This is a genomic window from Saccharopolyspora hattusasensis (assembly GCF_050972075.1).
GTDB classification, from domain to species: Bacteria; Actinomycetota; Actinomycetes; order Mycobacteriales; family Pseudonocardiaceae; genus Saccharopolyspora; species Saccharopolyspora hattusasensis.
Map to the genome: position 1 here is coordinate 2,912,679 of NZ_JBPCDC010000001.1, position 57,313 is coordinate 2,969,991.

General features: G+C 69.4%; 56 protein-coding genes (1 of these 56 running past the window's edge). 20 read left to right on the plus strand and 36 right to left on the minus strand.

The features are described 5' to 3' along the window. Positions 1–10: 10 nt before the first annotated feature. The 4 genes from hrpA to ACRXBZ_RS13045 all read right to left on the minus strand — a co-directional run bounded on the left by hrpA (position 11) and on the right by ACRXBZ_RS13045 (position 6,984). The gene (hrpA, locus tag ACRXBZ_RS13030; protein ID WP_433879355.1) at positions 11–3,979 is read right to left on the minus strand and encodes an ATP-dependent RNA helicase HrpA; all 3,969 of its coding nucleotides are present in this window, start codon (positions 3,977–3,979) and stop codon (positions 11–13) included. 102 nt (positions 3,980–4,081) lie between these two features. Beyond that, complete coding sequence (locus tag ACRXBZ_RS13035) at positions 4,082–5,260, minus strand: THUMP-like domain-containing protein (protein WP_433879356.1); 1,179 nt, start codon at positions 5,258–5,260, stop codon at positions 4,082–4,084. Positions 5,261–5,356: 96 nt separating this feature from the next. Further along, on the minus strand, positions 5,357–6,139 hold the full coding sequence (locus tag ACRXBZ_RS13040) for an enoyl-CoA hydratase/isomerase family protein (RefSeq protein WP_433879357.1): 783 nt from the start codon (positions 6,137–6,139) through the stop codon (positions 5,357–5,359). A 77-nt stretch (positions 6,140–6,216) separates the two neighbouring features. After that, positions 6,217–6,984 carry an ABC transporter ATP-binding protein gene (locus tag ACRXBZ_RS13045; protein ID WP_433883863.1) on the minus strand — a complete coding sequence of 256 codons (768 nt, stop codon included), beginning with the start codon at positions 6,982–6,984 and terminating at the stop codon, positions 6,217–6,219. A 479-nt stretch (positions 6,985–7,463) separates the two neighbouring features. Here ACRXBZ_RS13045 and ACRXBZ_RS13050 point away from each other — a divergent pair, with 479 nt between their 5' ends. From ACRXBZ_RS13050 to ACRXBZ_RS13060, 3 genes are all read left to right on the plus strand, one after another. Further along, a complete protein-coding gene (locus tag ACRXBZ_RS13050; protein WP_433879358.1) occupies positions 7,464–8,093 on the plus strand; it encodes a cysteine dioxygenase in 630 nt (209 codons plus the stop codon). Next, the gene (locus ACRXBZ_RS13055) at positions 8,090–8,515 is read left to right on the plus strand and encodes a rhodanese-like domain-containing protein (RefSeq protein ID WP_433879359.1); all 426 of its coding nucleotides are present in this window, start codon (positions 8,090–8,092) and stop codon (positions 8,513–8,515) included. Before ACRXBZ_RS13050 ends, ACRXBZ_RS13055 begins: the two co-directional genes overlap by 4 nt. A gap of 294 nt (positions 8,516–8,809) precedes the next feature. Continuing rightward, complete coding sequence (locus tag ACRXBZ_RS13060; protein ID WP_433879360.1) at positions 8,810–9,934, plus strand: hypothetical protein; 1,125 nt, start codon at positions 8,810–8,812, stop codon at positions 9,932–9,934. 10 nt (positions 9,935–9,944) lie between these two features. Here ACRXBZ_RS13060 and ACRXBZ_RS13065 read toward each other — a convergent pair whose 3' ends face one another. After that, a complete protein-coding gene (locus ACRXBZ_RS13065; RefSeq protein WP_433879361.1) occupies positions 9,945–10,088 on the minus strand; it encodes a zinc-binding dehydrogenase in 144 nt (47 codons plus the stop codon). 167 nt (positions 10,089–10,255) lie between these two features. Between ACRXBZ_RS13065 and ACRXBZ_RS13070 the strand changes: the two genes are divergently transcribed. Next, positions 10,256–10,396: a hypothetical protein gene (locus ACRXBZ_RS13070; RefSeq protein ID WP_433884140.1), complete on the plus strand. Its 141-nt coding sequence runs from the start codon at positions 10,256–10,258 to the stop codon at positions 10,394–10,396. A 5-nt stretch (positions 10,397–10,401) separates the two neighbouring features. On the opposite strand, the gene ACRXBZ_RS13075 is transcribed toward ACRXBZ_RS13070, so the two are convergent. The 4 genes from ACRXBZ_RS13075 to glgP all read right to left on the minus strand — a co-directional run bounded on the left by ACRXBZ_RS13075 (position 10,402) and on the right by glgP (position 15,545). Next, entirely contained in the window at positions 10,402–11,067 is a 666-nt protein-coding gene (locus tag ACRXBZ_RS13075) for an HNH endonuclease (protein ID WP_433879362.1), read from the minus strand. Between the two features lie 152 nt (positions 11,068–11,219). Then, on the minus strand, positions 11,220–11,792 hold the full coding sequence (locus ACRXBZ_RS13080; protein WP_168585076.1) for a TetR/AcrR family transcriptional regulator: 573 nt from the start codon (positions 11,790–11,792) through the stop codon (positions 11,220–11,222). Positions 11,793–11,910: 118 nt separating this feature from the next. Then, a complete protein-coding gene (locus ACRXBZ_RS13085; RefSeq protein WP_433879363.1) occupies positions 11,911–12,126 on the minus strand; it encodes a hypothetical protein in 216 nt (71 codons plus the stop codon). Between the two features lie 866 nt (positions 12,127–12,992). After that, positions 12,993–15,545: an alpha-glucan family phosphorylase gene (gene glgP, locus ACRXBZ_RS13090; protein ID WP_433879364.1), complete on the minus strand. Its 2,553-nt coding sequence runs from the start codon at positions 15,543–15,545 to the stop codon at positions 12,993–12,995. A gap of 88 nt (positions 15,546–15,633) precedes the next feature. On the opposite strand from glgP, the gene ACRXBZ_RS13095 reads away from it, so the two are divergent. Then, positions 15,634–16,884, plus strand: a complete 1,251-nt coding sequence (locus ACRXBZ_RS13095) for a neutral zinc metallopeptidase (RefSeq protein WP_433879365.1) — start codon at positions 15,634–15,636, stop codon at positions 16,882–16,884. Between the two features lie 465 nt (positions 16,885–17,349). Continuing rightward, a complete protein-coding gene (locus tag ACRXBZ_RS13100; protein ID WP_433879366.1) occupies positions 17,350–18,729 on the plus strand; it encodes a neutral zinc metallopeptidase in 1,380 nt (459 codons plus the stop codon). Positions 18,730–19,084: 355 nt separating this feature from the next. On the opposite strand, the gene ACRXBZ_RS13105 is transcribed toward ACRXBZ_RS13100, so the two are convergent. After that, positions 19,085–20,014, minus strand: coding sequence for a tetratricopeptide repeat protein (locus tag ACRXBZ_RS13105; protein WP_433883864.1), 930 nt, complete (start codon positions 20,012–20,014; stop codon positions 19,085–19,087). 329 nt (positions 20,015–20,343) lie between these two features. Here ACRXBZ_RS13105 and ACRXBZ_RS13110 point away from each other — a divergent pair, with 329 nt between their 5' ends. Continuing rightward, positions 20,344–20,604, plus strand: coding sequence for a hypothetical protein (locus ACRXBZ_RS13110; protein ID WP_433879367.1), 261 nt, complete (start codon positions 20,344–20,346; stop codon positions 20,602–20,604). A 57-nt stretch (positions 20,605–20,661) separates the two neighbouring features. Here ACRXBZ_RS13110 and ACRXBZ_RS13115 read toward each other — a convergent pair whose 3' ends face one another. After that, positions 20,662–20,964, minus strand: a complete 303-nt coding sequence (locus tag ACRXBZ_RS13115; RefSeq protein ID WP_168585083.1) for an MTH1187 family thiamine-binding protein — start codon at positions 20,962–20,964, stop codon at positions 20,662–20,664. A gap of 139 nt (positions 20,965–21,103) precedes the next feature. Here ACRXBZ_RS13115 and ACRXBZ_RS13120 point away from each other — a divergent pair, with 139 nt between their 5' ends. Beyond that, a complete protein-coding gene (locus ACRXBZ_RS13120) occupies positions 21,104–21,604 on the plus strand; it encodes a MarR family winged helix-turn-helix transcriptional regulator (RefSeq protein WP_433879368.1) in 501 nt (166 codons plus the stop codon). A gap of 1 nt (position 21,605) precedes the next feature. On the opposite strand, the gene ACRXBZ_RS13125 is transcribed toward ACRXBZ_RS13120, so the two are convergent. Further along, on the minus strand, positions 21,606–21,956 hold the full coding sequence (locus tag ACRXBZ_RS13125; RefSeq protein WP_433879369.1) for a DUF3817 domain-containing protein: 351 nt from the start codon (positions 21,954–21,956) through the stop codon (positions 21,606–21,608). Between the two features lie 85 nt (positions 21,957–22,041). Beyond that, a complete protein-coding gene (gene cutA, locus ACRXBZ_RS13130; RefSeq protein ID WP_168585086.1) occupies positions 22,042–22,359 on the minus strand; it encodes a divalent-cation tolerance protein CutA in 318 nt (105 codons plus the stop codon). A gap of 270 nt (positions 22,360–22,629) precedes the next feature. Between cutA and ACRXBZ_RS13135 the strand changes: the two genes are divergently transcribed. Genes ACRXBZ_RS13135 through ACRXBZ_RS13155 form a run of 5 tightly spaced genes read left to right on the plus strand, consistent with a single transcriptional unit; the run spans position 22,630 to position 27,478 of the window. After that, positions 22,630–23,604 carry a LacI family DNA-binding transcriptional regulator gene (locus ACRXBZ_RS13135; protein WP_433879370.1) on the plus strand — a complete coding sequence of 325 codons (975 nt, stop codon included), beginning with the start codon at positions 22,630–22,632 and terminating at the stop codon, positions 23,602–23,604. After that, a complete protein-coding gene (locus ACRXBZ_RS13140; protein ID WP_433879371.1) occupies positions 23,601–24,647 on the plus strand; it encodes a class I mannose-6-phosphate isomerase in 1,047 nt (348 codons plus the stop codon). Before ACRXBZ_RS13135 ends, ACRXBZ_RS13140 begins: the two co-directional genes overlap by 4 nt. After that, complete coding sequence (locus ACRXBZ_RS13145; RefSeq protein ID WP_433879372.1) at positions 24,644–25,408, plus strand: ATP-binding cassette domain-containing protein; 765 nt, start codon at positions 24,644–24,646, stop codon at positions 25,406–25,408. Before ACRXBZ_RS13140 ends, ACRXBZ_RS13145 begins: the two co-directional genes overlap by 4 nt. Beyond that, positions 25,408–26,457, plus strand: coding sequence for an ABC transporter permease (locus ACRXBZ_RS13150; protein ID WP_433879373.1), 1,050 nt, complete (start codon positions 25,408–25,410; stop codon positions 26,455–26,457). Before ACRXBZ_RS13145 ends, ACRXBZ_RS13150 begins: the two co-directional genes overlap by 1 nt. A gap of 43 nt (positions 26,458–26,500) precedes the next feature. After that, on the plus strand, positions 26,501–27,478 hold the full coding sequence (locus tag ACRXBZ_RS13155) for an ABC transporter substrate-binding protein (protein ID WP_433879374.1): 978 nt from the start codon (positions 26,501–26,503) through the stop codon (positions 27,476–27,478). 668 nt (positions 27,479–28,146) lie between these two features. Here the strand turns inward: ACRXBZ_RS13155 and ACRXBZ_RS13160 are convergent. Both ACRXBZ_RS13160 and ACRXBZ_RS13165 read right to left on the minus strand, forming a co-directional pair. Continuing rightward, positions 28,147–28,260, minus strand: a complete 114-nt coding sequence (locus ACRXBZ_RS13160; RefSeq protein WP_433879375.1) for a type I restriction-modification system subunit M N-terminal domain-containing protein — start codon at positions 28,258–28,260, stop codon at positions 28,147–28,149. Positions 28,261–28,683: 423 nt separating this feature from the next. Continuing rightward, positions 28,684–29,910, minus strand: a complete 1,227-nt coding sequence (locus ACRXBZ_RS13165) for an RNA-guided endonuclease InsQ/TnpB family protein (protein ID WP_433879376.1) — start codon at positions 29,908–29,910, stop codon at positions 28,684–28,686. Between the two features lie 177 nt (positions 29,911–30,087). Here ACRXBZ_RS13165 and ACRXBZ_RS13170 point away from each other — a divergent pair, with 177 nt between their 5' ends. From ACRXBZ_RS13170 to ACRXBZ_RS13190, 5 genes are all read left to right on the plus strand, one after another. Then, entirely contained in the window at positions 30,088–30,321 is a 234-nt protein-coding gene (locus ACRXBZ_RS13170) for a hypothetical protein (protein WP_433879377.1), read from the plus strand. A gap of 14 nt (positions 30,322–30,335) precedes the next feature. Next, complete coding sequence (locus ACRXBZ_RS13175; RefSeq protein WP_433879378.1) at positions 30,336–30,587, plus strand: hypothetical protein; 252 nt, start codon at positions 30,336–30,338, stop codon at positions 30,585–30,587. A 188-nt stretch (positions 30,588–30,775) separates the two neighbouring features. After that, complete coding sequence (locus ACRXBZ_RS13180) at positions 30,776–31,186, plus strand: TipAS antibiotic-recognition domain-containing protein (RefSeq protein WP_433879379.1); 411 nt, start codon at positions 30,776–30,778, stop codon at positions 31,184–31,186. 228 nt (positions 31,187–31,414) lie between these two features. Next, complete coding sequence (locus ACRXBZ_RS13185) at positions 31,415–31,540, plus strand: hypothetical protein (protein ID WP_433879380.1); 126 nt, start codon at positions 31,415–31,417, stop codon at positions 31,538–31,540. 86 nt (positions 31,541–31,626) lie between these two features. Next, positions 31,627–32,946 carry a DNA polymerase IV gene (locus ACRXBZ_RS13190; RefSeq protein WP_433879381.1) on the plus strand — a complete coding sequence of 440 codons (1,320 nt, stop codon included), beginning with the start codon at positions 31,627–31,629 and terminating at the stop codon, positions 32,944–32,946. A 6-nt stretch (positions 32,947–32,952) separates the two neighbouring features. On the opposite strand, the gene ACRXBZ_RS13195 is transcribed toward ACRXBZ_RS13190, so the two are convergent. The 3 genes from ACRXBZ_RS13195 to ACRXBZ_RS13205 form a co-directional block, all read right to left on the minus strand. Continuing rightward, positions 32,953–33,720: a hypothetical protein gene (locus ACRXBZ_RS13195; protein ID WP_433879382.1), complete on the minus strand. Its 768-nt coding sequence runs from the start codon at positions 33,718–33,720 to the stop codon at positions 32,953–32,955. 66 nt (positions 33,721–33,786) lie between these two features. Continuing rightward, positions 33,787–34,974 carry an acetyl-CoA C-acetyltransferase gene (locus ACRXBZ_RS13200; protein WP_433879383.1) on the minus strand — a complete coding sequence of 396 codons (1,188 nt, stop codon included), beginning with the start codon at positions 34,972–34,974 and terminating at the stop codon, positions 33,787–33,789. Positions 34,975–35,222: 248 nt separating this feature from the next. Continuing rightward, positions 35,223–36,230 carry a hypothetical protein gene (locus tag ACRXBZ_RS13205; RefSeq protein WP_433879384.1) on the minus strand — a complete coding sequence of 336 codons (1,008 nt, stop codon included), beginning with the start codon at positions 36,228–36,230 and terminating at the stop codon, positions 35,223–35,225. A 132-nt stretch (positions 36,231–36,362) separates the two neighbouring features. On the opposite strand from ACRXBZ_RS13205, the gene mce reads away from it, so the two are divergent. Next, positions 36,363–36,809: a methylmalonyl-CoA epimerase gene (gene mce, locus ACRXBZ_RS13210; protein WP_433879385.1), complete on the plus strand. Its 447-nt coding sequence runs from the start codon at positions 36,363–36,365 to the stop codon at positions 36,807–36,809. 72 nt (positions 36,810–36,881) lie between these two features. Here mce and ACRXBZ_RS13215 read toward each other — a convergent pair whose 3' ends face one another. From ACRXBZ_RS13215 to ACRXBZ_RS13225, 3 genes are all read right to left on the minus strand, one after another. Next, complete coding sequence (locus tag ACRXBZ_RS13215; protein ID WP_433879386.1) at positions 36,882–39,284, minus strand: penicillin acylase family protein; 2,403 nt, start codon at positions 39,282–39,284, stop codon at positions 36,882–36,884. A gap of 120 nt (positions 39,285–39,404) precedes the next feature. Beyond that, positions 39,405–40,067 carry a TetR/AcrR family transcriptional regulator gene (locus tag ACRXBZ_RS13220; protein WP_433879387.1) on the minus strand — a complete coding sequence of 221 codons (663 nt, stop codon included), beginning with the start codon at positions 40,065–40,067 and terminating at the stop codon, positions 39,405–39,407. A gap of 128 nt (positions 40,068–40,195) precedes the next feature. Then, positions 40,196–40,594, minus strand: coding sequence for an SPW repeat protein (locus ACRXBZ_RS13225; RefSeq protein ID WP_168585100.1), 399 nt, complete (start codon positions 40,592–40,594; stop codon positions 40,196–40,198). Between the two features lie 251 nt (positions 40,595–40,845). Here ACRXBZ_RS13225 and ACRXBZ_RS13230 point away from each other — a divergent pair, with 251 nt between their 5' ends. Beyond that, a complete protein-coding gene (locus tag ACRXBZ_RS13230; protein ID WP_433879388.1) occupies positions 40,846–42,636 on the plus strand; it encodes a M protein in 1,791 nt (596 codons plus the stop codon). 211 nt (positions 42,637–42,847) lie between these two features. On the opposite strand, the gene ACRXBZ_RS13235 is transcribed toward ACRXBZ_RS13230, so the two are convergent. The 15 genes from ACRXBZ_RS13235 to ACRXBZ_RS13305 form a co-directional block, all read right to left on the minus strand. Then, a complete protein-coding gene (locus ACRXBZ_RS13235) occupies positions 42,848–43,075 on the minus strand; it encodes an alpha/beta fold hydrolase (protein WP_433879389.1) in 228 nt (75 codons plus the stop codon). Between the two features lie 70 nt (positions 43,076–43,145). Continuing rightward, the gene (locus ACRXBZ_RS13240; protein ID WP_433884141.1) at positions 43,146–43,469 is read right to left on the minus strand and encodes a hypothetical protein; all 324 of its coding nucleotides are present in this window, start codon (positions 43,467–43,469) and stop codon (positions 43,146–43,148) included. Positions 43,470–43,769: 300 nt separating this feature from the next. Next, the gene (locus tag ACRXBZ_RS13245) at positions 43,770–45,578 is read right to left on the minus strand and encodes a helix-turn-helix domain-containing protein (RefSeq protein ID WP_433879390.1); all 1,809 of its coding nucleotides are present in this window, start codon (positions 45,576–45,578) and stop codon (positions 43,770–43,772) included. Positions 45,579–45,582: 4 nt separating this feature from the next. Then, positions 45,583–46,911: an MFS transporter gene (locus ACRXBZ_RS13250; protein ID WP_433879391.1), complete on the minus strand. Its 1,329-nt coding sequence runs from the start codon at positions 46,909–46,911 to the stop codon at positions 45,583–45,585. Between the two features lie 29 nt (positions 46,912–46,940). Then, a complete protein-coding gene (locus ACRXBZ_RS13255; protein WP_433879392.1) occupies positions 46,941–47,693 on the minus strand; it encodes a 3-hydroxybutyrate dehydrogenase in 753 nt (250 codons plus the stop codon). Positions 47,694–47,969: 276 nt separating this feature from the next. After that, positions 47,970–48,719: an alpha/beta hydrolase gene (locus ACRXBZ_RS13260; protein WP_433879393.1), complete on the minus strand. Its 750-nt coding sequence runs from the start codon at positions 48,717–48,719 to the stop codon at positions 47,970–47,972. A gap of 45 nt (positions 48,720–48,764) precedes the next feature. Next, positions 48,765–49,079, minus strand: a complete 315-nt coding sequence (locus ACRXBZ_RS13265) for an Rv1322 family protein (protein ID WP_433879394.1) — start codon at positions 49,077–49,079, stop codon at positions 48,765–48,767. Between the two features lie 22 nt (positions 49,080–49,101). After that, positions 49,102–50,085, minus strand: a complete 984-nt coding sequence (locus ACRXBZ_RS13270) for a DUF3558 domain-containing protein (protein WP_433879395.1) — start codon at positions 50,083–50,085, stop codon at positions 49,102–49,104. Positions 50,086–50,333: 248 nt separating this feature from the next. Continuing rightward, positions 50,334–51,011, minus strand: coding sequence for a dihydroxyacetone kinase phosphoryl donor subunit DhaM (gene dhaM / locus ACRXBZ_RS13275; RefSeq protein WP_433879396.1), 678 nt, complete (start codon positions 51,009–51,011; stop codon positions 50,334–50,336). After that, the gene (dhaL, locus tag ACRXBZ_RS13280; RefSeq protein WP_433879397.1) at positions 51,008–51,646 is read right to left on the minus strand and encodes a dihydroxyacetone kinase subunit DhaL; all 639 of its coding nucleotides are present in this window, start codon (positions 51,644–51,646) and stop codon (positions 51,008–51,010) included. Before dhaL ends, dhaM begins: the two co-directional genes overlap by 4 nt. Positions 51,647–51,659: 13 nt before the next feature. Beyond that, positions 51,660–52,655 (minus strand): dihydroxyacetone kinase subunit DhaK, encoded by a 996-nt coding sequence (dhaK, locus tag ACRXBZ_RS13285; RefSeq protein ID WP_433879398.1) that lies wholly within the window; start codon positions 52,653–52,655, stop codon positions 51,660–51,662. Positions 52,656–52,816: 161 nt separating this feature from the next. After that, a complete protein-coding gene (locus ACRXBZ_RS13290) occupies positions 52,817–54,331 on the minus strand; it encodes an aldehyde dehydrogenase family protein (protein WP_433879399.1) in 1,515 nt (504 codons plus the stop codon). A 73-nt stretch (positions 54,332–54,404) separates the two neighbouring features. After that, positions 54,405–55,385: a DUF3558 family protein gene (locus tag ACRXBZ_RS13295; protein WP_433879400.1), complete on the minus strand. Its 981-nt coding sequence runs from the start codon at positions 55,383–55,385 to the stop codon at positions 54,405–54,407. Positions 55,386–55,498: 113 nt separating this feature from the next. After that, complete coding sequence (locus ACRXBZ_RS13300; RefSeq protein ID WP_433879401.1) at positions 55,499–55,756, minus strand: hypothetical protein; 258 nt, start codon at positions 55,754–55,756, stop codon at positions 55,499–55,501. A 31-nt stretch (positions 55,757–55,787) separates the two neighbouring features. Next, a protein-coding gene (locus ACRXBZ_RS13305; RefSeq protein ID WP_433883865.1) for a sodium:solute symporter family protein crosses the window boundary here: on the minus strand, positions 55,788–57,313 show its 3' portion. 157 nt of this gene lie beyond the right edge of the window; the window shows 1,526 of its 1,683 coding nt (coding positions 158–1,683); its start codon lies off the right edge, out of view — the gene reads right to left on this strand; it ends in the stop codon at positions 55,788–55,790.

Consider the following 57,313-nt stretch of genomic DNA (forward strand, 5'->3'; position numbering starts at 1 on the left):
GAGCGCCGGATCAGCGCTCCAACTTGTCCATCGCGCGGTGGATGCGCTTCACCGACACCGGCTGCGACGTGCCGAGCGTCTGCGCGAACAGGCTCACCCGCAGCTCCTCGATGAGCCATCCGATGCTCCGCAACGCCTCGCTCGGGGAACGCCCCTGCGGCACCCCGGCCAACAGATCCCGATAGCGCTGCTGGACCTCGTCCACTTGGAACATCCAGTCCCGGTCGCGCTGCGGGTGGTATTGGAGCTTGTCCAGCCGCTGCTCGATCGCCCGCAGGTAGCGCGCCAGATCGGACAGCCGCGCGAAGCCCGTTCCGGTCACGAAGCCGGGATGCAGCAGCCCGTCCAGCTGGGCGCGGATGTCGGAGATCGCGTCGGCGTGCAGCCCTGCGGGCTGGTCGGCCAACAACGCCTCCACCCGCTGCGCCGCCGCCAAGACCTGCTCCACTTTGGACACCGCTTCGACGGTGACCTCACCCAGCCATGCCCGCACGTTGTTCTGGAGGGAGTCGAACGCCGCCTCGTCCCACACCGGCCCGCCGTTGTCCGCCATCAGCTTGTCGACGGCGCAGCTCACGCAGTCGTCGAGCACGGCGGCGAGGTCGCCGTACCGGCTGCTGCCCAGCACCAGCCGGGTGGTGCTGCTCATCCCCCGCTGGATGGACTTCACCGGCGACGGGAGGTTCAGCAGCAACAGCCGGCGGGTGCCGTCCCACAGCGCGTGCTGCTGCTCCTCTTCGGTGTCGAACATCCGCACCGCGACGCTGTCCCGTTCGTCCACCAACGCCGGGTACGCCTTCACGGCATGCCCCGACCGCTGCTGCTCGAAGGTGCGCGGCAACCGGCCGAAGTCCCAGGAACGCAACCCGCTCTGCTCGACGTCGTCCGCAGCGGCAGAGATCTCGGCCCGCAGCTTGGGTTTCAGCCGCTGCTTGAGCGACTCCAGGTCCTTGGACTCGGCGAGCTTGCACCCCTTGCCGTCCACGACCCGGAAGGTCATCGTCAGGTGGTCGGGCACCCGGTCGAGGTCCCACTCGGAGCGCGGCACCACCACCCCGGTCATGCTCTGGAGCTGCCGCTGCAGGCTGTCCAGCACCGCGCCGTCCGGCGAGGTCATGCGGGACAGCGCCGCCTTGGCGAAGTCCGGGGCCGGGACGAAGTTCCGGCGCACGGTCTTCGGCAGCGACTTCAGCAGCGCCGTCACGAGTGCCTCGCGCAGGCCCGGGATCTGCCAGTCGAAGCCGTCCGGTTCGATCTGGTTGAGCACGGCCAGCGGGATGTGCACGGTCACCCCGTCGGCGTCGGCGCCGGGTTCGAACTGGTAGGACAGCGGCAGCCGGTGACCGCCCTGCGGCCAGAAGTCCGGGTAGTCCTGGTCGCTGACCGCCGCCGATTCCTGGTTGATCAACATCGATTTCTCGAAGTTGAGCAGGTCCGGCTGTTCCTTGGCGGTCTCCTTCCACCACGCGTCGAAGTGCCTGCCGGAAACCACGTCCACGCCGATTCGCTGGTCGTAGAACTCGAACAGCGTCTCGTCGTCCACCAGAATGTCGCGCCGCCTGGCGCGCTCTTCGAGGTCCTCGACCTCGAAGAGCATCGCCCGGTTCTCGTGGAAGAACGCGTGCCGGGTGTCCCAGTCGCCCTCCACCAGCGCGTGCCGGATGAACAGCTCGCGGCTCAGCTCCGGGTCGATGCGCCCGTAGTTGACCTTGCGGCCGACCACGAGCGGCACGCCGTAGAGGGTGACCCGTTCGGCGGCGATCACCGCGGCGCGGTCCTTCTCCCAGTGCGGCTCGCTGTGACTGCGCTTGACCAGGTGCTGCGCGAGTTGTTCCACCCAGTCCGGTTCGATGCGAGCGGCGATGCGCGCCCAGAGGCGGGAGGTCTCCACCAGTTCCGCGGCCATCACCCAGCGCGGCGGCTTCTTGAACAGCGACGACCCGGGGAACACGGCGAACCGGGCGTTGCGCGCACCCTGGTACTCGTTCGAACCACGCCCGGGCGGCCCCGACTTCTTCTCGGTCTTCTTCTCGGTCTTCTTCTCGACGTCCTTGAGACCGATGTGCGACAGCAGACCGGCCAGCACCGACTGGTGGATCCGTGCCGCGTCGGCGTGCTGGTCGCCGAGGGTCATGCCCATCGACTTGACCATCTGCCGCAGCTGGCCGTAGAGGTCCTGCCACTCACGGACCCGCAGGTAGTTGAGGAAGTCGGTCCGGCACAGCTTCCGGAACTGGCTGGACGACAGTTCCTTCTGCTGGGTGCGCAGGTACCGCCACATGCTGAGGTAGGCGAGGAAATCGGACTCGGCGTCCTTGTCGACGAACCGCGCGTGCTTCTGGTCGGCGGCCTGCTGCTTTTCCGCCGGTCGTTCGCGGGGGTCCTGAATGGACAGCGCGGCGGCGATGACGAGCACGTCGCGCACGCAGCCGTTGCGGTCCGCTTCGAGCACCATCCGGGCCAGCCGCGGGTCGATCGGGAGCTGGGCGAGCTTGCGGCCGATCGGGGTCAGCCGCTTGTGCAGCTCGGTCTTCGAGCGGTCCAGCGCGCCCAGTTCGTGGAGCAGGTTGACGCCGTCGGTGATCTGGCGACGGTCCGGCGGCTCCAGGAACGGGAACGATTCGATCTCGCCCAGCCCCAGCGAGGTCATCTGCAGGATGACCGAGGCCAGGTGGGTGCGCAGGATCTCCGGATCGGTGAACTCGGGGCGGGACTCGAAGTCCTCCTCGGAGTACAGCCGGATGCAGATACCTTCGGAAACCCGGCCGCAGCGGCCCTTCCGCTGGTTCGCCGACGCCTGCGAGACCGGTTCGATGGGCAGCCGCTGCACCTTCGTCCGGAAGCTGTACCGGGAGATGCGGGCGGTGCCGGGGTCGATGACGTACTTGATGCCGGGCACCGTCAGCGAGGTCTCGGCCACGTTGGTGGACAACACGATCCGCCGACCGCTGTGCGGCTGGAACACGCGGTGCTGCTCGGCAGCCGTCAGCCGCGCGTACAGCGGCAGGACCTCGGTGTTGCGCAGGTTCTGCTGCTTCAGGGCGTCGGCGGCGTCCCGGATCTCCCGTTCACCGCTGAGGAAGACCAGGATGTCGCCCGGCCCCTCGGCGCAGAGCTCCTCCACCGCGTCGCAGATGGCCTGCGTCTGGTCGCGCACCACGTCCTCGGTCTCGTCCGAGTCGTCCAGCAGCGGGCGGTACCGCAACTCGACCGGGTAGGTGCGCCCGGAGACCTCGATCACCGGCGCGTCGTCGAAATGCCGCGAGAAGCGCTCCGGGTCGATGGTGGCCGAGGTGATGATCACCTTCAGGTCGGGGCGGCGCGGCAGCAGCTGCTTGAGGTAGCCCAGGATGAAGTCGATGTTCAGGCTGCGCTCGTGCGCCTCGTCGATGATCAGCGTGTCGTAGCGCCGCAGCAGCCGGTCGTGCTGGATCTCGGCCAGCAGGATGCCGTCGGTCATCAGCTTGACCAGGGTGTCCTCGCCGGCCCGCTCGGTGAAGCGCACCTGGTAGCCGATGGTGCTGCCGAGCTCGGTGTCGAGCTCCTCGGCGACGCGTTCGGCAACGGTGCGGGCGGCCAGCCGCCGGGGCTGAGTGTGGCCGATCATGCCCTGGACGCCTCGGCCCAGCTCCAGGCACATCTTCGGCAGCTGCGTCGTCTTTCCGGAGCCGGTCTCGCCAGCGACGATGACGACCTGGTTGTCGCGGATCGCCGCGAGCAGGTCGTCCCGGCGCTGGCTGACCGGCAGCGCCTCGGGGTAGCTGATCTTGGGCACGTTGCCCCGGCGCTGCTCGATCCGCCGCTCCGCGGCCTCGACATCGCCGGCGATCTCGGCCGTCACGGCCTGCAGTGCCTGCGGATCGCGGATCTTGCGGGCTCCCTCGATGCGACGACGCAGCCGACGCTGGTCGTGCAGCATCAGCTCAGGCAACCGTTCTCGCAGATCGACGAGCGGAGATTCAACAGACGACGTACCCATACTCCGTCCAAGCATAGAGAAGGCGTTGCATCGGCTGCCTCTGGTTTTCGCCGCAGCCACGGCGCGCACACCCGGAAGGGGAAATCGAGTGACCCAGGGCACTCAGACCCACTCGGCGTGGCACAGGTATGCCATTGCGGAGTCACCGACCCGGGTCAGCACCGCGGTCGCTTCCTGCGTGCCGTTCAGCTTCAGCCGACGGCGCAGGGCGTCCGGATCCACGTCGAGACCGCGGACGAGGATCTCCAGCCTACCCACGTCGTGGCTGCGCAGCAGCGTGCGCAGCGACTTCTCGCCGTACCGGCCGTGGTCGAAGACCCGGAAGGCGCGGACGCCCGGCGGCGGATCGTCGCCTGTCAGATAGGCGATGCGCGGGTCGAGCTGGGCGAGCCCGTGCCGCGCGGCGTAGTGCCTGACGAGGCCGGCGCGCACCACGGCGCCGTCCGGGTCGACGATCCACTGCCGAACTTCGACGGCCGGGCAGTCGTCCGGCTCCGCGTCGGTGATCGTCCAGCCAGTGCCATCCGGCCGCAGCACCGTCGCCCGGCGCCGAACCACCGGGTCGGCCAGCCCGCCGAACCACAGCGCGGCTTCCCGGACCTGCCCGGCCAGGGACACCACCTCTGCCTCGGCGGTGTCCGGGACCGCCGCGAAGTCCAACCCCGGTGCGCACTTAACCACGAGATCGCGTCGGGCGTACACGTCGAGCAGATCGTCCAGCGGCGGGACGAGGTCCGCCGGGTTCCAGCGCCGCCGACCGGCGTCGTCCCGGCGCGCCGGGTCCGCGACCACGGTCGTGCCCCGGGTCACCGGATGCAACGCGTCGGCCTCCGCGAGCACCGCCGACCGACCGGAAACCGCGAGGTTGTGCTGGGCCATCGACAACCGGACACGATCGAGGTCGGAGCCGGCGCAGCGCGCCGCGACGGCGGTCAGCGCAACCAGGTCCGCGCCGATGGAACAGGTCACGTCGTGCACGTCACGCCCGGCCAACCGCTGTGCGCGATGTCTGGCCACCATACTGGCCGTCGCCTGCTGCAACGCCGCGTCGGTGAACAGCCAATCCGCGCAATCATCCAATTTGGACTCGGCACGACGCCGCAGCACGGCCGTCTCCAACGCGGCGGCCGCGAACCGCTCACCGACGAGCTTGCGAGCGGCGGCGACGTCCTTGAGCCGCGTCGAACTGGTCAGCGCGAGCCCGGAGAGCTCGGCGACGGCATCCCGACCGGCCGCCGAGCGCAGGAAGACGACGTCCTCCAAGTCGAAGCTGTACCCCACCAGAACTCCTCAACACCGCTGCCGGAACCACGCTCCGGCAGCGAAGCCGCAGGACGAGCTGGTGAGGCGAGCTGTCACGATCCGTTCCGTCCGGATTCAGTTCCCGGTGAACTTGGCTTTGCCCGGGCCGTTCTCGATGAACGAGCGCATTCCGATCTTCTGGTCTTCGGTGGCGAAGGTGCCCGCGAAAAGGTGGGTCTCCAGCTTCAGCCCAGTGTCCAGGTCGACATCCAGCCCACCGTCGATCGCCGCCTTGGCCGCGGCCAGCGCGCGAGCCGCACCGCCGGTGAACTGCTCGGCCCAGCGCCGCGCCGCCGCGTACACCTCGTCGGGCGCCACGACCTCGTCGATCATGCCCAGCGACAGCGCTTCCTGGGCGTCGACGAAACGCCCGGTGTAGACGATGTCCTTCGCCTTGCTGGGCCCGATCAGGCGGGCGAGCCGCTGTGTGCCGCCCGCGCCGGGGATCACACCCAGCAGGATCTCGGGCTGGCCGACCTTGACGTTCTCCCCCGCGATGCGCCGATCGCAGCTCAACGCCAGCTCGAAACCGCCGCCGAGGGCGTACCCGGTCAGGGCTGCCACGGTCGGTTTCGGGATGGCGGCGACGTGGCTCATCGCATCCGACAGGCCGCGCTCCTCCTTGCGGGCCATGTCGGCGTAGGACATCTCGGCCATCTCCTTGATATCCGCGCCCGCCGCGAAGACCTTCTCGCCGCCGTAGACGATCACGGCGCGAACGTCGGAGCGCTCGGCGGCCTCGATCGCGGCGTCCCGCAACTCCGTCTCGATCTGCCGGTTCAACGCGTTCATCGGCGGCCGATCCAGCCGGATCGTCCCGATCGCGCCGTCCACCTCAAGCCTGACGAACTTTCCCACGCAGCAACCTCCTCGTCGAACCGCCACCTCGCGGGCAGGCTATCGCGCACCACCCCGAACCTGCTGTGTCGCGGATCTCAGCCGCGCCGCCGGGCGAAGAACCGGTCGCCGCTGCGCTGCAGTTCCAGGTCCTGGTCGAAGGTCTTGGACAGGTTGTCCTCGGTGAGCACGTCGTCGAGCATGCCTTGCGCGACGATGTTCCCCTCACGCAGCAGCAGGCCGTGGGTGAAGCCCGGAGGAATCTCCTCGACGTGGTGGGTGACCAGCACCGATGCGGGCGCGTCCGGGTCCATGGCCAGCGCGGACAACCGCGCCACCAGGTCCTCCCGGCCGCCCAGGTCCAGCCCCGCAGCCGGCTCGTCCAGCAGCAGCAGCTCGGGATCGGTCATCAGGGCCCGCGCGATGGTGGTGCGCTTGCGCTCCCCCTCGGACAACGTCGCGTACTCGCGGTCGGCCAGGTGCGCCACGCCGAGCATGTCGAGCAGTTCGGCGGCGCGGTCGGTGTCCATCGCGTCGTATTCCTCGCGCCACCGGCCGAGCACCGAATATCCGGCGCTGACCACGACATCGCGGACCAGTTCGTCGCCGGGGATGCGCGCAGCCAGGGCCGCCGAACACAGGCCGATGCGGGTCCGGAGGTCGAACACGTTGGTCTTGCCGAGCCGTTCGCCGAGCACGTCGACGCTGCCCTCACTCGGGTGCATCTCGGTGCTGGCCATCTTCAGCAACGTCGTCTTGCCCGCCCCGTTGGGGCCGAGCACCACCCAGCGCTCGTCGAGTTCCACCGACCAATTCACATCGGCCACCAGCGTGGTCTTGCCCCGCCGAACACCGACGCCATCCATCCGGATGACCAGGTCGTCCACGTCTACCTCCCAGCCGTGACTGACCGCAGCGCCGCGGCGACGCGCAGGCGGTTCATCTCCGTCCGGACCGCCGCAGGTATCCGGCAGGTCCCTCCGAGCCCCATTGTTCCGCCTGCACCTACGGCGGCTGCGGCCGGGAGCACCCTGCGCCCACCTGCCTGGAATGCCCCGGCCGGGTGACGATCACCGGGCGCCCAGATACCGGGACGATAGCGATCGTGCTGGAACTGCGGCCCGGCCCGTGCCACGATCGGTGACGTGTCCGATTCGTTGCTCACCCGCGATCGCGTGATCGACCTGTTCCTGGTCGTAACTTCCGCGTGTCGCTGAAGCGGTCTGCTCCGCCTTTCCAGGCTCTCATCGCGCGGTCCGACGAATCCATCCACTGATGCACGCCCCCGCCTCGGCAGGGTGTGCGCGTCGTGCCGTGCTCACCGCAAGACGACTTGGAGACACGCATGAGCGCTGTGCGACAGCACCCGTCCAACGCCAACCAACTGTCCGCGTACACCCCGACCGAACCGGTTCCCGAGCCGGGCGTGGTGGAACTGCACCCCGGGCTCGACCTGCCGTTGCTGCACGACCTGATCCGCCCCGACCACCTTTTGTGGACGCCGCGCGAACTGCGCGACCTCACCAGCCTGGTCGCGTCCGAACTGACCGGCCCGCTGCTCGACGTCGTGCGCATCGATGACGAACAGCGCTGGTGGGCCAAGCTCGGCCTGACCGCGGGCGTCGAGTTGTGGCTGCTGACGTGGGCGCCCGGCCAGGGCACCCAACCGCACGACCACGGCGGCGCGTCCGGCTCATTCTCCGTGCTGTTCGGCGCGCTTCGGGAGGACTACCGGTATCCAGCGGGCCCGATCCGCACCACGCACCACGACGTCGGCTCGGGCGTCGGCTTCGGCAGCGGGCGCGCGCACCAGGTCCGCAACATCAGCTCGGTGAACTCGGCGAGCGTGCACGCATATTCGCCACCGCTGCTGCCGGTCCGCTATTACGCGGATCTGGCTGACGTGCCACCGGTCCCGCCGCAACGGCCGCACGTTCCGCAAACGCCCGCACCACACCCGAAGGAGCTCGGATGACCGCGATCCCGACCCAACGACAGGACAGCGTCACGGCTGGCCCGTTCGGCATCGAGCATCTGCTGTCCGAATCGCGTGCGAAGCTGGCCCGGGTCTCGCCGCAGGAAGCGCTCGCGTTGCAGCAGGAAGGCGGCCTGATCATCGACATCCGGCCGCAGTCCGACCGGCTCGTCGAAGGCGAGATCCCGGGTGCGCTGACCGTGGAGCGGATCGTTCTGGAATGGCGCCTGGACCCGGCCGGCGGCCACCGCCTGGACGGCCTGCACCCCGACCGCCCGGTCGTCCTGGTGTGCAACGAGGGCTACGCCTCCAGCCTCGCCGCCGCCCAGGCGAAGACCCTCGGCCTGTCCAAGGCCACCGACCTCGCCGGCGGCTTCCGGGCCTGGAAAGCAGCAGGCCTCCCGGTCACCACCAACGCCTGACGCCCGCGCACCCACTGCGAGGAAGGGAACCTTCCTGCCACCCTTGACAGGAAGGTTCCCTTCCTCACGCCCGCCGCCGGGGCGGACCGATGAGGCGCAAGACGATTACCGGTACCGGGCCCACTGTGGACCGGGGAGCGACGAGCACGATCTGCGCCCCGAGAGCCGGATGTGCCACAGCGCCCGCCTGCACTCCCGGTCAACGACCTGCCCAAACGGCACATCGAGGGCCGCCCGGTCCCGTACGCTTCCAACCTTGTGCGAGCTCAGAGTCTTTTGTTCCGCCCTTGGGTCGTGACCGCCGTCGTGGGCGCGGTAGCGGTAGCGGCCGTGGAGCTGGTCGCGGGCACCGGCCCGGTCGGTGCCGCCGTCGGCTGGCTCGGCGCCCTGGCCGGGGTGATCTTGCTGCCGATGGCTACCCAGCTGGGTTTGCTCATGGGCTCGGTGGTTTTCGGGCTGCGGGTCCGGCACGTGGTGTTCGGCGCGATGCGGGAGGTCGCGTCGTGGCGGATCGGCCTGGTGACCTTCACGATCCGCTGGCTGCCGGTCACATTGCGCTCGCAGATCGGTCCATGGCGTTCCCCGTTGATCCTTCGTTGCTGGCTGGCGGGCCTGCTGTCGGCGCTGGTCGGTGTCACCGTCGTCGTGGTCGGCTGGTTGCTCGCCGACGGTCCGTTCGGCCGCGGTTTCGTGCTCGCCGCAACGCCGCTCATGCTCTACAAGTTGTGGCCGAGGCGGGTTCCGCTGACCACCTCGACCGGTTGGTTGCTCTTCTCGCTGCCGCGCATGCGCGACCCCGAACGCACCGATTTCCTGGCCGCACCGATGGCTGCCCGCGCTTACGAGGCCCTGCGCGAAGGAGCCATCGAGCGCGCGCAGACGCATGCCGATGAACTCGCCGCGAAGTACCCGGGTTTGAACGCCACGATCTCGTGCCAGGTTGCCGTGATGGAGGCCCGCGGCGAATACGCGCCGGGGGTTCTGCTGATGCTGAAGAATCTGGCGGAGAACGACGAACTCCCACCGCGCAAGATGTCCTACGTCCTGGCGGGCCTCGCGGGCCTCGGTTTCAAGGCCGTGGAGGCCGGTCAGCTGCCTGCGGAAACCTTGCTGCCGACCGCGAAGAAAGCACTCGACGACGCGATCCGGCTCGGCTTCCCGGAGTTCGAGCTCAGCGGTGCGAGTGGACTGCTCGCGCTGATCGAGGGCGAGGCGGACCGCGCCGTCCGCCTCGCCACGACCGGAGCCGACTACAACCACTCACCGCTATCCCGCGCCGACGACCTCGTCACGCTCGCCCGCGCGCACATGGCTTGCCACGACAACGCCGCCGCGCGGGTCGCGTTGGCCAAGGCCGAGGAGCTGGCCCCGTGGTCGCCGAGGGTCGTCGAGACCCGCGAGCGGCTTTCCGTGGCATGATCGCGTCGCATCACTCCACCGAGAGCACCAGTTTCCCGGTTGTGCGGTTGGTTTCGCCGAGCGCGTGCGCTTTGGCCGCTTGCGCCAGCGGGAACACGCCCGCGATCGCCACGCACAGTCGGCCGGATTCGACGAGTTCGGCGACGGCGCGCATGCCCGGCCTCGACGGGCATCAGCTCCACCCGCACTCCAAACCGTTCTGCCTCGGCGACGGCGAAGTGGCCGACCCCACCTGAGGCCACATGGATCAGGACGCGCTGCCCGGCCTGCAATTGCGCGGTCTCCACCAACGCCTGCCAGGCGGTCAGCGTGGCGAGCGGGATGACAACCGCTTGCACGTGGCCGACGCTGCTCGATCTCGCCGCGCACGCGCGGATGAGCGGCCGCACGTTCACCCGCCGGTTCCGCGACGAGGTGGGGATCAGCCGCTCACCGGAAATCGTGGCTCTAACCAAATGGTAGAGCCCTCAGAGGTTCGCGCCCTTCGACTGGTTGCACTGGGCGCACAGCAGTTGGAGGTTCTCCTCGGTCGAGCTGCCGCCGAGCGCGACCGGGATGATGTGGTCGTACTGGATCTCGAAGCCGGTGCCGCATTGGACGCACCGGCCACCATCGCGCTGGAACACCCGCATCTTGACCTCGCGCGGGATCGCCGGGCGGCGGCCGGGCGAGCGCGCGTCGGTGTTGAGCAGCAGGTGCGCGCGGTCCAGCCTGGCCTTCTCCTTGCGTTGCCGGTCCCGCACCAGGGCGACGACGTCCTGCACCGAGTAACCACCCGACTCCCAGTAGAAGGAGCTCTCGAACCACCACCACGTCCGGCCGCCGGAGGACGCCACGCGCACCGGCCGGTTCAGCTGCTCGACGCGCATCCCGTCGAGCCGTCGCCGGTCGATGCGCGTCGGCGGGCAGCCGGTGCCGACGAAGAACCAGCGCCGTAGGAACAGGAATCCCCGGTCGTGGAAGAAGTCGGCGTTGCCGTCGGGGCGGAGCTGCGTGCTGCTGGTGCCGCGGGGCCGGGCGAACGGGGGCGTCTTCGGCCACTGGCGCTGCCACAGGGACAGCCCCGCGACCACGACGAAGGCCAATGCCGCAAGCAGAACCAGGTTCAGCACCGAATCGACGAAGCCAGCCACTCGAACCCCCAGGTCGCCCGGCGGACCGGGAGGCCCGAAGCACCCGGGAAATTACCGTGCGCGACCGATTCAGCACCGGGGGTTCTTGACGACTCCTCTTCAAGATCACACAGATGGCCCAGATGCGTTCCGGGCCGCGGGAACTCGGGCGATCAGCGGGGTTCGGTAAGGCGCTCGACGGCTTTTCGGGCCGCCGCCCGGAGATCCGCCGGCTTCGCGTCGCCGAGCATCATGCGGCGCAACTGCGGCACGGCCAGCGGCCAGCTGATCAAGCCGATCGACAGCAGGGCGAGCATCCCGGGGTCGAACTCGTCGGTCACGTTGCCGCTTTCCTGGGCACGGCGGATTGCTTCCGCTTGGTGCCGGTAGTGCTCGGCGCGTTCGGACTCGGCGACGACGCCGGTTTCGCCGCGCTCCAGGGCTTCCCACAGCAGCAGGCGCAGCACGTGCGGGTTCGCGACGTGGTAGTCGGCGAGGCGGTCGACGTAGCCGGGCAGGTCGTCGCCACCCATCGGGATCTCGGCGGCCAGCTCGTCCATCGTTCGTTCCAGCACCGTCGAGAACAGCGCGTCCTTGCTGCCGAAGTAGGCGTAGATCAGTTGCTTGTTCGCCTGCGCCTGCTTGGCGATCCGGTCGACGCGCGCACCGGCGATGCCGTAAGCGGCGAACTCGGCGATCGCCGCCTCGAAGATCCGAGCTTTGGTGGCTTCGGCGCTGCGGGACACACCTGAACTGTACTCGCCGAACCAACCAACCAGTTGAAATCGATCAGGCCGGTCGAGACATGGTCAACAGTTGATCAGTGTCTCGCCGGCCATAAACACGGAACCGCCGACCGAACACTTACGACCGCAAGGCGTGGCGGCCATAGCGATCAGCCTTGCGACACTCGGCTTCGATCTCCGCGCGCAGCTGCCAAACCGTCAACGCGCAATCCTCGGCATAGCCGTGCCGCCCCGGCGTCGAGAACAGCAGCGGAGCCAATACCACGGCGAGCAACAGAGCAATCAGGCACGCGACTGCAGCGCGAAGCATATGTCGTCCCACGATCCAGTACACGACGTCGTCCCGAACCGAACCGCGGCCACCGCCGCAGCATCCCGCTCCACCCACCACACACCGAACCCTGACTCCGATTGAATTTCGCCTCCGGAGTCAAGGATCCTTACTTGGAGTTATCCGAACGATGGCCCAGCAGCTGCGCCATCTTGCAGGGGTCAGCGAACGACCAGCCGTGAGTGCTTTTGGGTGCCATAGCACCCGAAAACGCTCACGGGTCTTTCGCCACGGCCTGTGGCAGCCCGGCCGGCCGTTGCCCGAGAGGTCGATGTCGATCGCTTCATCGGCGCGCACGTGCTGGGCGCGCCGGCACCCGGGTACTGGGTGCTGTTCGCCACCCGCATCGTGGGCGCGCTCTGCTACCCGGGTTTTCTGGGGCGCCGCGGTCGCCACAGGAGTCGGCCTCGTGCCGGAGAACGCCCGGAGCAGGGCCGTTGCGATCGTCGCGGGCGGGCTCACCCTCGCCACCATTGTCGGAGTGCCGACGGGCACCGTCCTCAGCCAGCTCGCGGGCTGGCGGTCGGTGTTCTGCGCAGTCGCCGTCCTCAGCCAGCTCGCGGGCTGGCGGTCGGTGTTCTGCGCAGTCGCCGTCCTCACCGCGGTGAGCCTCGCGTGCTCCCTGTTCACCGTCCGCGCCGATGCGGAGACCTCGGAGCAGCCGCGGAGCGCCGCCGCCGAGCTGCGCGCCATGGCCCGGCCCCAACTGTGGTTGTCGTTCGCGATCACCTCGTTGGCCTTCGGCGCGGTCATCGTCACCTTCGGCTACCTCGCCCCGGTGCTCGGTTACGGGCCGGCCACCGTGGGCGGGGTGGCCGGCAACTTGGCCGCGGTGCTGCCGATCGCGGTGGTGGCGCGGCGGTGCCGGGTCAGCTCGCGAGGACGACCTTGCCGAGTTCGGCGGGACCGGACAGCAGCGGATGCCGGGGCAGGACCCGGACGGTGTAACCCGCGGGACCCGCGTGCGGCAGCGTCACCGACGCTTCGTAGTGGCCGCCTTCCGCCGGGTGCATCGACTCGGTGACGAAGTCGTGCAGCACGTCGGAGTCGTCCACGCGCCCAACCACCACCTCGACGTCCACATCGGACGGATCGAGCCCGGCCAGGTCGACCCGCGCCCGCACCGTGACCTGCCCGCCGAGCAGCGGGGTGCCGCCGTCGTCGACGGACATCTCGGCGTCGCCGATCCGCACCCACGTCCAGGCCGCCTGCAACCGGGCGCGGTAGTCGGCGATCTCTCGCGCCCCGAGGTAGTCGTCCGCCGTGACGGCCCGCGCCGACCGCGCGGCCGGCATGTAGTGGTTGTCGACGTACTCGCGGATCATCCGCGACGCCTGCACACGCGGCCCCAGCGTCGCCAGGGTGTGCCGCACCATCGACATCCACTTGCCGGGCACACCGTCCGTGTTGCGCTCGTAGAACATCGGGGCCACGTGGTCGGAGATCAGCTCGTACAGCGCCGCGGATTCCAGGTCGTCGCGCCGGTTCGGGTCGCCGACCCCGTCGGCGTTCGGGATGGCCCAGCCGTTGTGGCTGTCGAACATCTCGTCCCACCAGCCGTCCCGCACCGACAGGTTCAGGGCACCGTTGAGCGCCGCCTTCATCCCCGAGGTGCCGCACGCCTCCAGCGGGCGCACGGGATTGTTCAGCCACACGTCGCAACCGGACACCAGGTACTTGGCCAACGACATGTCGTAGTCCGGCAGGAACGCGATGCGGTGCCGCACATCGGCCTGGTCGGCGAAGCGCACGATCTGCTGGATCATCGCCTTGCCGCCCTCGTCGGCGGGGTGCGACTTCCCGGCGACCACGATCTGCACCGGGCGGTCCGCGTCGAGCAGCAGCTCGCGCAGCCGCTCGGTGTCGCGCAGCATCAGCGTGGCCCGCTTGTAGGTCGGCACCCGGCGGGCGAAACCGATGGTGAGCACGTCCGGGTCGAAAACCGTGTCACACCAATTGAGTTCCAGGTCCGAAGCGCCACGCCGCAGCCACGCGGCACGCAGCCTGCGACGCACCTCGTCCACCAGGCGTTGGCGCAGCGAGCAGCGCAGTTCCCACAGCAGCGAGTCGCTGACCGGCTCGATGCCGCGCAGCCCGGCACCGCTGTCCATTTCGGACTCGCCGAGCAATTTGCCCAGTTCCCGCGCCGACCAGGTCGGCCCGTGCACGCCGTTGGTGACCGAGCGGATCGGGATCTCCTCGGTGCCGAAGCCCGGCCACAGGTTGCGGAACATCTTGCGGATGACCTTGCCGTGCAGCTCGGAAACACCGTTGGCGCGCTGCGCGAGCCGCAGCCCCATGTGGGCCATGTTGAACATCCCCGGGTTGTCCTCGGCGCCCAGCGCGAGCACCCGGTCCGTGGGCACGCGGGGCAGCAGCGCCTGCTCGGAGCCGTCGCCGAAGTAGTGCCTGACCAGGTCGACCGGGAAGCGGTCGATCCCGGCCGGGACCGGGGTGTGCGTGGTGAACACCGTCCCGGCCCGCACCGCGGCCACCGCCTGGTCGAACTTCAGGCCCGGCGATTCCAGCAGCTCGCGGGTCCGCTCCAGGCCCAGGAATCCGGCGTGGCCCTCGTTGGTGTGGAACACCTCGGGCTGCGGGTGGCCGGTCAGCTCGCAGTAGGCGCGGACCGCTCGCATGCCGCCGATCCCGGCGAGGATCTCCTGGCGGATCCGGTGCTCGGCGTCTCCGCCGTAGAGCCGGTCGGTGGTGCCGCGCAGGTCGTCGTCGTTCTCCGGCAGGTCGCTGTCGAGCAGCAGCAACGGAACCCGCCCGACCTGCGCCTTCCAGATCCGGGCGTGCAGGGTACGGCCGGCGGGCATCGCGACCCGCACCTGCAGGGGCCGCCCCGACGGCTCGGCCAGCATCTCCAGCGGCAGGCCGCGCGGATCCAGCACCGGGTAGTGCTCGATCTGCCAGCCCTCCGCTGACAGCGACTGCCGGAAGTACCCGGACCGGTACAGCAGCCCGACCCCGATCATCGGAACGCCCAGATCGGAGGCCGACTTCAGGTGGTCGCCAGCCAGCACCCCTAGTCCGCCGGAGTAGTTCGGCAGGGCCTCGGTGAGGCCGAACTCCATCGAGAAGTAGGCGATCGACGCGGGCAGCCCGGCGTCCTCGTCCTGCCGCTGCTGGTACCAGCGCGGCACCGCCAGGTACCGGCGCAGGTCGTCGTCGACGGCCCGGGTGCGCGCCAGGAAGTCCTGGTCACCGGCCAGCTGCCGCAGCCGTTCGGCGGGCACCTCGGCGAGCAGCCGCAGCGGATCCGCACCCACCGACGACCACACCTGCGGGTCGACCGCCGCGAACAGGTCCTGGGTCGGCGGATGCCAGGCCCAGCGGAGGTTGGTCGCCAGCGTGCCGAGCGCGCTCAACGGCTCGGGCAGGTGGGCACGCACGGTGAAGCGGTGGACTGCTCTCACAGCAGCGGACAATATCTTGGAACGCGGCGGCCCGTTCGCGGACGTGCCAGCCCCGCCGCCGCTCGTGGCCGATGGGAACCTTGGCTGCGTGCGCGCGATTGGACTGGTGGCGTTGGTGAGCTTGCTGATCGCCGGCGCTTGCGCGGCAACACCACCGCAACCGGACCCTGTGGCCGATCCCACGGTCGCCCCGTCGTTCGTGCACGGCACCGACCAAGGCGACACCGACCGGCTCGCGGCCACGATCGTCACCGACCTCCAGCGGTACTGGGCAGCGCAGTACCCGGCGGTGTTCGGCGCACCCTGGCGGGACCTCGACGGCGGCTTCTTCTCGGTCGACACCAACGGCACCGGCGCCCCGCCGCCCTGCGCGGCCGATGTGAAGGACATCGAAGGCAACGCGTACTACTGCGCCACGGTCGACGCCATTGCCTGGGACCGCGCAGCGCTGGTCCCGGTCCTGCGAGAGCACTACGGCGACGCATCGGTTGCTGTGGTGCTCGCGCACGAGATCGGCCACGCGGTGCAGCGACGCGCCGGACTGGATGCCGATGGCGCTCCGATAAGTCTCGAAGCGATGGCGGACTGCTACTCGGGTTCGTTCATCCGCTGGGTCGTGGACGGTCACGCCGAGCACCTGCGCATCAACCCTGCACAACTGGACCGCGCGATGCGTGCGCTCATCATCTTCCGCGACCCGGTGAGCACGAAGAGCACCGACGCCCACGGCACCGCCTTCGACCGCATTTCGGCCTTCCAGAGCGGATTTCTCGAGGGCGCGCGACGCTGCGCCGACGTGACCGGAACATCGCTGGCGGAAGCAACTCCGGACGATCCGAACAAACCGCTGGACGACGTCCTGCGCACCGATCGCATCACCGGCTACTTCGGCGCTCTCGTCACGCAGCGCGGCGGGCGGTGGACCCCGCCTGCCGTCCGCTCCGCGCCCGGATGTCCCGGAACAACCGGCGCCGCGCAGTTCTGCCCGCAACCCCCGACTATCGTCGTCGACCGCGCAGCGCTGGCCGGACCGCACCGCAGCATCGGCGACCAGGCCGTCACCACGCTGCTCGCCTCCCGATTCGCGCTGGCCGCCCTCACCGAACTCGGCCGCCCCACCACCGGACCCGTAGCGGGCAAGCAGATCGCCTGCCTCACCGGCGCTTACACGGCTGCGCAACCCGCGCTGTCGGCGGGCGACCTCGACGAAGCCGTCACGATCACACTCGAATCCGACGACGTCTCCCGCGACGCGCATGGCGCGAATTCGCTGACGGGATTCGACCGGATCGCGGCCTTGCGCACCGGAGCTCTCGGCGGCGCGGCATCCTGCGGCTGATCAGGACTTCGCGTAAAAGGCGGCGCGCGCCCGGATGATCCCGGGCCGGTGGCGCTCCTTACGGGCGGTGTCCTGGCGCTGACGGGCGACCTCCCGGTGGAGCTTTGCCGCCTGCATCAAGAGCCTGAGCTCTCGCCGGGAACTTCCTTTCATCCGGCCGCAGCCGTACGAGAGCAAGGGAACCTTCCTGCCATCCACCCGCAGCCGTACGAGAGCAAGGGAACCTTCCTGCCATCCGGCCGACCCCGGATCCGGCCAGATCGCACGTGGGGTCGATCTCGCAACCGATAGGCTGCTTCGGGCATCGAGCGGCTCAGGGCCGGCTCGGTGGCAAGAGGACTTCGGTCAGCAGGATGGGGCGCGGCAGTGGTACCGGTATCGACAAGAAGCCGACGGCGGAAGCGGATCCTCGGTACCGCTGTCTCGGTGCTCGCATGCACCGCCCTCGTCGGCGGGTGCTCGCAGGTGGTCAGCGGCACCCCGACGACGCTCGGCGGCTATTCGACCACCGAAGTCGCCGGCCTGCCCGCCAGCAACGGTCCCAGCGGTCCCAAGGACAGCGCGCCGGAGTCGTCGTTACCGGTGGAGGGCACCGACAACGGCGCGATGGACAAGCTCGCGCGCAACGCGGTCGCCGACATCGACACCTACTGGACCGAGACCTTCCCGAAGGCTTTCCCCGGCAAGCGCTTCGAGCCGGTCAGGCGGTTGGTGTCATACGACTCGGGCGGCCCCGGCATCCAACTTTGCGGGGAGAACACGGCCGGCGTGGTCAACGCGTTCTACTGCCCACCGGAGGACTTCATCGCGTGGGACCGCAGCACCCTGCTCCCGGAGCTCAACAACAGCTTCGGGCCGATGGCCGTGGTGACGGTGCTCGCGCACGAGATGGGGCACGCCGTGCAGCACCGCGCGGGCACGGCCACGTCGAACGACCAGGTGATCGTGCTGGAGCAGCAGGCGGACTGCTTCACCGGCGCGTACTTCCGGCACGTCGCCGAGGGATCCTCGAAGTACTTCCAGGTTTCCACCGGCGAAGGCCTCAACCAGGTCATGGGCGTGCTGAACTTCATCCGGGACTCCCCGGGTGATTCCGACTTCCGGGACGGAAGCGCGCACGGATCCGCGTTCGACCGGGTCACGGCGTTCCAGTTCGGCTTCAGCGAGGGCCCGCAGCGCTGCGCCAAGATGGACTTCGGCGACGTCCAGAAGCGCACCACGCTCTTCCAGGCGTGGAAGCCGATCCAGAAGCAGGACACTGATCTCCCGGTGGACCAGAAGAGCCTCAACGCGGTGGAGCAGAGCCTGCGCACGGTGTTCCGCGACACCGGCGCCGAGCCGCCCAAGATCGTCAAAGAACTGAAGCCGTGCGGTCGCGAGCAGGCCACCTCACCTGCGTCCTACTGCCCGAGCACGAACACGATCTCGTTGGACATTCCCGCCCTGCAGAAGATCGCCCAACCGCCAAGCAAGAACGGGGACACCAGCGGCTACGGCGATTTCGCCGCATACGCCCAGGTGGCGTCCAGGTATGCGCTGTCGGTGCAGAAGGCCGCGGGCCTGCCGCTGGACGACGAGGCCGCCGGCCTGCGCACCGCCTGCATGGTCGGTTCGTGGAGCGGGCTGCTGGTCGAGGACCCGATCGGGCAGCGCAACCCCGTCGGCAACCTGCGGATCGTGCCGGACGACATCGACGAGGGAGTGTCAGCGCTGCTCGGCGAGAACAGCCTGATCGCGGCGAACGTCCACGGCGACCAGGTGCGCGTCGGGTTCGCGCGGGTGGAGGCTTTCCGGGTCGGCGTCCAGGAGGGATTTGCCCCGTGCAGCACCAAGTACGGCGGCTGAGCTGACCGAACCTGCGGTGTCGTCCCGGATTACCGGGGCGACACCGCTTTTCTTTTCGCCGGAACAACCCGAACCGGTCACGGGCGTCCCACGGGCATGACCCTCGGGCGGAATCTTTGCTGGGACGGCCTCCTCAACGCACGGGACCCCGGCGGTCTCAGCGTGGGCGCGGGGCGGAAAACCCGCGACAGCTGATCGCCTAACCGATCGTCGACGAACCCCGAGCCAGCTGGGCGCGCGGAGGCGGCCCATCACCAGGAAAGGAAGGAGTGGCGATTTCGCGCGAAATCGCCACCTGGCACGCGTGGGGAGCGGCGATTTCTCGCGAAATCGCCGCTTCCCATGCGTCCTGGGCTCAGAACAGGGCGCTGGCGAGCGCCCTGCGGGCCGCCACGACCCGGTCGTCGCCCTCCGGGAAGATCTCGAACATCTCGATCAGGTGCTGGCGGATCCGGTCCCGGTCGTCGCCGGAGGTGCGCTTGATCGCGCGGATCAGCCGGTCGAAGCCCTCCGCAACCCGGCCGACGGCGACCTCCGCGTCGGCGGCGGCGAGCTGGGCGTCGATGACCTCCGGGGCCGCGTCGGCGCGCTCGATCGCGGCCGGGTCGGCCTGCTCGGCGCGCGCCGTGAAGCGGACCTGCGACAGCGCCGCCTTGGCCTGCTCGTTGTTCGGCTCGGAGGCGAGGATCTGCTGGTAGGCGGCCTCGGCGGCGGCGTAGTCACCGCGCTCCAGCGCGTCCTCGGCGGCGGTGAACCGCGGGTCCTCGGGCTCCTCGGCGGCCGGCTCGACGCCCTCTTCGGCGGCGCGGATGCAGGGCATCTGGTCGCGCAGGGCGTTCAGCAGCGAGTCGATCCACTGGCGGATCTGCGGTTCCGGGAGGGCACCGGCGAAGGCGTCCACCGGCTGCCCACCGGCGATGGCGATCACCATGGGCACCGACTGCACCTGGAACAGCTGCGCGATGCGCGGGTTCGCGTCGACGTCGATCTTGGCCAGCACCCAGGCGCCGTTGGCCTCCCGGGCGAGTCGTTCGAGCACCGGGGAGAGCTGCTTGCACGGACCGCACCAGGTCGCCCAGAGGTCGACAACCACAGGCACCTGCATGGACTTCTCGACGACCTCGGCCTGGAAGGTGGCCTCGGTCACGTCGATCACCGCAGCGGTCGCCGGCGCCGCACCGCTTTCGCCGTTGGTTGCGGGTGCCTGGCGGGCGGCCCTGGAGGTTGCTTCGGCCCGGTTCTTCAGGGCCGACAGGTCGACTGCGCCCGCCATCGCGGCGGACATAGCTGCTGCGTTCTGGCGTGGATCCGGCCTCGTCACGCCTCCATCCTGACATGTCCCACCGGCCGCGTGGCAGCTGGGCGGTGAATGTTCCGCGACCCGCGACGCCGAGCAACCAAAATCGACACGCCAACAAAGTCCCTAGATCAAACCGAGGCAGTGAACAGATGTCGCTCGAGCAGGTGGCAGGGCCGATTCACCCCTAAGGTTCGGCGGATCTGATCGCCGAAGGGAAAAGTGGAGCCCCGCGAGGGACGGTTGCTTTCTCGCGGGTCTGCGGGGCCTCCAAATGGGGGACCTTCAGCCAGTTGTTCAACGAGAGGTACGAAACAGTGCGTATTGCTACCCGTGTTGCGGGTGTCGCCGGTGCCGCCACCCTCGGCGTCCTGACCCTCGGCAGCGCCGCGTTCGCGGACAGCGCCGACAACGACGGCGTCAACGCGGTCAACGACAACAACATCAGCGCCGCCCCGGTGCAGCTGTGCGGCAACAACGTCGGCGCGCTGATCGGCGTCGTCGTGCCGAGCGTGTCGCCACAGGTCAACCAGTGCGTGAACGCGCCGGTCGTCGACCACCCGAAGGCCGGGCTCTGACCCCAGCAACACCGGACCGGGGGCGGCCGCGAAGCCGCCCCCGGTCTATTGCTGCGCCTACTCCCCGCGCAGGTGCTCCTCGACCCGGCGCACCTTCGCGTGCAGCTGATCGGTGTGCCCGGGACGGATGTCGGCCTTGAGCACGAGGCTGGTGCGCGGCGCGTTGGCCGACGCGGCCTCGGTGGCGCGCTTCACCACGTCCATCACCTCGTCCCACTCTCCCTCGATTGTGGTGAACATCGAGGTCGTCTCGTGCGGCAGACCGGACTCCCGCACCACCTTGACCGCGGCCGCGACCGCTTCGCTGACACTGTCGCTGTCCCCGACCCCGCTCGGGGCCACGCTGAACGCAACCAGCACCTCGGCTCCTCCATTCCGTCTGCACCGCCGTCCGACGGTCGACCCGATCATCTCCAACGCTGCGGCGGTTCCGCTGATTTCGGCCGCTGCTGCACCACAGCGGTGAACTCGCCGGTAACCGCTGCTAGCGTCGAACACCATGAGCACCCGTAGCCCACTGCCCTTCGACCCCATCGCTCGCGCGGCCGAGATCTGGGCCGACCGGGTAGGCCCGTCGACGACGATGGCCGCAGTGACGAGCGTGATGCGGGTCCAGCAGATCCTCCAATCGGCGGTCGACAGCGCGTTGCGACCGCACAACCTGACGTTCGCCCGCTACGAGGCGCTGGTGCTGCTGACCTTCTCGCGGCGCGGCAGCCTCCCGATGCGCGTCATGGGCGACCGACTCCAGCTGCACCCGACCAGCGTCACCAACATCGTCGACAGACTGGAGCAGGACAGTCTGGTCCGGCGGGTGCCGCACCCCACGGACCGGCGCACCACCCTGGTGGAGATCACCGAGGACGGCCGGGACCTGATGAAGAAGGCGACCGAATCGGTCACCGAGATCGACTTCGGGATGCGCGGCATCACCGAGCGGCAGACCCAGCAGCTCACCGAGCTGCTCGGCAAGGTGCGGCACGCGGCCGGGGACTTCTGAGTCAGTTCAACTCGCGCAGCGCGTACCGGACCCGGCCCCAAAACGTCGGCTCGTCCGAATCCGATTCGGCCAGCAGCCCGCGACCGTTCGCCCAGCGCTCGAACCACACCGACGCCAACGGCGGGATCGACGCCACCAGTGCCAGGACGAGCACCCCGAACCGCCAGCGCAGCGGGCTGAACACGACGAGGCAGGTCACCACGTAGGCGGTGAACACCAGCCCGTGGACCCAGCCCATGACCGTCACGCCGAGCGCCTGCTGCAGGCCGTACTTGAACGCCATCGCCACCAGCAGACCGACCCACGAGAACGCCTCGGCGATCGCCACCGCCCGGAACCATCCGGCATACATACGCGGCACGTCAAACCCACTTCCGTTCCAACGGCAATCCCCTGCGAGTGTGCCGGGTGCCGCCGATCACACCGACCCCGGTCCGTTATGGACGGGTCTGGTCGTCGACCCAGGCCAGGTAGTCGGGGTTGCCGCCGATGATCGGCGTGGCGATGATCTCCGGCACGTCGTAGCTGTGATTGGCCCGGAGGTGCTCGACCAGCGTGGCGAGCCGCCCGGCGGAGGTCTTGATCTGCAGCTGCCATTCGGCGTCGTCCTGCGCCGCGCCTTCCCACACGTAGAAGCTGCGGATGGGCACGACCTGCACGCACGCCCCCAGCCGCGCCTCGACGACGCCGCGAGCCAGCTCGGCGGCCGCCTGCTCCGAGCCGGTGGTAGTCACGACCTGCACATGATCAGCCATGAGCCCAGAGTAGCCAGCACCCGCCGCGGAGCCGATCGTCAGGCCGGGTGGGCGCGGCGCTGGACGGGGTTCGGCGGGTGTGAGGATGGGAACCTTCCTGTCACCTCCGGCCCCGGGTCGCGGCGGTGGGTGGTGGTCCGATCGGCGGATGTTCCGGGGCCAGGTGCACGCAGAATCGGCCGGTGCCATTGACAGGCGTCGGCGGGCCGCGATCCAATGCCGCTCGTCATGACAACGTTGTCTGAATTTGGGAACGCCCGGCGCGCCACGATGAACGATGTGGCGCGGCTGGCGGGCGTGAGCATCAAGACCGTTTCGCGGGTCGTCAACGCCGAGAGCGGCGTGCATCCGGCGACCGCGGAGCGGGTGCTGGCCGCCATCGACCAGCTCGGGTTCCGCCGCAACCTCAGCGCCCGCAACCTCCGCCGGGGCACCGGGACCGGCACGCTGGGCCTGGTGCTGGAGGACCTGGCGAACCCGTTCTACTCGGTGCTGACCCGCGCGGTCGAGGAAGTCGCGCGGGTGCAGGGCAAGCAGGTGCTGACCGGTTCGTCCGATGAGGACCCGGCTCGGGAACGCGAGCTGGTGCTGGAGTTCTGCGCCCGCCGGGTCGACGGGCTGCTCGTGGTTCCCGCCGGTCACCAGCACGGGTACATCGCGCACGAGATCAACGCCGGGACGCCGGTGGTGTTCGTGGACCGGCCGCCGGGCAACCTCGACGCCGACACCGTGTTGATCGACAACGCCGGCGGCACCGCGCTCGCCGTGCGCCACCTGGCCGAGCACGGGCACCGGAAGATCGCGTTCCTGGGCGACGCCCCGGAAATCCACACGGCCGCCGAGCGGTTGCGCGGTTTCCGGGAAGGTTGCGCACGGGCCGGGGTGCCGTTCTCTCCCGGCCTGGTCCTGATGGGCCCGCACACCGACGAGTCGGTGGCGCGGGCATTGCGGTCCACGTTGCGTCGCGCGACCGCGCTGGTGACCGGCAACAACCGGATCACCATCCACGCCTTGCGGGCGCTGGCCGGTCAGCCGTCGCGCCCGGCGCTCGTCGGCTTCGACGACTTCGAGCTCGCCGACCTCCTCGACCCGCCAATCAGCGTGGTCACCCACGACACGTGGGCGCTGGGGCGGTCGGCGGCGGAGTTGCTGTTCGCGCGGTTGGGCGGCGACCGCACCCCACCACGTCGCATGGTCGTTCCCACTCGCCTGCTGGCAAGAGGTTCCGGAGAGGTAACACGTTGAGTACTGTCCACAATGATCAGACCGCCCCGGCGTCCGCGATCGCCCTGCCGTCCAACCAGCCCCGCCAGTTCTACCGGGGTGGTGCGTCGATCGCCGCGCTGCGCGGCGGAGACGACGACCAGAAGTTCGGCCCGGAGGACTGGGTCGCATCCACCACGACGCGCTTCGGCCAAGCCGAGTCGGGCCTGTCGCGCCTGCCGGACGGGCGGTGGCTGCGAGACGCGGTGACCGCCGACCCCGGCTCGTGGTTGGGGAGCGAGCACGTGGCGGCCTTCGGCGACAGCACCGCGCTGCTGGTCAAGCTGTTGGACGCGGGGCAACGGCTGCCGGTGCACTGCCATCCTTCGGACGCCTTCGCCCGGCAGCACCTGGGTTCCCGGTTCGGCAAGACCGAGGCGTGGATCGTGATCGGCACCTCCGGCGCGAACCCGGTGGTGTACTTGGGTTTCCGCGATGACGTCGCGCCGGAGGTGGTCGCCGAGTGGGTGACCACCCAGGATTCCTCGGCGATGCTCGGTTCGCTCAACGAGATCCGCGTACGGCCAGGCGACACCGTGCACGTTCCCGCCGGCACGCCGCACGCCATCGGCGAGGGCGTGTTCATCGTCGAGTTGCAGCAGCCGACGGACTTCTCGATCACGTTGGAGTGGCAGGGGTTCCTGGCCGATGCCGAGGGCGCGTTCCTCGGCCTGGACCAGCGGACCGCGCTCGAGACCCTCAACCGATCCGGTTTCAACGACTCGGTCCTGAATTCGCTGATCAAGCGCACCGCGGACGACGTCGCCCCGCGTGTTCCGCTGCTGGCCGAGGACGCCGCCCCGTTCTTCCGCGCCGACCGGCTGCACGGCACCGTCGAGCTCGAACCGTCCTTCGGCGTGCTCGTTGTGCTGGACGGCAGCGGGAAGTTGCGCTCGGGCGGCGTCGACCTGCCGCTGCACCGCGGCAGCACCGCCGTCGTCCCGCATTCCGCCGGGGCCGCCCAGCTCGAAGGAGACCTCACCGTTGTGCACTGCCGCCCGCCGGGAGCCGGGAGCCCGAGATGACCGAACCGCTGTTGGAAGGTCGCGATCTGGTCAAGCGGTACGGGAGCGTGGAGGCGCTGCGCGGCGCGTCGTTCACAGTTCGTCCGGGCGAGGTCGTCGCCCTCGTCGGGGACAATGGCGCGGGCAAGTCGACGCTGGTGAAATGCCTTTCCGGGGTCGAGCAGCCGGATTCGGGGCAGATCCTGGTCTCCGGCAAGCCGGTGACGCTCGACTCCCCCGCCGCCGCCCGGGCGCACGGCATCGAGACCGCCTACCAGGACCTCGCGGTGGCGCCGGACCTCGACCCGGCCGCGAACCTGTTCCTGGGCCGGGAGATCCGGCGGCCCGGGATGCTCGGTCGGCTCGGCATGCTGGACAAGGCGAAGATGCGTACGCAGGCCGCCGAGCAGTTCGCCAAGTTCGGGGTGTCGCTGCAAGACCTTTCGGTTCCGATCGGCTCGTTGTCCGGTGGGCAGCGGCAGAGCGTCGCCGTGGCGCGCTCGGTTGCATGGGCGGACAAGCTCGTGTTCATGGACGAACCCACCGCCGCGCTGGGTGTCGTGCAGCGCGAACGCGTGCTGGACGTGATCCGCCGGGTCCGCGACACCGGCATCTCGGTGGTGCTGATCAGCCACAACATGCCGGAGGTCCTGTCGGTCTCGGATCGCGTCGAGGTGTTACGCCTCGGCAGCCGGGTGGCGGCGTTCAGCGCCGCGGAGGCGACCTTGGAAGACCTGGTCGGCGCCATGACCGGTGCACTGTCGCAGGAGGACGCGAGCTGATGCCCACCGAGCAGAGAACTCAGAAATCCACTGCGGACGAAGATGTGGCCGCGCCGACCAAGAGCCTCGGCGCGCGGCTGACCGCCTCGAACACGCTGTGGACGGGCTTGGTGCTCGTCGCGCTGTGCGTGCTGTTCAGCGCGATCCGCCCGGACGCCTTCCCCACCCTGTTCAACGTGCAGAACCTGCTGGTGCAGGCGGCACCGCTGCTGATGCTCGCCGTCGGCATGACCTTCGTGATCATCACCTCCGGCATCGACCTGTCGGTTGGTTCGGTGCTGGTGTTCGCCGGCGTCGTGTCCGCGATGACCATGGAATGGCTCAGCGGCGGCGACGCGACGAACGCCGGTTGGGGCGTGATCTTGATCGGCCTGCTGATCGCGCTGGTCGGCGGCGCGCTGTGGGGCCTGCTCAACGGGCTGCTCGTGGCCGTCGCCCGGGTCCCGGCGCTGATCGTCACGCTCGGCTCGTTCGGCGCGGCACTCGGTGCCGCCCAGCTGCTCACCAACGGCGTCGACGTGCGCACCGTGCCCGGTGCGCTGCGGAAGACCCTCGGCACCGGCACGTCGTTCGTCGTGGTGCCGAACCTCGTGATCCTTGCGGCGGTGATCACGCTGCTGGCGCTCTGGCTGCTGCACACCACGGCCTTCGGCCGCTACACCTACGCGATCGGCTCGAACGCCGAGGCCGCCCGCCGCAGCGGCATCAGGGTCACCCGCCACCTGGTCGCCATCTACACCTTGACCGGGGTGCTGGCCGGGCTGGCCGGGTTCATGTCGCTGGCCTACTTCGGCACCACCACGATCAGCGGCCACAGCAACGACAACCTGAACGCGATCGCGGCCGTCGTGCTGGGCGGGACCAGCCTGTTCGGCGGCATCGGCACCGTGGTCGGCAGCGTCATCGGCGTGTTCATCCCGGCGGTGCTCGACGCGGGGTTCGTGATGGCCGGGGTGCGGCCGTTCTGGCAACCGATCGCGGTCGGCGCGGTCCTGGTCGCCGCGGTGTGGCTGGACCAGCGCAGACGGCGGGCGCGAAACAGCCGCTGACCTCTCGATCATCGGCACAACGGCGTGTGGAGGTAGAACCCTGATGAGAACGCACAAGACCGCGCTGGCGCTTGGAGCGGTGCTGCTGCTGGCCGGCTGCGGATCAGGCCAGATCGGCGACACCGGCAGCGGGCAGACCGACCCCAACAACAAGAACCTCGCCCTGATCACCGGGATGCGCGGCGAGCCGTTCTACGTGTCCATCGAATGCGCGGCGCAGCAGGAGGCCGCCGCGCAGGGCTACCAGCTGAACACGCAGGCCCCGGAGAAGTTCGAGCAGGCCGAGCAGTCGCAGATCCTGGGCGGCATCGTCAGCACCAAACCCGGCGCGGTGCTCATCGCGCCCACCGACGACAAGGCGCTGGCCGCGCCGCTGCAACAGGCCAAGAGCAACGGCATCCAGGTCGTCGAGGTCGACACCGCGCTGGAGGACCGCTCCATCGCGGTCACCTCGCTGTCTTCCGACAACTATGCGGGCGGCCAGCTGGCCGCGCAGACCCTGGCGAAGCTGGTCGGCGACAAGCCGGGATCGGTGCTGGCGCTGAACACGAAGGCGGGCACCTCCACCACCGACGAGCGGGCCAGGGGCTTCGAGGAGGAAATCGGCAAGCACCCGAACCTGAAGCTGCTGCCCACCCAGTACACCGAGAACGAACCGGCCACGGCCGCGCAGATCGTGTCGTCGACGCTGGCCGCGACGCCGGACCTGGTCGGCGTGTTCGGCACCAACCTCAACACCGGTGAGGGCGCTGCCACCGCGCTGTCCAACGCGGGCAAGTCGGGGCAGGTGCAGCTGGTCGGCTTCGACGCCAGCCCCAAGCAGGTGGACGACCTGCGCAACGGCCGGGTCCAGGCGCTGATCGCGCAGAATCCCGGCAAGATCGGCCAGGAAGGCGTCCAGCGCGCGATCGCGGCGGTCAAGGGCCAGCCGGTCGAGCGGGAGACCCGGACCGAGATGATCGCCATCACCCGCGACAACATGGACCAGCAGGCGCAGTACTTCTACAAGTCGCAGTGCTGATCCTCGGGGTCGGGGCCGGCGCCCGGGACCCGCGCACCGGCTTCCACCCCGCCCTGTGGCATAAGTACTGAATCCCATGTTCTCACCAGGAAAAACCCTGCCCCGCAAAGCTTGCGGCTGGATGCCTCGCTCAGGGGGTGGTCAAAAGCCGGAGACGGGTGCGTCGGCGAACTAAGCGCTGGCGGACTCCGTTGATCGTTTACTCATCTCGGGCTGCTCTGCGAACTTCCCCAAGCCATGCCGTCGTGCCCGCATCGAGAAGCCTGCGTTCTCGTCCCACGAGGTCTGGCATGAGCTTCCGAAGTTCCTGGTGGCAGCACCACATTGAGTGCCGAAAGGAAGTCCCAAACTCGCTCGTCGAATCGAGCCCTCAGTTCGTCAGCTCGTTTCCGCGGAGCATCGGATCGCTGAGCTCTGCCAGGAGACCCTCACGTCGATCCCGCGGTGTCCACATCAGATAGTCCACATTCGCCAAGAAAATCCAACAGCATCTGATACCGCGACCGAAGGTGTGGCACCTCAGACTCGTTAAAGCCCTTCCACACTGGGCCAGAATCGTGGCCCGACTCCTCAGGCTCCTCAAGCTCCTCAAGCTATCTGCGGGCCACGGCATCCTCGCCAGTGCGCTCCAACTGCGCCTGGTAGACGCGCTCGTACTCGCCTGGAACTCATCGGAGCAGCGCTTGAAGCATTCCGAGGATGTAGTCCCGGTATTCGGAGCCGTTCATGCGTCCGCGCAGGACATCAGCGGCGCCGAAGAGGCGCCGCTCCAGTTGCGGCAAGGTGATCAGGCCACGTTAAAAGCCTTTCGGCCGATCCGACTTGGTACGACAACCTTCGCAGCGTAGACGAAGCCAAGGTGCCGTTTGGCCGTGCTCGCTTGTTCGGCCGACGCTATGCGATGCCAAGCCTCCTGACCAGTAGTCGCCAGACGTCGGTAGAGGGGTCTCGCTTAAGAACCGGGCAGTCCGCAGAGTGCCCTGATGACATGATCGGGCGGACCACTGAGTCGGCCGCTGCGCAGGGGCGTCCTTCTTAAGAGGCTTGAACGTCGCCTGGTTTCCTCTGCAGGAGCCGTGTTCGCAGGCACTGATGTGATGAAGGGGCGGGGCCTCGCTCCTGGTGGGTTTCCCCAGGCGGATGCTAGGGGTTACTCACATTCCTCCCGTTGAAGGAGGCTCCTGTGATTGACTTCCTCCCCACGCCTAAAGGCGGGGGAATCCAACCTTCACAGGTTGGGTTTCCTGCTTCATAGCCGACTGCGCGCGAGCAAGCTCGCCCCGGCTTACACCAGCTCCACAGGCATCGCCGGGTTTCCACCCGGCTACCGCTCGACCAGCGGCAAGGATGTTCTTCGCGGCGTTGTGGTCCCGGTCGTGCCGAGTGCCGCAGTCGGGGCACGTCCAGTGCCGCACCGACAGTTTCAGGTTCTTCAGCAGGAGCCCGCAGTTCGAGCAGGTCTTTGAGCTCGGGTACCAGCGGTCAACGACAACGACGATCTTTCCCGCTCGCTCGGCTTTGTATTCAAGCTGGCGCCGGAACTCGCTCCACCCGCAATCAGAGATCGCCTTGGCCAGTTTCCGGTTGCGGACCATGTTTCTCACCGCGAGGTCTTCGACCGCGACCAGGTCATTGTTACGAACCAGGTCCGTTGAGGTGCGGTGCAGGAAGTCCTGCCGCGCGTGCCGCACCTTGCGGTGCGCCCGGGCAACCTTGGCTTTAGCCTTGCGGCGGTTCGCTGAACCGCGCTGCTTGCGGGCCATCTGACGTTGATAGCGGGCAAGGTTGCGGGCCTTACGGTCCACGTGACCGGCGTTGGGGATCTTCTCCCCGGTGGACAGGACAGCGAAGTCTTTCACCCCCAGGTCAACGCCGACCGTGCGGCCGGTGGCCGGGGCGTGTTCGGGCTCGTCGGTGTCCACGGCGAAGGTCACGTACCAGCGGCCGTCAGGCTCGCGGGAAACGATCACCATAGTCGGATTCAGAGACTGAAGAACCTCTGCACCCCAGGACCACACATACTCAAGCGGCGCGTTGTGCTTGGCCAGCTTCAGCTTTCCATCGCGCAGGCTAAACGCGCTGCGCGTGTAGTGCGCCGACTGACGTCCGTTACGCGACTTGAAGCGCGGGTAGCGAGCACGTCCAGCGAAGAAGTTCGCGTAGGCGGTGTGCTGGTGCCGCAACGTCTGCTGCAACGGCACCGACGACACCTCGGACAGAAACCCCAGTTCTTCAGTCTTCTTCCACGCGGTCAGCGCGGCGTCAGTCTCCTTGTAGGAGGTCTTTTTGCCGGTTGCGTGGTAGGAGCGGTGGCGTTCGGCGAGGGTCTTGTTCCACACGAGGCGTACGCACCCGAACGTGCGGCCCAGCAGGGCCGCTTGCTCGGGGTCGGGATAGGCCCGAACCTTGTACGCCGTCCTCACACTGATCATTTTACACAGCAGGCCGACACCAGTAAGCATCGGGTGGGATGGTTACCGCTGGACGCGTTAATCACGGCTTGACGTGCTTCCTCCCCACGGATAAATCCGGGGGCCTCCGCACTACGTTTCTTCGGTGAGTATGACGGGCGGCAGTTCGTCGGGATCGATTTGCACCGGAATCGATCAGTGATCGTCCGTGCGAACGAGCTGGGCGAGTGGTTGGGACTGACGCTGATTGATAATGATCCGCTGCGTCTGTCCGAGGAGATCGGCAAGGCCGTGAGACGCCGGAGGTGGTGCTGGAGGCCACCTAACGGCTGGTACTGGGCCACGGACGTGCTCGCTGAGGCCGGCGCGCACGTGCATCTGGCGCATCTGCTGGGAATCAAGGGATTCCAGGCATCGACGGGTGAAGAATGATGTGCGTGATGCCCGTGATCTGGCGGATCTGCTGCCGCGCGACCGGTTCGCGCACCAATGCTCGGGACTACCTTGGACGCATGGGCAAATACGGCGAACTCTTCCCCGGCCGGAAGCTGCAGCACGAGGGCGATCAGACCGGCATCTCGCGCGATCACGACCCCGGCGGGCCGCTGGACCTGGAAAGCGGTGTGGTGTTCCTCGCGCCACGCGAGCGGCCGGCGACCGACGAGCGGGACGGGACGGCTGGTCCGGCCGACGACTGAGCCCGGACCGCATGACACCAGGGCATCACAGGGTGGTAGCAGATCGTCTCAATTACACGCAGCGTCCGCCTTGCTCCATTAATGTTCCACGGGCAGGTGAGCACGGCCTTGATCAACGACGCTGGCGATGACTGTCCGCGCTTGATCGTCATGCGCCGTGCCCGCGTATCAGGGGAGGAAGGGACGCCGTGCAGCCGTTTGGGAGCCCCGGTCTCGACCAGGCCGAAGCAGTCGATGACGGCACCGCGCTGATCGGCAACTTCACCACCGCCGGCGTCGACGGCCCCATGACCCCCGAGCAGCGGAAGGCGATCGCGCAGCAGATCGGCGAGGACTGGAACCGCATCAGCGCCGCGATCGCCGAACTTTTCGCCACCGGCGTCCCCGGCAACGACCCCCGCACCCAGCAGGTGATCCACGACCACTACCGCTGGCTCTGCCATTTCTGGACCCCGGACCGGGCCTCCTACCTGCGGCTGGCGGAAATGTACGTCAACCAGCCGAAGTTTCACAGGCGCATCGAGCGCAGGAAGCCGAAGGGCATGGCCGCCTACCTGCGCGACGCGATGATCACCTACGCGTGGGCGAAGCTGCGCTGACGAAGTCCGCTCGTCGGGGTGCAGATCCCAATTGAAACTGCTAACCAGCCCCGCCGGCATGGACAGGCATCCGGAGACTGCGTGCGCGCACGCCGTGTCCACCGCCGCACCCGGCCCATGTCCCCGGGGTCCCGGACGTCACGTTGTGGACCGACGGCGGTGGCAAGGTCCGCCAGGCCCTGCGTCCGGTCGTGGGCGCGGACACGGTGGCCGCGCGGACCGGGCCGCGTGATCGCCACTGTCACCTTCGACTTCGACCCCGACGGCCGCGTCACCACCATCCACAACGTGGCCAACCCGGACAAATTCCAAGCCATCGCCACTGGCACCGCTCACGACGTCGGGCCGCAGTGAGCGCTGAAGGAGACCCGCCGCCGGCAGGCCAGACCGGGGAGGCACCGCGACGGCAGATGTCAGACGCATCCCGTTGAATTACGTGCATGCCGAGGTGGGTGCTGCACATGGACATGGATGCGTTCTTCGCGTCCGTGGAGCAGCTGACTCGCCCCACCGTCCGGGGACGCCCGGTGCTCGTCGGCGGGCTCGGCCCTCGCGGCACCGTCGCCGGCGCCAGCTACGAAGCTCGGGAGTTCGGCGCGCGGTCCGCGATGTCGATGGCCGAGGCCCGTCGTCGCTGCCCGGTCGCGGTGGTGCTCCCGCCCCGGTTCCGGGTCTACCAGGCCGTCAGCAAGCGCGTGTTGGGCATCGTCCGGGAAGTTTCGGACGTCGTCGAGCAGGTTTCGGTCGACGAGGCGTTCCTGGAACCGACCGAACTCGCGGGTACCGCCACGCCGCAGGTGGAGGAATTCGCCACGCGGCTGCGCGCGCGGGTGCACCGCGAGGTCGGCGTGACCGCATCGATCGGCGCGGGTTCCGGCAAGCAACTCGCCAAGATCGCGTCGGGCCTGGCCAAACCGGACGGGACACTCGTGGTGCCGCCGGAGCAGCAGCTCGAACTGCTGTCGGGGCTGCCGGTGCGCAAGATGTGGGGCATCGGGCCCGTGACGGAATCGAAGCTGCACCGCATCGGCGTCCAGACGATCGGCGAACTCGCCGCGCTGCGGCTGGGCGACGTGACGTCGCTACTCGGGCAGGCGCACGGCACCGAACTGCACCGCCTCGCGCACGGCATCGACGAGCATCCGGTGGCCGAGCGCGCCGAAGCGAAGCAGGTCAGCGCCGAGACGACGTTCGACATCGACATCTCCGACCCGGTGCGGCTGCAGGCCGAGGTCGCCGGGATGGCCGAGTCCGCGCACCGTCGGCTGGTTTCGTCGGGGCGCGCCGCCCGCACCGTGACGATCAAGATCCGGGATTCCGACTTCACCACGATCAGCCGCGCGGAAACGTTCGCGTCGGCGACCAGCGATCTCGGCGCACTCTCCGCCGCGGCGCGGCGGCTGCTGCCCGTCGCCGTCCCGCCGGGCACCCCGGTCCGGCTGGTCGGCGTCTCCTACTCCGGGTTGGCGACCTCCGAGCAGGAGCCGCTGTTCGACAACCCCGCCGACCGGCAGGAAGCCCCGGTTCCCATCGCGCGGCCGGTCGCCGAGCCGCGCCCGGAGCCGTCGAGCCGGCACTGGCGGGCGGGCGACGACGTGCGGCAGGACGAGTTCGGGCACGGCTGGGTGCAGGGCGCCGGGCACGGCCGGGTCACCGTCCGGTTCGAAACCGCCGTCAGCGGGCGCGGGGTGGCCCGCACCTTCGCCACCGACGATCCGGCTCTGACCTCGGCGGATCCGATGGAAAGCCTCGGCTGGTAGACGCGCTCAGGCCTGCGGCGGCGGGAGCTGCCGCTTGTACTGGCCGACCCACTTCTGCGGGGCGATCGCCTGCACCGCCCCCTCCAGTACCTTCGGCAGTCGGCTGAACGGCGGCAGGTGGAACCGGTAGCGCTCGCCGGGCAGTCCCGGCAGCGACGAGGCCTCCCCCACCCGCCAGCGCTCGAGCTCCGGGTGCCGCGTCGCGAACCCCGGATCCGCCGGATAGAGCTCCAGCGCGTGGCGCTGCTCCGGTGCGACCGGGCGCCGATGCTGGACCCAGGGCGGCGTACCGATCCCGACGGCCTTGATCTCGTCCCACGCAATGCCGAACACCTCGCCGCGGGTGCGGACGTAGAAACCGCTGCGGTCGAACAGGAAGCCTCGGCTGTTGAGCATGCCCCGGGAGGCGGTGATGAACCACAGGAAGATCACGCCGAAGACGAGCTGCCAGATCCACATTCCGACGCTGTTGCCGTTGTTGACCAGCACCGCCGCGATCAGCACGGTGAGCAGCCCGCTGATGCCGCCGCCGATGAGCAGCGCCTTGAAACTGCTGGCACTGACGTCGACGTCGTGCGCGTCGGCGCCCAGCAGCGTCGGCCGGTGCCCGCCGCCGGGCTGCACCCGGGTGGCGGGCTCCGGCGAACCGGCGTGCTCCGAGGCGTAGCGGGCGGTGCCGCGGGGGTGTGCCGGGACAGTCGCCCGCTCATGCTCGACCCGGTCGGTCCGTTGCCATCCCCCTGGAAGCCACTTCATGCCGTCCAGGGTAGCCACGCCGCTGCCAGTTGATCACGATCGGTGGGGATCTCCGGGTCGATCTCAGGGTCGGTCCGGGACGGATCAGGCCTTGGGGACCCGGAGGATCAGGGCATCGCCCTGGCCTCCGCCGCCGCACAACGCCGCCGCACCGGTGCCACCACCACGACGCTTGAGCTCCAACGCCAGATGCAACGCCAACCGCGCACCCGACATGCCGATCGGATGCCCCAACGCGATCGCACCACCGTTGACGTTGACCCTGTCCTCACCCACACCCAACGCACGAGCGGACACGATCCCCACCGCCGCGAACGCCTCGTTGATCTCCACCAGATCCAGACCCGCGGCGTCGACCCCCTCCTTGACACACGCGGCCCTGATCGCATTCGACGGCTGCTCATGCAAACTCGCATCCGGACCCGCCACCACACCATGCGCGCCGATCTCGGCCAACCAGCTCAACCCCAGCTCCTCGGCCCTGGCCTTGCTCATCACCACGACCGCCGCCGCACCATCGGAAATCTGCGACGCCGAACCCGCCGTGATCGTGCCATCCGCAGCGAAAGCCGGACGCAACTTCGCCAACGTCTCAACCGTGGTGTCACCACGAATACCCTCATCGGCATCCACCACCACCGGATCACCCTTACGGCGCGGCACCTCGACCGGGGCGATCTCCTCCGCGAACACACCCCGCTCCACCGCCGCAGCGGCACGCTGGTGCGAACGAGCCGCGAAAGCGTCCTGCTCCTGCCTGCTCACGCCATACCCAGCGTTGTACTTCTCGGTCGACAAACCCATCGCGACCTGGTCAAACGCGCAAAACAGGCCGTCGTGGGCCAGGTGGTCGAGCATCTGCACGTCGCCGTACTTGAAACCCTCCCGCGACCCGGTCAGCAGATGCGGCGCCTGCGTCATCGACTCCTGACCACCGGCCACCACGATCTCGAACTCACCCGCCCGGATCAGCTGATCAGCCAACGCGATCGCATCCAACCCCGACAGACACACCTTGTTGATCGTCAACGCCGGCACATCCATCGGGATACCCGCGGCCACCGCCGCCTGCCGCGCCGGGATCTGCCCCGCACCAGCGGTCAGCACCTGACCCATGATCGTGTACCCGACCTGATCCGGACCCACCCCAGCCCGCTCCAACGCCGCCCTGATCGCAACCCCACCCAGCTGCGCACCAGAGAAGTCCTTGAGCGAGCCGAGCAACCGCCCCATCGGGGTCCGCGCACCCGCCACGATCACAGAACTACCCACCACTGCCTCCCGTGCGTCTTCGCTGACTACCACGTCATCGATGCGTCGCAGCACCATCATGGCCCTGCGGACATGCCCGGACCATACCTGTGATGGCACCCGGTGCCGCCTGTGACGACCGCCATAAGCGGCCGCCGGTGACAGGAAGGTTCCCTTGCTCGCAAGTCCCGGCCCGGTGCTGCCCGGCAGTTACGGGCCGATCGGTGACAGGAAGGTTCCCTTCCTCCCGCCCGCACCGCTGCGGTTGGTCAGCAGTTGCCGGTGCCGGTGGTGGTGTCGCAGAGGCTGGATTCCTCGGCCCAGGACAGCTTGGTGCGGGCGTTTACGCCGAGTTCCCGGGAGGCCGACACGTCGGTGTCCGCGCCGGATTCGGCCTTCAGCCAGTACCGCACCTCGTACTTCTTGCCGCCTTCGGCGTAGGTGAAGACGTAGAAGGGCTCCGGGACCGGGGCGGGCCCGAAGTCGGGTGCGGTCCAGACGTCTTCGCCCTGCGCCTTGCTCGGGTCGACGTGCAGGCAGTCGTAATCGGCGCCCTCGTAGGTGCAGGTGCGCGGCTGCGCCCCGCCGTACCTGTTGACGCTGTCGTCCTTGGTCACACCGCCGGCTTCCAACCGCTGGTAGATCGACTCGCAGGAGCCGGTGTCGCAGGCGTGCCAGCCCTTCCAAGCGGCGGCGCGGGCGCTCGCGGCGGTCGATCCGCCGTTGATCGCGGCGCAGTACTTGTTGACCATGTACGTTGCCATCTTCTTCGCGGCACCGACCGAGTCGATGGCGGTTGCGGCGGTTTCGCCGGCGCCGAGCCCGGCCGAGTCGAGCTGCCAGATGCCGACGCCGGGGTTGAAGAACAGGCCCTTCGCGCGCCGTTCGGGGTCGGCGAGGGAGGTCTGGTCGTCGTAGCGGGACAGGGTCATCGGCGACGGGGCTTCGCCGGATCCGGCCACTTCGGGCCAGGTCGTGGACAGCGTCAGGTTGGTGGCGGCCTGGGCGCTGATCGTGCAGTTGGCCGCTCCGGCTGCGGTCGCCGCGGCGGAACTCGCCGCTTCGTACGGTTCGGCCCCGAATACCAGCGGCCCGGGCGCCACCCACGCCCGGTCTCGGCGCAGCTGGTCCGCCCTGGGGTTGTCGCCGCCTCCGCCGCTGTTCACGCCTCCGCCACCGGCGGCCAGCGCGGCGGGAACGCCGAGTCCGATGGTGAATCCGAGCGATGCCACCAGGATCGCGATCTTGCGGGCCGGTCCACGTTGCCTGCTGACCATGTTTGCCCCTCTCGGGTGAATCAGCCACATGCCGTGCGTAGCAAGGTCACCCGACTCCGCTCGTTGGGGCAATTCGATCTTCCGGATTTGCCGGTATTCCCGCAGATTGCGGCCGCGAGTTAGGCTGCCGCCATGCGAGCTGAATTGAGCGGTCTGGTCACGGCGGTGGACCACGTGGGCATCGCGGTAGCCGATCTGGACGCGGCCATCGCCTTCCAGCGCGACACCTTCGGCCTGCAGGTCACCCACTCCGAGGTCAACGAGGAGCAGGGCGTGCACGAGGCGATGCTGCGCGCGCCCGGCGATACCACGGGTGCCACGCAGATCCAGCTGCTCGCGCCGCTGCGCGAGGATTCGGCGATCGCGAAGTTCCTGGACCGCCACGGCCCCGGCCTGCAACAACTCGCCTATCGGGTGACTGACATCGAGGCGGCCTCGGAGGCGATTCGCGCCAAGGGGCTGCGGCTGCTCTACGAAGAACCGCGCCGAGGCACGGCGAACAGCCGCATCAACTTCGTGCACCCGAAGGACGCCGGCGGCGTGCTCGTCGAACTGGTCGAGCCCGCCGAAGTCCACTGAGGATGCCATCGCCGACCGTGAGTCTTTCGGGTTGCCACAGCAACCGCCACAGCAACCCGAAAGACTCACGGCTTATGTCGCCGGGAGCAGCAGCATCCGGCGTTCGGCGATTTTCTCGACGGCCGCCCGGCTGTAGGCGAGCGGGAAGTACTTTCCGGTGCGCCAGGATTCGGCCAGGTCCCGGTAGTGCGGGTCATCCGGGTCGCCGGACTGGCCGGGGGTGTTGACCGCGATCGACGAGTCCCAGTTCCCCACGTCGAGGATCATCCGGAACGACGGGCCGTTGGTCTGCCGGAAGTCCTGGGTACGGTACGATGACTGGTTCACGGTGTCCGGCGAGCCGCCGCGCGGCAGCGGGCCGACGTTGAACCGGGCGCGATCTGAGTCGTCGAACGCCCCCGACGCCGGGTGCCCGAAAAAGCTGTGGTGCAGCTTGCCCCACCTCCAGTTCCCCTCGCCGCGCCCCAGCAGTTCCTGCACCTCCGCGTAGGCGGAGCGCAGCGTGTCCAGCAGCAGCCGGTCGCGGGCCGCCGCGTCGGGCAGCCACCTGCCGGGCTTCTCCAACTCGCCCAGCAGCACCAACGTGTCGGCGTCCTCGATCACCCCGGCCGCCTTCGGCACCGCGGCGCGCACGAATCCCGGCCCGAGGTGCTTCGACAGCCACACCTCGAACAGCGCCGCCGCGTTCGAATCGGCGGCCTCCACGGCGTCCCACCCGCGCAGCAGGCGCAGCGCACGGCGGAGACCGGACTCGCCGCTGTCCAGATTGGACAGTAGCGCGATCAGTCGCCGGGCCGGGATGGACAGCTGGTCGTTCTGCAGCGCCGCGGAATCGGCCACGCTGTGCTTTTCCCGCCGCGAAAGGACCTCGACGATCCGCTGGTGCCGGAACGGGTTGGTCCACTCGAACCCGAGGCCTTTGTCCTGGTACTCCGGCGGCAGGTTGAACTGGTTCGCGGTGGCGATGAACCCGTCCGCCGGGTTGAGCTGGCGCGGCAGGTCGTCACCGGAGTAGAAGCCGTTCCACTCGTAGCGGCCGTCGCCGGGCACCGGCAGCAGGCCGTCGTAGCCGACGCGCTTGGGCGCCAGGCCGCCCGGCACCCAGCCGATGTTGCCCTTCACGTCGGCGTAGACCTGGTTTTCCGTGGGCGCGCCCCAGTTGCGCATCGACTTGGTGAACTCGTCGAAGTTGCGGGCCCGCATGTAGGAGACGCTGCCGAAGTATGGCGACATGCCCGGTTCCAGCCACCCCGTCCGCACCGCGTACGCCAGGTTCCGCCGCTCGTCCACGCGGATCACCGGCCCGTGCCTGGTGAAGGCCAGTTCGACGGTGCGCTCAGCCTCGTCGCGCACGGCCACCTTCTCGCGCCGGATCGTCATCGACTCCCACCCGTCGCGGTACCGGTAGCGGGTGCTGTCGTCCGGGTCGAGCTGGTAGACGTACAGGTCTTCCTGGTCCATCGGGAAGATGGTGAGCCCGAACGCGATGGTCCCGTTGTGCCCGATGGAGATTCCCGGCAGCGCCGGCTCGCCCGCGCCGATGACATCCAGGCCGGGGGCCGACAGGTGCGCGATGTAGCGCAGCGACGGAGCCGAGTAGGCCCGGTGCGGGTCGTTGGCCAGGATGGGGCGTCCGGTGGCGGTCCGCTGCCCGCCGATCACCCAGTTGTTGCTGCCTTCGGTGGTCGCGTCGCGGAGCGCCCTGGTGATCGCGCCGTTGGTGAACGCGACCTCCTGGGTGGCCAGCTCGAAGACCTCGAGCACGTCCGCGGGCATCGCGCACGGGTCGAAGCCATCGGGCACGGTCGTCCGCCGATCGGGCTGCAGGCCCTGCCGGACCAGGTCGGCGTCCACCCCGGCGGCGCAGGCCACCTTGGCGCGCTTGACCTCGCTGGTCAGATTGCGGGTGAGGCCGTGGCTGCGGATGCGCACCACGTCCTCCGGTTCCCACCGGGCGGGCACGTATCCGAGGATGCCGAACTCGGGCGGCAGCTTCTCCGGGTGCTCGTCCAGCCAGTCCAGGTAGGCGTTGATCCCAGCGGTGAACTGCGTCGCGATCCGCCGCGCGTCCTTGGCGTAGCGCGCCCATTCCACGTCCATGTCGCCCCGGTAGAGGAACAACCTGGTGGCGCGGTCCTGCTCGACGTAATCCGGGCCGAGCACCTCGGCGAGCCGCCCCAGGCCGCGGCGGCGCCACAGGTCGATCTGGAACAGCCGCTGCCGCGCGGCGTTGAAGCCCTGGGCGAGGAAGACGTCGTCCTCGCTGGTCGCGTAGAGGTGCGGGACGCCGTAGCGGTCCTCGATCAACTCCACCGGGGCCCGCAGCCCCCGCACCCGGTAGTGCAAGTCACCGGCGGCCGAGCCGCTGGGAGTCGCATCCGCCGCCGTCGCCATCATGCCGGCTCCGGCGATACCGGCAGCCGTCGCGACGAGCCCTTGCCGCCTGGAAAACCGAACGTGCCCAACACTCTCCACCACAACCTCCCGCATCGGCCAACTGCAGGAGTTCTAGCGCGGGCAACGATCTTTCACAAGGTTGAAAGAACTTCAGGATCAGTTCAGTGACGCCGCGAAAATGAGCGCTGAGGAGGAAAATCAGGCGGGCTTGATCTTCCGCGGCTTACCGACGCTCAGCTCCAGCGCCCTCGCGACGAAGCTGATCTCGCGGTCCAGCTCGTCGTCGTGCGCGCCGTACCGGGCTACCGAGTGCCGGTGGTTGACCACCCTGGCCAGCAGCACGGCGGCGGTGTCGATGTCGCAGCTCACCGGCCCCGGCGGCAGCGCCAGCTCGATCACCCTGCGGATCAGCTCCACCACCGTCCGGAACCGCCGCTGCAGCGCCTGCCGCACCGCGACGTGCGTGTCCGCCTCCCGCCACAGCAGGTGGCTGAGCAGCAACGACGACTCCAGCCGCGCGTCCAGCTCGCCGACCAGCCGGCGCAGGCTGCCCGCGACATCGCCCCGGACCGCCACCCGATCGGATTCCACCAGGTCCTCGGGCAGCCGCTCCACCAGCGCCGTCAGCAGGTCCTGCTTGCGCCGGAAGTAGTAGTGGATCAGTCCTTTGGGGACCTCGGCCCGCTCGGCGATCCGGGAGGTGGGCGTGGCGTCGAAGCCGTGCTCGGCGAACAGCTCGCCGGCCGCGGCCAGGATGCGCTCCCGCGCGGACTCGCCCTGATCGCCCTGCGCCGCCTCGACGAGTTCGTCCGAAGTGGACGGACGCTTGCGGGCGCCGCGATCACCCGGTGCCTGCGCCATGGATCCGACCTCCAACTTCCGGCCGGCTTCCACCGGGCGAGTTGACCAAAAGAACGCGCGGCCCGGACGTTACCGCCGGACCGCGCTGTGTCGCACTCGCGAGTGGTCGTGATCGTACGAGCGACCACCTAATGCTGGCCGGCCACCCCGCGGTGTGCGGCGTTGGCCTCGGGCAGTGCGGCGGCACCGGCGATGACGGCCAGGACGCCGACGATCCAAGAAGTCCACGAGGCTCCCGTGAACATGCTGTAGCCGAGGACCCACGGCGAGATGAACAGCAGCACACCCAACAGCATGTGGCTGTATTCGCTGGTCATCGACCCCGGCACGGCGAGCGACCACACGCTCGCGATCAGCAGCAGCGCACCCAGCACGATCATCGCAGACATCGCCGACCCGTTCGTCGACGTCCACATCGTCGCGAGGATCAGGTAGGCGCCCAGCACCACTCCGGCCCAGTCCTGCCAGCGGATCCACGGTTTGACAGTCGAACCGCTCGACCTATCCGCCACGTCGATCACCTCCACTGCACCCGACTTACGCCTACATCTTCACCCTTGGTTGGCCAGCCGGTCAAGAGTCCGGTACCCGCGATCTCGCCCTGTTCGCCACTTCCGCCGACGGACCGGGATCCGCCCCCCGCGGGTCACCACCGGCACCCCGTGGCGAAACCTCGTCCGGGGTGCTCGTCGGAGGGTTCCGCGCCGGGCGAGGAAAATCCGGCGGATACGTGCCACACCTCCCACAACAACGTCGTCTTCCAGGTAACTTGGTTGCCATGGGCCTTGCCGACGACCGCGATTTGCTGCCACTTGGATCGGGATTCGACCTCGCTCGCAAGAACGGCTACGACCGCGCCCAGGTCGATGAGCACCTCGAGCGACTCGACGCCGACATCCGCATCCTCTCCGCGGATCGCGACGCCGCGGTCTCCCAGGCGCGGGATCTGTCGAAGCAGCTCGAATCGGCCCGGTCCGAGATCGAGAACCTGCGCGGCCAGGTCGAACGGCTCGCCAAGCCGCCGACCACGCTGGAAGGCCTCAGCGAGCGGCTGCAGCGGATGCTGCGGCTCGCCCAGGACGAGGCGAACGACATCCGGGGCCGCGCCGAGAACGACGCGGCCCAGATCCGCGCGCGCTCCGAGTCCGAGGCGAACAACCTCCGCAACCGCTACGAGCGGTTGATCTCCGCGGTCGACAGCCGACGCAGCGAGATGGAGACCGAACACCGCTCGCTGATGGACAAGGCCAAGGCCGAAGCGGGGCGGATCACCCGCGAGGCCGAGGAGAACCGCAAGCGCGCCGACCAGGAGGCCGAGGCCCGCCGGACCCAGGTCGAAGAAGACTTCGAGATCGCGATGGCCGCGCGCCGCAGCGAGTCCATGCGGACCCTCGCCGAGCAGGAGGCCACCAGCAAGGCCGAAGCCGAGCGCCGGGTCCGGGAAGCGACCGAAGAGGCCAACCGCCGCCTGCGAGAAGGCACCAACGAGGCGCACCGCCGGGTCCGCGAAGCCACCGACCAGGCGAACCGCATGGTCACCGACGCCACCGCGAAGGCGGAGCAGCTCACCCGCGAATCCACCGAGGCCGCCCAGAAGCGCGAGCGGGAAAGCACGGAAGCGGCCCAGAAGCTCACCCGCGAGTCCACCGAGGCCGCGCAGAAGCGCGAACGGGAAAGCACCGAGGCCGCGCAGAAGCGGATCCGCGAGAGCAAGGCGGAAGCCGAGCGGCTGGTCCGCGAAGCAACGGAGGAGTCCGAGCGGCTGGTCCGCGAAGCGACGGAGAAGTCCGAGCGGCTGGTCCGCGAAGCGACGGAGAAGTCCGAGCGGCTGGTCCGCGAAGCGACGGAGAAGTCCGAGCGGCTGGTCCGCGAGTGCACCGAAGAGGCGACCCGCCTCATCGACGAAGCGACCCGCGAGAGCAGGCGCCTGGTCGAGACGGCCCGCGAGGACTCCCAGCGCCGCCTCGGCACGACCACCGAAGAAGTCCAGCGCCGCCTCGCCAAGGCCGACAAACAGGTCCACTCCCTGACGGAACTGCGCGAATCGGTGGCGAAGAAGCTCCGCGACGCCGCCGAGATGCTCGGCCAGACGACGCCCCTCCTGGAACGCCTCGCCCAAGAGGATTCCGAAGAGGACAAGCTCCGGGAAGCGGCGGCGGAAGCCCGCGAACAAGCCCGCGAGGACGCCGAAGCCAACCTCGCCCGAGACTCCCGCGACGACGCGGCGAAGCCGGGCAACGCGACGAAGCCGGGCGGGGCCGCGAAGTCGGGTGACCAGGCGAAGCCGGCGCCCGAGGCGACGAAGTCGCCGCAGGCCGGAGCCGCGAAGCAGGTCGAGGCACAGCCTGCGAAGCAGGCGAAGCCGAAGGGGCAGGGCGGCAAGCCGTCGGGCGGCGGCGAAGCCGTCGACGACGGGCCGACGGAGCAGATCCACCGGGACACGGCCCGCGGCCATGGCCCGCACGACGAGCCGACGCGCCGCATCCAGCTGCCGGTGCCGGACGGCAAGGGCCAGCAGCGCTCCCACAGCGCCACCCGCATCGACGCCACCAACCAGCAGCGCCGGTGACCGCGGCTCCTGACGAGCCAAGACCTTCGCGAACTTGTGGCCCGCTCGCCCTCGAGTACTGGTCGGACCCACGACAGGCGGCGGTCCGGCGCGTACATCGTGCGGCCCAGCGGCGTCCGCTTCGGATCACTTGAACTGCTCGGCCGTTTCGAAGAAGTCGCCTGATCGCAGCATCGAGCGGGATGCCCGACCACCGGGCGAGAACTAGCGCTCATCCGAGCCGGGAAAGCCGGGGGCGGACGGCTTCGGCGAATGCGTCCGGCGACTCGATCGACGGCAGGTGCCCGGCACCGGGCAGCGTCACGAGCTCGCTTCCTGACAGCGCGCCGGCGAGTTCGCGCGCGTTCTCGGGCGGCGTCAGGGTGTCCTCCGGACCGGATTCCCCACGCGCCGCCGCGGCGAAGGTCGCCACCTGGCCGTGAGTGATTTTGGGCGCCATAGCACCGAAAAACGCTCACGGGCCTAGGGCTGGGCGGATCCGCGAGGCCTACAAATTGTACAGGCGACGGTCACCGGAATGTCCACGATGGATCGCAGTTCGGCGGCGATGCGGGACGCCGTCGCCCCCGGCAGGCGAGCAGCGCGCCCCGGTTACGGTCGGGCGAGGTCAGCAGGTCAGTGAGCAGCTCGCCGCGCACCTCGTCCTCCGCTTTCGCCACAGATCGGCGCAGCATCAGCAGCAAGGCGGTGACCACCGCCGCCCGCTCGAAAAGCCGCCGGTCCGCGCTCGTCGTTGTCGGCGACAGCCCTGGTGTCGACGAGAAGCAGACCCGCGACCCCGTTGCGGCGAGGCCCGCGGCACCGCCATCGCGACGGAGCCGCCCATCGAGCATCCGCCCAGGACGACCTGCGGCAGCTCCAACCGGTCCAGCAGGGCCAGGATGTCGGCGGCCGCGAGGTCGAGGCTCGGGTGCTCGCCGTGCGGCGGTTCTCTCTCCCCCCAGGCTCCGCCAGGCTCCGCGCCGGTGAACCGTCCAGCGCGCTCGCGCCGAGCCCCCGCTGGTCCACAGGCCGGGCGCCGTCGCGGATGCTCGCGGCCGTGCGGCGGTTCCGCTACCGACCCCACGCGCCGCCGCGGCGAAGGTCGCCACCTGGCCGTGAGTGATTTTGGGTGCCATAGCACCGAAAAACGCTCACGGGCGTTGGGCTGGGCGGATCCGCGAGGCCTGCAAATTGTGCAGGCGCAGTGCGAGTTGGATCTCCAGCGCTCGGTCCGGCGCTTGCCAGTCGCAGCCGAGCAGGGAACCGACGCGGTCCAGCCGCTGCACGACCGTGTTGACGTGCACGTGCAGGGCGTCCCTGGCCCGGGTGAGGTTCGCCCCCGCGGCGAAGTAGGCGTGCAGCGTGTCGACCAGTTCGGTGCCTCGCCGGGCGTCGTAGTCGAGCACCGGTCCGATCGTTCGGCGCACGAAACCTCCCAAGTCGGTCTGCTCGCCCAGCAGCACGCCGAGGAACCCAAGCCCGTCCATGGCCGCACCCTCGCCGATCCGGCCGAGCGCGAGCAAGACGCGCAGGCAGCGGGCCGCTTCGGCGTGGGCCGCGGCGATCTCCTGCGGCCCACGCGCCGGACCGGCCGCACCGACGGTCACCGGCGTGTCCACCATGGATCGCAGTCCGGCGGCGATGCGGGACGCCGTCGCTCCCGGATCGCCTGCGGGCACCAGGAGGACGACCTCCTCGGCGTGCATGCCGGCGAGCGCGGCGCACCTGCCGGCCGCCACCGCCAGCCGCGTGCGGGGCACCCTGTCGGCGTGCGCGATAAGCACCGCATGCGGCTCGACGAGGTCCAGTCCGAGCCGCTCGGCGCGGGCGAGCAGCGCGCCCCGGTTACGGTCGGGCGAGGTCAGCAGGTCGGTGAGCAGCTCGCCGCGCACCTCGTCCTCCGCTTTCGCCACAGATCGGCGCAGCATCAGCAGCAAGGCGGTGACCACCGCCGCCCGCTCGAAAAGCCGCCGGTCCGCGTCGACCAGATCCGCCCGCCCGACCAGCACGATGCTGCCAAGCAGTTCCGGTCCGGCCTGCACCGCACACACCCAACCGTCCGATGTGGACACTGCACGGCCAGCTGCCCGAGACGTCGCGACCGCTTCCGCCGACGGCTCGGGCGGCGCGGAGCCCGAACCCGTCAGCTCGGTGCCGTCCGCGTCGAACATCCCGATCGCACCACGCAGCACATCGGCTACCGCCGCGGCCACCTCGGGCACGTCGCCGCCGCGCAGCACCAGATCCATCAGCCGGTCGTGGGCCTCCTCCGCGCGGTGCAGGGCCTCGCTGTGCGCGCTGATCTCCTCCAGCAGCGCGGCGTTGTCCAGCGCGATCGCGGCGTGGTCCGCCAACGAGGACAGCAGGGCGACCTCGTCCGGGGTGAACTCGCGGCGCGTCCGGTCAGAGGCGTAGAGCACGCCGATGACCTGGTCGCCGAGCGCCAGCGGCACGCCCAGGATCGCGGTCAGCCCCTCGTCGCGGACCGCCGAGTCGATCGGCCCGGTGTGCCGGAACCGCTCGTCCGCGAAGTAGTCGTGGGTCGCGTACGGCTGGGCGGTCTGCGCTACCAGCCCGCCCAGCCCCTCGCCCATGCCGAGCGTGACCTTCTGGAACAACCGCGACACCGACCCGTCGGTGACCCGCATGTAGGTGCGGCCGGCAACCTCGTCGTTGAGGCTCAGGTAGGAGACGTCCACACCGAGCAGCGTGCGGCCGCGGCGCACGATCGACCGAAGCACCGCGTCGGTGTCCCGCAGCCTGGCCAGGTCGCTCGCGGTGTCGAACAGCGCGCTCAGCTCGGCCTCGCGGCGGCGGTGCGCACCTAGTGTGCTGTGGACCCGCAGCGCCAGCGCGGTGACCTTGCCCAGCTGCGGGTTCTCGACCGCCACGTGCGCCAGCTGCTCGCTGCTCGCGCCTGCGGCGAGCAGTTCGAGCAGCCGGACCACGTCGTCGTTCACTTGCTCATCTTGTCACTGCTGCACGGGCCTCCGGTGCCTCGTCGTGCAGCGAGCTGCCCGCCGTCTCCTTCGCCAACACGACCGCGACCAGCGTGATCGCGCACATCGTGAGGACGTAGACCGACACCGCGACGGTGCTGCCGAAGCCCTGCAGCAGCGCCACGGCGACGATCGGCGCCAGCGCACCTGCGGCGATCGAGGACAGCTGCCCGCCGATGGAAAGCCCGGTGTAGCGCACCCGGGTCGGGAACTGCTCGGCGAAGAACGCCGCCTGCGGCCCGTACATCGCGCCGTGCAGCAACAATCCCACGGTCGTCGCGACCGTGATCACCACGACCGATTTACTGTCCAGCAGGGCGAAAAACGCGAAGCCCCACGCCGCCATCGCGACTGTTCCGAACAGGTAGACCGGCTTGCGCCCGATCCGGTCGGACAGCGCGCCCCACAGCGGGATCGCCGCGAAGTGCAGCAGCGAGCCGATCAGCACCGCGTTCAACCCGACCGACTTCGGCAACCCCAGCGGACCGGTGACATAGACCAGGATGAACGCGGTGAGCACGTAGTACGACACGTTCTCGGCCATCCGCGAGCCGATGGTGACCAACACCTGACGCCAGTGCGACCGGAACACCGCGACCACCGGGACGGTCTTGGTCTCTTCGCGCTGCTCGGCCTTCGCCTGCGCGGCCAGGAAAACCGGCGACTCGCTGACCGCGAGCCGGATCCACAGGCCGATCACCACCAGCGCGCCGGAGAGCAAGAACGGAACCCGCCAGCCCCAAGCCAGGAACGCCTCGTCGGACTGCGTCGCGGCGAGCACCGCGAGCACCGCGGTGGCCAGCAGGTTCCCGCCGGGAGCCCCGCACTGCGGCCACGACGCCCACAGCCCGCGGCGCCGGTCGTCGCCGTGCTCGGACACGATCAGCACCGCGCCGCCCCACTCGCCGCCCAGCGCGAAGCCCTGGACCAGCCGCAACAACGTGAGCAGCAGCGGCGCGACCACGCCGACCGCTGCATAGGTGGGCAACAGTCCCATCGCGCAGGTGGAACCGCCCATCAGCAGCAGGCTGAGCACCAGCAGTTTCTTGCGCCCGATCCGGTCGCCGAAATGCCCGAACACCAGCCCGCCCAGCGGCCGGGCGAGGAACCCGATGGCGTAGGTGGTGAACGCCAGCAGGGTGCCGGTCAGCGGATCCGCCTGGGGGAAGAACAGGTGGTTGAACACCAGCGCGGCGGCCGAACCGTAGAGGAAGAAGTCGTACCACTCGATGGTCGTGCCTATCAGGCTGGCTCCGACGACCCGCGCGATCGAGCGGTTCTGGTTGCTGGCCAAGGGAAACACTCCTTTGTGTCTGGGCCGGGTCAGGCGGCGGTCCAGCCGCCGTCCATCGGTACGGAAGCGCCGGTGACGTGTGCCGCGTGCTCCCCGCAGAGCCAGCGCACGAGCTCGGCGACCCGATCGGGATCGATCAGCCGCTTGAGCGCGGCGCGGTGCAGCAGGATCCGCTCGACGACATCGGACTCGTCGAGGCCGTGCGCGGCGGCCTGCCCGGCGATCTGGTCGCGCACCAGCGGCGTGTCGACGTAGCCGGGATTCACGCAGTTGCTGGTCACGCCGTGCTCGGCACCCTCCAGGGCGACCACTTTGGACAGTCCTTCGAGCGCGTGCTTCGCGGCGACGTAACCGGCCTTGAACTGGCTGGCCCGCAGGCCGTGAACGCTGGAGACGTGCACGAGCCGGCCCCAGCCCCGGGAGTACATGTGCGGCAGCACCTTGCGGGCCAGCAGGAACGGGGCGGTCACCATCACCTGCTGCATGCGGACGAAGGTCTCCGGCGGGAACTCGGGCAGCGCGGCGACGTGCTGGAAACCCGCGTTGTTGACCAGGACGTCGACCTCGGCGGGAAGCGAGTCGACCGCTGAGGCATCGGCCAGGTCGACGACGTGCGCCCAGCCTCCGACGTCGGCGGCGACCCGCTCGGCGGCGGGCCGATCGAGATCGACGATGTGCACCTTCGCCCCGGACGCGGCGAGGGCCCGCGCGCACGCTCGCCCGATGCCGCTGCCCGCGCCGGTCACCAGCGCAACGCGCCCGTCCAGCCGGTTGTCACTCATGCCACAGGACGTTAAGCGGCGAACCCCGCAACGCCTATGTGTGCAGACACCACAACATCACTGGCTTCCATGGCCCTGTTCCCCACGACTGGCGCCGGGCGGGTGCCAAACCGCCCGGCACCGGGTCGGCGTCAGCTCACCGCTAGTCACCGCTAGTCCGCCGCTAGTCCCCGGTCGACGGGCAGGACCACCCCGGTCGCGTAGGCGGCGTCGCTCCTGGTCAGCTGCAGCACCCACCACCAAGGGAACCTGCCTGTCACCCGCAAACCGGGGCGGTCAGGAGTCGATGATGGTGACCTGGCGGGTTTCCGACGGACCGTCCCAGGTGCGCGGCAGCGGCGTCGGCACGTCCGGCGCCACGACCCGCACGATCGCGTCCAGCGCGGCCTCCGCCTTGCCTACCCACAGGTGCTTGGTGTCCGGGAAGCCGGTCACCTCGGCCTGCGGGATCGCCGCGAACCGCCGGCGCGCCTCGTCCGGGCGCAGGTAGTCATCGAACTCCGGGATCAGCGCGTGCACCGGCTTGCCCGATTCGGCCCAGGCCGCCAGGTGCTCCTCGGTGCTCCAGCGCAGCGGGGGGGAGATCAGCACCGCGCCCTCGACCAGCGGGTCCAGGCCATGCACCAGCGTCAGGTCGGTGCCGAACGACCAGCCGACCAGCCACACGTTCGGCAGGTCGTGGAACTCGGCGAACTCCAGCGCCGCGGCCACGTCGAACCGCTCGCTGTTGCCGCCGTCGAAGCTACCCTCGCTGCGCCCCGCCTCGCTGACGGTGCCGCGTGTGTTGAACCGCAGCACTGCGAGGCCGGCGAGCGCGGGCAGCCGGAACGCCGCCTTGCGGTAGATGTGGGAATCCATCATGCCGCCGTGGGTGGGCAGCGGGTGCAGGCAGATCAGCGTCGCCCGCGGCGGCCGGGACTCCGGCAAGGCCAGCTCACCGATCAGCTTCAGCCCGTCGGCCGTGTGCAGGGTGATCTGTTCGCGGCGGGCCGGCAGCATCGTGTTGGCGCGGATCTCGGTGCTCATCGCCCCGATCCTGCCACGAACGAGTGGCAGACATGGTGTGACGTGCTACGACCAGCGCCGCGTCGGCCCGCGCCGACCGCGCGCGTTCCAGCATCCGTTGTGCCAGTGGCGCCGGTCCGCCACGCCGCCCTGCTCCGCTTCCGGCCAGGCCACCACGTGCGCGATGCCAGGTCTGATCTCGTGGTCGCAGCCCGGGCACCGGTAGACCTTCGTGGCCTGCGCGGCCGGCACGGTGCGCACCATCCAGTCGCCGTCCGGGCCGTGTTCGACGCGGGACATGCCGAACGCGGTGCCCATCGCACGGTGGCTGGTGTCCTGGGTCAGGCCCTTGGGGCGCTGTGGTCGGTTACGTCGAGGCACGTCCGCAACGGTAACGGCCCGGCTACGGCGCAGACGTCGGCAGGTGCGGCCAGACCTGCCCGGCCAGCCCGCGGGCGTACTCGCACGCATCGATGCCGGTCATGCCTGGAACGGCCACGACCAGCATCGCCACCTCGACCTGACCGGCGGCCGGGTCGCCGAACGGGAGGCGCCCGGTTTCCGCGGAGCACAGCGGAACCTGTGGGTCACCGCCTACGATGCTGAGCACGGTGCGCCGGTCCGCGATCGACTCCTCGACGGCGGCGCCGTGCAGGACTTTCGGCGGATCACCGGCGGTGTGCAGGAACTGGACCCGCGGCGAATCTGCCTCCGGCGCACCCCACATGCACTGGTGCCCGGCCGGGGTCGGCTGCGGTTGCGCCTCTTCCAACCCGGGAATCTGCTGCACGGCAGCGGAATCCAGCAGCGTGCACGGATCCACCAGGGCGAGCGAGTTCGCCGCGTACGCCCGGTGCCCAACCCGGTGCTGTTCGAGCGCGTCGACCGCCGCGTCGGCCCCGGCCTGGGCGATCGCGCAGAGCCCGGCGGCCGGGTCGCCGACCAGCAGATCGACGCTGACCTGCATCGCGATGTTGTCGGCGAAAAGGATCTGCCGGGTGCAGTGCCCGGGCAGCGGCGCGTCCTGCACGATCCGCAGCGACCCGCGCTGGACGACCGGGCTGCCCTGCTGGTTCGGGACGGTGTCGGCGAGTTCCCCGATAGCGAGCTGGACCAGCGAGCCGTCATACGGCTTCACGTGCAGCAGGCAGTAGTCCAGCGACACCGTGCCGGTGTTCTCGGTCTGCCCCAACCCCTGCAGCGCGGCCGGATCGGCCAGCGTGCAGGGGTCCACTGTGCGCAGATCGCCGAGTTCAGCTCGGGCCGTGCCCGCATCGCTTTGCCGGCTGCCGGACTGGCTGGGCGGTGGGGTCTCCGGCGTGCACCCCGCCACCAGCAGCACCAGGAGGAGCAGCAGCGGCATGCCTCGGTGGCGGAGAAGCGACATCAACTCACCCTAACCGCGCCCGCGCCCCGACGGCCAGCCACACCGCTGCCGACGCGAGCAAGGGAACCTTCCTGTCACACCCGGCACTGCAGGGTGGGAGCAAGGGAACCTTCCTGTCACACCCGACGCTGCAGGGTTGGGAGCAAGGGAACCTTCCTGTCACACCCGACGCTGCAGGGTTGGGAGCAAGGGAACCTTCCTGTCATCCGAGACGCCGGTGGCTCGTCGAGCCTCCGTCCGGGAGCCGGCTACTCGTCGAAGTTGCGGTTGGCGAGGTCGAGGACGCGCTCGACCGCTTGGCGCGCGTCCGGGCCGTTGGCGTGCAAGACGATCTGGTCGCCCTTACGCGCGCCCAGGCCCATGACGCCGAGCACGCTGGACGCGTCGGCTTCCTTGTCGCCCAACGAGATCGTGACGTTCGCCTGCAACCCGGTCAGGCTCCGGGCCAGCAGGGCCGCCGGGCGGGCGTGCAGGCCGACTTCGTTGGCCAGTTCCAGTTCCTGGCGGACTTCCTCTTCCGCCGTCGGCGCGCCCGGTTCGGCGAGCTCGCCGCCCTCGGCCGCCGCCTCGGCGGCTCGCGCGACTCCCCGCATGTCGCCGCCGCCTTGCGCCGCGACGGCCGCGGCGACCGCGCCCTCCACGAGCGGCGCGTCGACGACGAGCGCGGTGCTCGGATCTCCCAGCGATTCCACGGCGAGTTCGGCGAGCATCTGCGCGCTGCCCAGGTCGTAGAGCACGACGGCACCGGCACCGGTGTTGGCGTCCGAGAGGGCGGCGGACACCTTCTCGAAGTCTGTGCCGATGTTGCCGTCCGGCAGTCCGCCTGCGGGCATGACCCGCACGTCGGGCGCGACCTGCCGGGCGAGTTCGACGACGCCTTCGGCGAGCCGGGCGCTGTGCGAGACGATGACCAGTCCGACGTTCATGAGCGGGACCTCGTGGCTTCGGCGAATGCGGACAGCAGCAATGCGGTCGAGCGCGCGCCTGGGTCGATGTGCCCGGCGCTGCGCTCGCCAAGATACGACGCGCGTCCCTTGCGGGCCACCAGCGGTTCGGTCGCCTGGGTGCCCTGGTGCGCGGCTTCGGCGGCGACGGCCAGCACTTTCGCCGCGCTCTCACCGGATTCCGCGGCGCTCTTGGCAGCTTCCACCGCCGGCGAGAGGGCGTCGACCATCGTCTTGTCGCCGACGGCCGCCCGGCCCCGGGCGACGACGCCTTCCATCCCGGCCTGCAGCGCCTTGGCGACCGCCGCGCCGTCGAGCTCCTCGGCTGCGCCGACCGCGGCCGCCGCGCGCAGGAACGCCGTGCCGTACAACGGTCCGGACGCGCCGCCGACGGTGGAGATCAGCACGGTGGCGGCCAGCTTCAGCACCGCGCCCGGCGTCTCCGGCGCCACCGTGTCCACTTTGGACACAACAGCGCGGAAGCCGCGGTCCATGTTCTCCCCGTGGTCGGCGTCGCCGATCGCCCGATCCAGCTCGATCAGCTCGTCGCGGTGCTCGGCGACGGTGGCCGCGCCCGCGCGCAACGCGACGACCACATCGTGTGCAGTGCAACCCATCCCGCGTTCTCCCTCACCAGTGCAGCGCGGCGGTGTGCACCGGCGCGTCCCAGAGCTCGGTCAGCTCGTCATCCAGCTTCAGCAGCGTCAGGCTCATGCCCTGCATCTCCAGGCTAGTGATGTACGGCCCGACCAGGCGGCGCCGGACACGGATGCCGCGCTCCGCCAGCAACCGCTCGGCGATGCCGTGCGCCAGGTAGAGCTCCAGCAGCGGGGTACCGCCCATCGAGTTGGTGAACAGCAGGACGTCGTCCCCGGAAGCGAACGGCAGGTCCTCGACGATCGGGTCCAGCAGCCGCCGGACGATTTCGTCCGCCGAGGCCAGCGGCACCCGGGCCCGGCCGGGCTCGCCGTGGATGCCGATGCCGATCTCCATCTCGTCCGCGGCGAGGTCGAAGCTCGGCTGGCCGACGTGCGGCACGGTCGGCGCGTTCACCGCCATGCCCATCGAGCGCACCTGCGACACGATCCGCTTGGCCAGCTCTTCGCACCTGTCCAGGTCCATGCCACGCTCGGCGGCAGCGCCGACGATCTTCTCCACCAGGACCGTGCCGCCCACGCCGCGCCGACCCGCGGTGTGCGTGGAGTCCTTCACGGCCACGTCGTCGTCGACGATCACGCTGCGGACCTCGACGCCGTCCATCCCGGCCAGCTCGGCGGCGGTCTCGAAGTTGAGCACGTCACCGGTGTAGTTCTTCACGACCAGCAGCACGCCCGCGCCGCCGTTGGTCTCGTCGATCGCCGCCTGCACCGCATCCGGGGTGGGTGAGGTGAACACCGGGCCCGGCACCGCCGCCGAAAGCATCCCCGGCCCGACGAACCCGCCGTGCAGCGGCTCGTGCCCGGAGCCGCCGCCGGAAACCACCGCGACCTTGCCGGACACCGGGGCGTCCGCGCGCACGATCACCGCGGGATCGGTGCGGACACGGAGCAGGTCCGGATGCGCGGCGGCCATGCCCCGCAGCGACTCGGCGACCACGTCCGCCGGATCGTTGATGATCTTCTTCACCCGCTGGCCTCCTTGCCTGCCGCACCGACGCCGGGCGCCGATCGACTAACCGTCGACTCCGCACCCCAACGCCCGGTCGCGGGGTGCGAGAGCAAGGGAACCTTCCTGTCACCCACAGCGCAAGCCCAGGCGAAACGCCGAGTCGATCAAGCGGAGTCGGATCAGCGTCCGCGCACCAGCCGCATCAGCCGCACCACGCGCCGGACGGTGCCCTTGGCCCGGCCGAAGCTCATCGGGTTCAGCGGGAGCCGGTACCGGAGCCGGGTCACCGACTGCGGCCGGGCGAACTCGCGCAGCCCGTCCGCGCCGTGGATCCGGCCGAACCCGGAGTCGCCGACCCCGCCGAACGGCAGCGACGGCACACCGGCGAAAGCGATCACGGAGTTCACCGCGACCATCCCGGTGCGCAGCTGCCGCGCCAGCTCGACGCCCCGGGCCCGCGAGAACACCGACGCACCCAGGCCGTAGCGGGAGTTGTTGGCGCGGGCCACGCCCTCGTCGGCGTCGCGAACCCGCTGCACCACGATGGTCGGCCCGAAGGTCTCCTCGGTGACCGCGGTGGAGTCCTCCGGCACATCGGTGAGCACCACGGGCTCGACGAACGGGGGACGCACCGAATGCTCGCCGCCCACCACGGCCCGGCCGCCGCGCTGCAGCGCGTCGTCGATGTGGCCGCGGATGATGTCGACTTGTGAGGGCATCGTGATCGGGCCGAAGTTGGCGCCCGGCTCACCGCCCGGACGCAGCTTCCCGGCCCGCTCGGCGATCATCTCCAGGAGCCGGTCCGCGACGGCGTCGACGACGTAGACCCGCTCCACACCGATGCAGGTCTGCCCGGCGTTGGACATCGCGCCCCACACGGCCGCATCGGCGGCAGCGGCCAGGTCGGCGTCCGCGTCGATGATCAAGGCGTCCTTGCCGCCGCACTCGACCAGCACCGGGATCAGGTTCTCCGCGCAGGACGCCATCACCCGCTTGCCGGTGGCGGTCGAACCGGTGAAGGCGACCTTGTTCACCCCGGAGGCGCAGAGCGCCGCGCCGGTCCCGCCGAAACCGGTCACCAACTGCAAGACCGGGTGCTCGGGCACCGCCTCGGCGAAGCTGTCGACCAACCACTGCCCGACGCCGGGGGTGAGTTCGCTGGGCTTGAACACCACCGCGTTGCCCGCGGCCAGCGCGTAGGCGATCGAGCCCATCGGCGTGAACGCCGGATAGTTCCACGGGCCGATCACGCCAATCACGCCGTACGGCAGGTATTCGACGGTCGCGGCCTGGTTCGCCATCAGGACGCCGGAGGAGACCTTCCGGCGGCGCAACACCTTTTCGGCGTTGCCCGCCGCCCAGTGCAGGTGGTCGATCACCAGGACCAGTTCCAGTTTGGCGTCGTCGAGCGGCTTGCCGGTCTCCGCGCAGACGACGGCGGCCAGCTCGTCGACGCGTTTGGAAAGCAGCTTCCGCCACGCGTCGAGCCGCTGCTTGCGCCCGGAGAAGCCGAGCTCGGCCCACCCCGGCTGGGCCTCGCGCGCCGCGGCCACCCGCGCGCCGACCTCCGCCACGTCGTGGATCGGGTGACGCCCCACGACCTCACCGGTGCGGGGGTCGATCGATTCGAACGTCGGTGGCTCCTCGGTCGTCCCGTTGGGCATCTCGACGCTGCCACGGGCGGTCTGGGTCATCGCCGGCCTCCCCACCTTTACGTCGGTCGTTGTCATCGTGAAGCCTACGGAATTCGGTGGCGGACCGGGACCGTCATGCGGTCGGCAGCTTGGCCCGCGCCTGTTTCGCCAGATTGGTCGCGTTCACGCAGGGATTCATTGGGATCCGGCCCATGTTCGTGATCTCGATCTGCACGAACTCGCTCTCGCCCGCCGCGTTGGCGTTCTTGCGGTGCTCCCACTCGACCGCGCAGGTCGGCGGGTCGGAGCTGCCGGGCACCACGAGGCCCGGCACGCCGGCGAGGTCCACCGGCGCCAGCGGGCTGCCGTCCAAGGCACCGACGCCGAAGTTGATGGTCACCATCACGGAGTTGTCCGCCGACCATTCGCAGGAGTAGAGCCCTTCCCCACCGGCCGAATTCGCCGGGCTGCCCATCGCCGCGTCGCGGATCGCGGCCGGGTCGAGGATCTCGCACGGGTCGAACCCGGCCAGCCCACCCGACGAGCGGGGGCTGACCGGCGGTTTCGTCCGCACCATGTCGACGACGTCGGTCAGGATCTGCACGGCCGGCGAGCAGACGTCCGCCTGCTCGCTGCTCAGCTGGATCTCCAGCCCGCGCGGGTCGGCGAACTGCTCGGCGTCGGCGCCGGCGTACGCCACGGACGTGAAGCAGGAGCCCGAACCGTTCTCGTAGATGGCGGCGGGCAGCCCGCCGATGCGGTGCGCCCCGACATCGGACACCTTCTCGTCGAAGTAGAGCGTGACGTTGAACGACTTGCCGTTGCGGTCCTTCATGTAGTTCGCGCAGGTCCCGAGGCCGTCCGGGGTGAATTCCGGGGCTGGTGCGCCGAACCTGCCTAGGTCGATCGCCTGCAGCGTGGCGCACACGTCCACCCCGCGCTGCCGGTCCGGCGCGAAGGCCTGGTCCAGCAGCCCGGGCTTGTTCAGCTCGAACTTCGACACCTCGACGGCCCGCCGGGCCGAGGTCGACTTGCCCTCCGCGGCGCAGCCCGCCGCTGCGAGCGTGGTGAGCGCAGCGAGCAGCGCGGCGATCGAGGTCACTGGTCGGGGCACGGCGATCACACTATCTAGCGATCGGCCATCGTGGACGGGAACCTGCGGATCCGCCGGAACGCGGACGGCGTCCGCACCGGGGGTGCGGACGCCGTCACGGCGGGTGCCCGCGCCTATTCCCCGGACGTCCCGGCCTCGTCGGACACCACGATGGGGCGCAGTCGCACCCAGGTCACGAACACCACCACGAAAACGATCATTCCAATGCCTGCCCAGAGGTTGATGTTCACCCCGGCGGACTTGTCGATCTCGGCATGCGGCTGAACCACGCCCACGATGGTGAGCACGATGCCGTAGATGCCGAACAGCAGCGCGATTATCGTCCGAATGTCGAAGGCACCAGCGGTGTGCCCCGAACCCCGGCTCGCCATGGGAAGACCTCCTTGTCTGCTTCGGTCAGCGTCAGCCGAAGACGATGTTGAGGGCGATGATCAGGACCAGGGCGATCCCGGCCAGCAGACCCGGCCGCCGGTACCAGCCCGCGTCCTCCCCACTGGTCGCGGCCTGCCGGCTGGCCCGCGGCGTCAACGAGTACACCAACCCCGCCAACTCCGTCTCCGGCTTCGGACGCGTCGCCAACGACACCACCACGCTCACCACGATGTCCACCACGAACGCCGCACCCGCACCCACGAAACTCGCGCCCTGCCCCGGCAGGTCCAGCACCCCCGACTCCGACAGCCCGAACACCACCACCGCCGACACCGTGCCCAGCACCAGACCCGCCCACCCCGCATGCGGGGTCATCCGCTTCCAGAACATCCCCAGGATGAACGTCGCGAACAACGGCGCGTTGAAGAACGAGAACAACTGCTGCAGGTAATCCATCAAGTTCGAATAACCCGCCGCGATGAACGCCGTGCCCACCGCCGCCAGCGTCGCCGCCACCGTCACCCAGCGACCCATCCGCAGGTAATAACCATCCGCCCGGTCCCGCACCACGTACGACTGCCAGATGTCATAGGTGAACACCGTGTTGAACGACGACAAGTTCGCCGCCATCCCCGCCATGAACGACGCCAGCAACCCGGCCAGGGCGATCCCCAGAATCCCGTTCGGCAGCAAATCCCGCATCAACAACAAGATCGCATCGTTGTAATCCACACCCCCGCCACCGGTGCCACCGGCCTGCTTGTACGCCGCCAGCTCCGGGATCAGCACCGCCGCGATCATCCCCGGAATGACCACGATGAACGGGATGAACATCTTCGGGAACGACCCGATGATCGGCGTCCGCTGCGCCGCCGACATGCTCTTGGACGCCATCGCCCGCTGCACCTCGACGAAGTTCGTCGTCCAGTACCCGAAGCTGAGCACGAACCCCAACCCGAACACCAGACCCACCGCGCTCAGCACGCTGTTGTCGAACCCCGTCAACTGAGTGCCCGGCCACGCCGACAGCTGCGCCGCACCCCCCGGACCCGCCGACACCTTCGCCACCAGACCTTGCACACCGCCGACCTTCACCAACCCCACGATCGTCAACGGCAACAACGCCGCCACGATCACGAAGAACTGCAACACCTCGTTGTAGATCGCCGCCGACAACCCGCCCAACGCCGTGTACGACAACACGATCGCCGCCGCCAGCAACACCGACAACCACAACGGCCAACCCAGCAACGCATTCACGATGCTGGCCAGCAAATACAGGTTCACACCCGCGATCAAAATCTGCGCCACCGCGAAACTGATCCCGTTGACCAGATGCGCCGCCTTCCCGAACCGCCGCAACATGAACTCCGGAACACTGCGCACCTTCGAGCCGTAGTAGAACGGCATCATCACCACGCCCAAGAACAGCATGGCCGGCACCGCACCGATCCAGAAATAATGCATCGTCGGCATCCCGTACTCGGCACCATTCGCCGACATACCGATGATCTCGATCGCACCCAGATTCGCCGAGATGAACGCCAAACCCGTCA

Coding starts and splice junctions, on each gene's coding strand:
- hrpA (WP_433879355.1), bottom strand. CDS start 3,979: ATGGGTACGTCGTCTGTTGAATCTCCGCTCGTCGATCTGCGAGAACGG.
- ACRXBZ_RS13045 (WP_433883863.1), bottom strand. CDS start 6,984: ATGGATGGCGTCGGTGTTCGGCGGGGCAAGACCACGCTGGTGGCCGAT.
- ACRXBZ_RS13050 (WP_433879358.1), top strand. CDS start 7,464: ATGAGCGCTGTGCGACAGCACCCGTCCAACGCCAACCAACTGTCCGCG.
- ACRXBZ_RS13055 (WP_433879359.1), top strand. CDS start 8,090: ATGACCGCGATCCCGACCCAACGACAGGACAGCGTCACGGCTGGCCCG.
- ACRXBZ_RS13065 (WP_433879361.1), bottom strand. CDS start 10,088: ATGCGCGCCGTCGCCGAACTCGTCGAATCCGGCCGACTGTGCGTGGCG.
- ACRXBZ_RS13070 (WP_433884140.1), top strand. CDS start 10,256: ATGACAACCGCTTGCACGTGGCCGACGCTGCTCGATCTCGCCGCGCAC.
- ACRXBZ_RS13105 (WP_433883864.1), bottom strand. CDS start 20,014: ATGTCCGCCGCGATGGCGGGCGCAGTCGACCTGTCGGCCCTGAAGAAC.
- ACRXBZ_RS13120 (WP_433879368.1), top strand. CDS start 21,104: ATGAGCACCCGTAGCCCACTGCCCTTCGACCCCATCGCTCGCGCGGCC.
- ACRXBZ_RS13125 (WP_433879369.1), bottom strand. CDS start 21,956: ATGTATGCCGGATGGTTCCGGGCGGTGGCGATCGCCGAGGCGTTCTCG.
- cutA (WP_168585086.1), bottom strand. CDS start 22,359: ATGGCTGATCATGTGCAGGTCGTGACTACCACCGGCTCGGAGCAGGCG.
- ACRXBZ_RS13135 (WP_433879370.1), top strand. CDS start 22,630: ATGAACGATGTGGCGCGGCTGGCGGGCGTGAGCATCAAGACCGTTTCG.
- ACRXBZ_RS13145 (WP_433879372.1), top strand. CDS start 24,644: ATGACCGAACCGCTGTTGGAAGGTCGCGATCTGGTCAAGCGGTACGGG.
- ACRXBZ_RS13150 (WP_433879373.1), top strand. CDS start 25,408: ATGCCCACCGAGCAGAGAACTCAGAAATCCACTGCGGACGAAGATGTG.
- ACRXBZ_RS13155 (WP_433879374.1), top strand. CDS start 26,501: ATGAGAACGCACAAGACCGCGCTGGCGCTTGGAGCGGTGCTGCTGCTG.
- ACRXBZ_RS13165 (WP_433879376.1), bottom strand. CDS start 29,910: ATGATCAGTGTGAGGACGGCGTACAAGGTTCGGGCCTATCCCGACCCC.
- ACRXBZ_RS13190 (WP_433879381.1), top strand. CDS start 31,627: ATGCCGAGGTGGGTGCTGCACATGGACATGGATGCGTTCTTCGCGTCC.
- ACRXBZ_RS13205 (WP_433879384.1), bottom strand. CDS start 36,230: ATGGTCAGCAGGCAACGTGGACCGGCCCGCAAGATCGCGATCCTGGTG.
- mce (WP_433879385.1), top strand. CDS start 36,363: ATGCGAGCTGAATTGAGCGGTCTGGTCACGGCGGTGGACCACGTGGGC.
- ACRXBZ_RS13220 (WP_433879387.1), bottom strand. CDS start 40,067: ATGGCGCAGGCACCGGGTGATCGCGGCGCCCGCAAGCGTCCGTCCACT.
- ACRXBZ_RS13230 (WP_433879388.1), top strand. CDS start 40,846: ATGGGCCTTGCCGACGACCGCGATTTGCTGCCACTTGGATCGGGATTC.
- ACRXBZ_RS13235 (WP_433879389.1), bottom strand. CDS start 43,075: ATGGCGCCCAAAATCACTCACGGCCAGGTGGCGACCTTCGCCGCGGCG.
- ACRXBZ_RS13240 (WP_433884141.1), bottom strand. CDS start 43,469: ATGCTCGATGGGCGGCTCCGTCGCGATGGCGGTGCCGCGGGCCTCGCC.
- ACRXBZ_RS13255 (WP_433879392.1), bottom strand. CDS start 47,693: ATGAGTGACAACCGGCTGGACGGGCGCGTTGCGCTGGTGACCGGCGCG.
- ACRXBZ_RS13260 (WP_433879393.1), bottom strand. CDS start 48,719: ATGAGCACCGAGATCCGCGCCAACACGATGCTGCCGGCCCGCCGCGAA.
- ACRXBZ_RS13270 (WP_433879395.1), bottom strand. CDS start 50,085: ATGTCGCTTCTCCGCCACCGAGGCATGCCGCTGCTGCTCCTCCTGGTG.
- dhaM (WP_433879396.1), bottom strand. CDS start 51,011: ATGAACGTCGGACTGGTCATCGTCTCGCACAGCGCCCGGCTCGCCGAA.
- dhaL (WP_433879397.1), bottom strand. CDS start 51,646: ATGGGTTGCACTGCACACGATGTGGTCGTCGCGTTGCGCGCGGGCGCG.
- ACRXBZ_RS13290 (WP_433879399.1), bottom strand. CDS start 54,331: ATGACCCAGACCGCCCGTGGCAGCGTCGAGATGCCCAACGGGACGACC.
- ACRXBZ_RS13300 (WP_433879401.1), bottom strand. CDS start 55,756: ATGGCGAGCCGGGGTTCGGGGCACACCGCTGGTGCCTTCGACATTCGG.